Genomic DNA, 56,949 nt, shown 5'->3' on the forward strand with positions numbered 1-56,949 from the left:
GGGCGTCCACGGAATGTGGGGATTGGGTGCGCGCATGGTGTTCTCGTTGACGTGCACTCCGATGATTACCGGTTTATCCGTTGTACTGGACGTTGCCTCAAGAGTCATGTCGCTCCTTCGGAAGATTCCAACCGGCTGTCATCGACTGACCTCCGTCGACTGTCCACGTCTGACCCGTCACGAAACCGGCGCCGGGACCAGCGACAAAGGTCACGACTTCGGCAATCTCAGCCGGCTCCGCGTAACGGCTCAACGGGATCGATTGCAAGATGGCGCTCTGCATTTCAGGGCTCTGGGCCCGACTTGCAAGCGGTGTCCGCGTCGAACCCGGTGCAACACAATTGACTCGGATCCCCTCGCCGGCGAGCTCGATCGCGAGTTGTGTGGTCAACGCGACCACGCCACCTTTCGATGCGGAATACGCAGCACGGTCTACGCTGCCGCGTAGGCCGGAAACCGAGGCAATTGTCACCACGGATCCGCCGCCATCTGCGGCGAGCAGATCCACGAACTCCCTGACCACCGCAAACGTGGAAACGAGGTTCAGCTCGAGGGTTCGCCTGAATCGATCGGGTGTGGTGTGCCGGATCGGCGCGTTGTCCGCGGTTCCCGCCGAGGTCACAACCGTGTCGACACGACCGAACAGCTCTTCGGCGACGTCGCGAAGCCGTCGGATGTCTCCCTCATCGGTGACATCCACTCGAACGCCGACCGTCCGTGTATCTGGTTCTGGCGCAGTGTCTCCGGATGTATGCGACAGGTCGGCAGAGATGACATGCCAACCCAAGTCGGCGAATCGTTTGCACGTTGCCAGGCCGATCCCGGATGCGCCACCAGTGACGATCGCTACCTTCCTACTCACGACTACAGCACCTTCCTCATGTCGCGAATGGGATTCGACCCGTCCCACTCCTTCGATGCAGCCTCGACTGCGCGAAACAGATCGCCCTTCCTTCCGCTGACCTCCGAGACTTCGATGACTGTTCCCGGATACGGGCCGTCCTCGTAGTACACGAATCGCTCGTCCGGTGCGCCACTACCGGATCTACCACTCTGCAATTCGACGAGCCCTCGGTTCTTGGATTCCTCCACATATCGATCGAAATCCGTTGTCCAGTAGGCAACATGTTGAAGTCCTTCGAGCCCTCGATCGGCGAACTCGCGAAATGCCGACGGCTCATCGTTGTGTTGTTGAATCAGCTCGATCTGCGCGCTTCCGCTGTGCGCGAGCGCCACACTGAATCGAGGCGCACTCGACTTGCCACGGAAGACGAAGTCGTTCAACGGTTGGTCCTCCACGAAGAAGAAGGGGCCAACGCCGACAACGTCGATCCAATGCTTCAGCGCGCTGTCGATGTCGTTGACCACAAAACCCAATTGGCGCAAAGGCCCGAAGTATCTACTCACGAAGTCCTCGTTTGTTCGTTGCCGACGAAACCACGGTCGACGACTGTGATCCTGATAAGTGATGATGTCCTGCGCATGCTCGCCTGAAGAATGAAGAATTCCCGTTGATCGGGAATCTTCCGGGGCCGAGACTCGGCTCAAGCCTGTTCAGGTGCAACCAAGGTTCCGGCGTCGCGCTCCGCCCGGTAATCCAGTGTCAGTTGGTCGTTGGCCTTGTCGGCCTTTCTGGTGATCACCTTGAGCAGCAGCACGATCAATGCTGCCGTCGCCAGCACCGCGGAGTACACCCCGATTGCCGGTGTGAAACTGTTGGTCGCGTCCTTGATCCAGCCGGTGACCTGTGGACCGAAATAGCCTCCGAGGTTACCCATTCCGTTGATGACACCGAAACCTGCCGCCAAGGCAGCGCCGGTAAGGAAGCTCGAAGGCATGGTGATGAAGATGCTCATCGAACTGTAGAGACCGATCCCGGCGATGCAGAATCCGAAGATAGCGACAACCGGTGTGGTGAAGAACAGCGCAGCAATAGCAAATCCGAGTGCTGCGACCGATGCGGCGATGGCGAAGTGCACGGGGCGCTCTCCGGCGCGGTCCGAATGGCGCGTCCACCAGATCATCGGTCCGATCGCAATCAGTGCAGGTAGTGCGGCAACCCATCCGATCTGATTGGTGCTCATCCCGAATTGCGCGTAAATCTGCGGCATCCAAATCTGGAAACCGTTGAGGCTGAAGGTGAAACAAATGAACACGGAGATCAACACCAGTACTCGTGGGTGCACGAGTCCCTGGAGGAAGCTGTGCTTACCGACGACCGCTTCGCGCTCTTGCGCCTCGGACTCGAGCGTATCGGTGAGCCAACCGCGTTCTTCCTCGGAGAGGAACTCCGCCTCCGAAGGCTTGTCCCGCAGAACCTTGTAGATCACAAACGCCATGACCACAGCGGGGACGCCGGTGAGAATGAAAACCCATCGCCATCCGGAAAGCCCGAGAAAGCCGTCGATAGCCATCAGGTGTGTGGTGATCGGAGTACCCAGGCCGGAGATACAGATGAAGGTCACGATCCACGCCATTGCTTTGCCTCGATCCCGATTCGGGAACCACTTCGAGACGAAGAACAGCATGCCGGGCGAAAAGCCGGCTTCGGCAATACCCAACAGGAATCGTGCTGCCACCAATCCGCTGGCACCCTGAACGAACGCGGTTCCGATGGTGACCACGCCCCACGTGATCATGATTCGTGTGATCCAGCGCCGCGCACCGACCTTTGTGAGGATGTAGTTGCTCGGGGGTTCGCAGATCGTGTAACTCCAGAAATAGATTCCGGCCGCGAACCCGAACATCGAGGCCGATATTCCGAGTTCTTTGTTCATCGTCAATGCTGCAACGCCGATGTTCAATCGGTCGAGATACAGGACGATGTATGCCAATCCGATGACCGGCATGAAGCGGAGCATGACCTTCCGGACGGTCCTGGCCGGAAGGGGAAGTTGCTCGGTGACTGTTCTTTCGTGACGCATGATTCACCTCGTACTCATTCGAACACATCATTGTGATGGCTGACACAGAGACGATGCGGGTCGCGATTCGAACTTCACAGACACGATTCCCGATGATCGGTACTCGATTCGTGAGCAATCGACCAGCCGGGGTGACAAGAAAGCGGAGTGCCTGTCGGTTTCGACAGGCACTCCGTGCGGTGAAATAACATAGGCGTCCCGAGGGTATTCAGCCAGTCAGCTCGCTCTTGATCTCGTTCTTGAGAACTTTGCCGACCTTGGAGCGAGGTAGATCGTCCCAGACGATGACTTGCTTCGGAGTCTTCACACTTCCGATGCGAGCCTTCACGAAAGCCATCACCTCGGCGCCGTCGATGTCGGCGCCGAGGTGCGGTTGCACCACTGCCACAACGCGTTCGCCCCACTTGTCATCCGGCAACCCGATCACTCCGCAGTCCTGAATCCCCGGATACGCCATGAGTGCCTGCTCCACCTCGACCGAATAGACGTTGAAACCGCCGGTGATGATCATGTCCTTCGCACGGTCGACGATGAACAGGAAATTGTCCTCGTCCAGGTACCCGATATCGCCGGTGTGATGCCAGCCGTGGGCTGACGCTTCCGCGGTTGCGTCGGGGTTCTTGTAATAACCCGCCATCACCAACGAACTGCGAATCACCACCTCACCACGCTCGCCATGTCCGAGCAGCGCGCCTTTGTCGTCCATTATCCCCACTGTCACCAGCGGCGACGGTCGACCCGCCGACGAAAGTCGTGACGTTGCGACAGTGCCGTCCGAGCCGAAGTGCTCCTTCGGTGACATCGTCGAGATCATCATGGGGGCTTCACTCTGCCCGAACAGCTGAGCCATGACCGGGCCGATCTTGTCGATCGCCTCCGCGAGTCTGGTCGGGGAGATCGGCGCCGCTCCGTACCAGAAGCATTGCAGCGAGCTGAGATCCGTGGCCGACAGGGCCTCGTGCTCGAGCAGCATGTAGATGAGCGTCGGCGGCAGGAAGGTGTGAGTCACCTTGTGCTTCTGAACGTTCGCGAGGAAGTACCCGAGGTCGGGCTTCGGCATGATCACTACTTCGCCGCCGAGGGCCATGATCGGGAAGCACAGAACACCGGCGGCGTGAGTCAACGGTGCCAGCGCCAGATACACCGGGCGCCCCTCGAACGGATAACTCATCAAAGTGATTGCGGTCATCGTCTCGATGTTGTGCCCGGTCAACATCACTCCCTTTGGCCGTCCAGTTGTACCACCGGTGCCGACCAGCATGGTGACGTCGTCGGGCGCAGCGACGTCGAGTTCGTCTTCCCCGAGCCAGCTTTCGAGAGATTGTGCCGATTCCGATTCGCCGTCGATGCAGACGAGCGTCACCAACTGGGGAAGCGCATCCTTGATCTGGTCGACTAGCGGCGCATAGGACTTTTGGAAGAACAGAGCGCGACAATCGAACAAATCCAACAGGTCTCGGTTTTCCGCAGCTTCGTTGCGAGGGTTGATCGGGCACCAGACGCCGCCGGCCCGGCTTATTCCGAATACGCACGAGAACGAGATCGGGTCGTTGCCGGACAGAATCGCGACCTTTTCGCCCGGCGCGATGCCCGAAGCCGCGAGCGAAGCTGCGAAGCGTCGGCTGAACTGTTGCACCTCGCCGTAGGAGAGAGTGCGCTCCCCCATCGTCAAACACGGTGCGGTGGAACCAAGAGAGGCTCCCTTGTCGAGATAGTCGGTCAAACGCATGGGGAGCCTCCAGGGCGGGGCTCCCGGCGCGCTACACGCCGGGAGCCGTGAACATGATGACGAGGGCGACGAGTTAGGCGTTGATGGTTACTTCCGGCTCCAGAGCCAGCCCGAAACTACGTAGCGCGCCGAGCAGTTCGCGATGGCCGAACGCCTGGCAAGCCGAGGCAAGCCCGGTCCGCTTCGGCGCCTGCTGGAGCAGAGAATGCGCTGCATAGGCGTGCAGGAGGCCCGTCTGCTTGTAGTTACAGTTTCCGTGGATCACGACGTGCGAGCGACCCAGCGGGCCCGACGCGTAGACGGAGTCGAGTGAGGTGTTGATTCGCGGATTCTCACGAGGGGGCATACCGGCCTGAACCGATCCGGCGATCTCGGCCAAGGCGGCTTCCTGCTCGTCGGCGGGCAGGGTCTTGATCTGCTCCTCCACGATCTTCTGCGTCGCGACAACGCCTTCCATCACGGTGCGGTCGAACACTCCGCCCGCAGCCTTGACGTTGGAAACTCGCGGATCGTTCTTGAACCACACCGGGTGGCATGTTCCGCCCCACGGCAATGCAAGCGCAGTTTCGTGCTGGCCCGGAACGACGACGTCGAAAGTCTGGCCGGGCGCCCACTGCACGTACTTGTTCTGCTCGAGGTAGTACCAGTTCGCCTTGAGGATGGTGAAGATCGTCTGAGTGGACGCGTAGGTGGGAAATCCCTTCCACAGCACGAGGATGTCGAGCGTATCGAGCCCCGGCGTTTCCAGTGCGATATTGGCCGCGATCTCACCGGTGGTGTACATCTGCGCGATACCGGGCGAGAGAAGCAGGCCCTTCTCCTGATACTTGTCGCTGAACTTCTCCTGGACGTCGAGTACCCAGTCCTGCTCACCGGTGGTATCCATGTAGTGGCAACCGGCATTCAACGCAGCCTCGACGACGGTCCCGCCAAGCTTGATGAACGGCCCGACCATGTTGCTGACAACCTGTGCACCGGTGAACAATTCGGTGAGAGCCTCGACCGTGTGCTCGACCTCGACGACCTCGTGATCGACGGTGTCCAAACCAGGGATCTTGTCGAGGACCTCTTGGATGCGAGCGGCGTCGCGGCCGGCTGCGATGAACGGGATGTTGAACTCGCGCAGGTATTCACACACCAGACGGCCGGTGTACCCGGAGACGCCGTAAACGATGACGGGCTTCTTTTCGGACATGTTCGTGGAACCTTTCGAAGACGTGAGAAGGGTGTACGTACGAATGAAGGGCGAGTTACATGCCCATGCCACCGTCGACCGGTAGGCCGATTCCGGTGATGAATCGCGCGGCGTCGGAGGACAAGAACACAACGGCGTCAGCCATGTCGTTCACTTCACCGAGGCGGCCGAGCGGGGTGAGGCCGATGACGTCTCCGACTGCTGCTTCGGCGCTGGGCCAGAGACCGAGCTTCTCCATGTCCGCCGCGAGTCCGAGACCCATCTCCGTGGCGACAAGACCTGGGTAGATGCAGTTGACGCGGACTCCGTAGCCGAGCTTGCCCGACTCGGCGGCGGCAACTCTGGTGAAGCGATCGACCGCGGACTTGGTCGCGGAGTATCCACTGATCCCGGGAAACGGAATGGTTGCGGCCACTGAAGAGATGTTGATGACGGAACCGCCGGTTCCGGCTACGCCACCCGGACGCATGCTGCGCAGTCCGTGTTTGGTTCCGAGCGCTGTTCCGAGGATGTTGACCTCACACATACGGCGGATGTCATTCGGATCGAGGTCGACCACCAGCGAGGAAATCTCGATGCCTGCGTTGTTGACGAGGATGTCGAAGCCGCCGAGAGTCTCCGCGGTGGCGGCGACTGCCTCTTCCCAGTTGGCATCGTCGGTGACGTCCAGCTTTACGAAGCCGGTTTTGACTCCGCCCGAACCAACAGCCTCTGCGGTGGCACGACCCTCGTCTTCGAGAACGTCGCCGATCATCACTGACGCCCCCGCCTTCGCCAACGCCTCAGCCATTCCGGCTCCGAGCCCCTTGGCACCACCAGTGACCAGTGCTTTTCGTCCCTCGAGATCAAACACGCTCATTTTCGACTGCCTCCATGACTGAAACGACTCTCTCGATGCCACCGTTCACAGCGACGCTGCCAAGTGGTGTGAGTCACAGAGTATTCAACTTTGGACGAGTGTCAAGAGAAATCTTGACGACTGTCAAGATTTTGTTACACGCTCGTCAAAGACCAAGGGTTAGACTGATTCGGACGCGGCGATCGTGCCGCTGTGGAAACCGCAGGGAACAGGACGTGCCATCGTGACCACGACAGTCGAGAAGCCTAGTGAGGCAGGGAAAAACGCTGCACCTAGCTCCCCGGACCAGCAGTCCGACTCCGCGAAGCGGTCCGACTCCGCCAAGCGGTCCAACGCAGACAAGGTGTCGCGTCGCCAGGTCGACAAATTCTCCGAGCGACGTGATCAACTCGCCGAGGCCGCACTGCAAACCCTGGCCGAATTGGGCTACGCACGCACGAGCCTGCGCGAAATCGCCCAGAATTCGGAGTTCTCCCACGGCGTCCTGCACTACTACTTCAGCGACAAGGTCGATCTCATCACCCACTGCGTGCGCCACTACAAGGCACGCTGCGTCACCCGCTACGACGGCATCGTCGCCACCGCGAAGACACCGGAGGAACTGAAAACCGGTTTCGGCGCACTGCTCGCCGAGACCATGATCGAAGAACCCACGATGCACCGCCTCTGGTACGACCTGCGCGCGCAGTCGATGTTCGAGGAGTCGTTCCGAGCCGACGTCGCCGCGATCGACGAGAGTCTCGAAAACATGATCTGGCGCATTGTTTCTCGCTACGCCGAACTTCTCGACGTAGAGGCATCGGTCACCTCGGCGGCGATGTACGCAATCTTCGACGGCCTGTTCCAGCAGAGCCTGCTGCGCCATCTGTCCGGCGATCAGACTGCCGCAAACTATCTTTCGGAGAGCGTCCAGCAGATGCTGCCTCTGGTAGTGCCCACTCCCTGATCAGCGAGCAGCGATGCCTTCCGCGACGTACCTGGCTCCGCGATCGAATTCTCCGACCACGTCGTAATCGGCGTCTTGCCGCCAGAAGCGGACCAACGCTCCGTACGTACCACCGATCATCTGTGCGAGAAAGAGCGGCGGGTAGTCCGATCTCACTTCGCCGGCTTCGATACCGGCAGTGACGATCCGCAGAAGTTCCACGTGGAACCGATGATCGTGGGCCGCCCCCGCTCCGGAGGAGGCGAAGTCGCGCTCGAGTTCTGCAGTCACCATGCGCAGATAGCGCGGATGCATGATCGCTTGCTGCGCAAAATCCTGAAAAATCCGGGAGATCCGATCAGAAGTCGGCATCGGCGATTCCATGAGCTGATCCACCAGTGCCGCAAGCTGATCGAGATGATCACTGTGCAGCGCCTCGAGAACCGAGTCCTTGCCCTGGAAGTAATTGAAGAAGGTGGCTCGCGACACCTCGGCTCGCTCGGCGATGTCGTCGACGGTCGTGCTGGCGAAACCCTGCGCCGAGAACAGAATTCGAGCAGCCGAGAGCAACCTGTCGTTGGTGTCGCGCTTGTTCTGTTCTCGTTTGGAAATCACGTCGACCTGCCCTTCTCCGCCTCAGCACACAGTCTTCGCCACAGTCCGGAATGTGTCCAATGTCCGTCCCGTCAGGTGACGCACCTCCGCCTCCGATAGGTGGACTACAGTCCAATTATGTCGACTGTTTCCACCGAACGCCATGACCGCGTTCTCATCGTCAGGATCGAACGCGAAGAACGCCGTAACGCGATCAACCGTGAGACTGCCGAGGGAATCGAAGCCGCGCTGAATCTTCTCGACGACGACCCTGATCTGTGGGTCGGCATCATCACCGGAACCTCCAACATCTTTTGCGCCGGAACCGATATCCGAGAGCGGGCCGACCTTCGCATGCCTCGCGGCGGTGAGTACGGCGTCATTCGGCGCCGGCGGAACAAGCCCCTGATCGCTGCAGTCGAGGGCTACGCGCTTGGTGGCGGTTTCGAAATCGCACTGGCCTGCGATCTGATCGTCGCCTCTGCCACAGCGCAATTCGGCCTTCCCGAAACCAAACGCGGTCTGGTTGCGACGTCCGGCGCACTCTTTCGGGCTCCTCGCGCGCTTCCGATCAACGTCGCCCGTGAACTCTTGATCACCGGCCGCACACTCGATCCCGAACGGGCAAAGGACCTCGGCGTCGTCAATGCAGTCACTGCCCCTGGTAAGGCACTCGACGAGGCACTGGTGATGGCAGCGGAGATCTGCGAGTCCTCCCCCACCTCCGTGAGTCTGAGTCTGAAGGCCATCGAGGCTCTCTACGCCGACGCCGACGCCGACGGATGGAAGGTCACCGACGACGCCAAGGACGCAGTGTTGCGCTCTCCGGACATCGCCGAAGGACTCGACGCTTTCGCCACTCGTCGGACACCCCGGTGGAGCGGACTGCCGCCCGCATGACAGACCACAATCCGAGACAGATTTCCTATACGTCTGGTCGGAAAGGGTATGAACCGGTTACAGTCTCTCCTGTGACGGGAATCGGCGCATACGAGACGGGCACGCTGCTGACGCGGCGGCGCCATGTCGACTTTGCGCATGTCTGTACATCCGGGTGTCCGATCTACTGATCGGACCTACGACGTGAGCGCCGCTCACGTCGATACTCGTATGTACACCCAGATCAGGGGACATTTCTGTCATGACCACCGCCTCCATCTCACACCTGAGTTCCGTCGTAGCAGCCAACGCCGACGCCATCGACAAAGACGCGAGCAAAGCACACGTCGTATTCAAGGCTTCCGCCCAGGCGCACGACGCCGTTGCCAGCACCATTTCTCTCGGTAAGTACAGCGTCGAGGTCGACGAGCCACCGGCCCTCGGCGGCGAGAACACCGCAGCCAATCCTGTCGAGTACTACCTCGCTTCCCTGCTCTCCTGCCAGGTGGTCACCTACCGCGTCTGGGCGGACAAACTCGGTATCGCTCTCGACGACATCTCGGCCAGAGCCGAAGGTGACCTCGACGTTCGTGGATTCTTCGGCTTCGACGACGCCGTCCGTCCGGGATTCTCCGAGGTCCGCGTGGTCGTCACCCTGACCGGCCCCGAAACCCGCGAGCGCTACCTGGAACTGCAGGAAACGGTCGACGCGCACTGCCCCGTACTCGATCTCACCCGCAATCCCGTCCCAGTGCATACAGTCGTCGAAACCGCCTGACCCGCACCAACCCACCTTCACCACGGAGTATGAATTCATGAGCGAGAACACCCCCGTCGATACCGATCCGACCGCCGATTGGTCGTTCGAAACCAAGCAGGTCCACGCCGGACAGGGCCCGGACAGCGCTACCAACGCTCGGGCGCTTCCGATCTACCAGACCACCAGCTACGTCTTCGACAACACCGACCATGCGGCGGCGCTCTTCGGCCTCGCCGAGCCGGGCAACATCTACACCCGCATCATGAACCCGACGCAGGACGCCGTCGAGCAGCGCATCGCCGCCCTCGAAGGCGGAGTCGCGGCTCTGCTGGTTGCGTCCGGTCAGGCCGCCGAATCCTTCGCGATCCTCAACCTCGCCGAGGCCGGGGACCACATCGTCTCAAGCCCTCGCCTGTACGGCGGCACGTACAACCTCTTCCACTACACGCTGCCCAAGCTCGGTATCACCGTCGACTTCGTCGAGGACCCGGACAACCTCGATCACTGGCGTGAGGCAATCCGTCCGAACACCAAGGCGTTCTACGGCGAAACCATCTCCAACCCCAAGAACGACGTGTTCGACATCCCCGGCATCAGCGCAGTCGCCCACGAGCACGGCATCCCGCTGATCGTGGACAACACGGTCGCAACTCCGTACCTCATTCAGCCGCTGAAGCACGGCGCCGACATCGTCGTCCACTCCGCCACCAAATACCTTGGCGGACACGGTACCGCGATCGCCGGCGTCATCGTCGACGGTGGCACCTTCGACTGGACCCAGGGACGCCACACCAACTTCACCACTCCGGATCCCAGCTACCACGGCGTCACCTTCGCCGATCTCGGCGCACCCGCCTACGCCCTCAAGGCACGCGTTCAGCTTCTGCGCGACCTCGGCTCGGCCATCGCACCGTTCAACGCCTTCCTCATCTCGCAGGGCATCGAGACCTTGAGCCTGCGCATCGAGCGCCACGTGTCCAACGCACAGAAGGTTGCCGAGTTCCTCGACGGCCGCGCCGAGGTCACGTCGGTCGCGTACGCCGGACTGGAATCCTCGCCCTGGCACGAGCGCGGAAAGCAGCTGGCTCCCAAGGGAACCGGCGCCATCGTCGCGTTCGAGCTCGCCGGTGGAGTCGACGCAGGCAAGAAGTTCGTCAACGCGCTGACGTTGCACAGCCACGTCGCCAACATCGGTGACGTTCGCTCACTCGTCATCCACCCCGCGTCGACGACGCACTCGCAGCTCACCCCCGAGGAGCAGCTCGCTTCGGGCGTCACGCCGGGGCTCGTCCGCCTCGCGGTCGGCATCGAAGGGATCGACGACATTCTCGCCGACCTCGAAACCGGTTTGGCCGCAGCAGCTTCCTGATCTATCGCACGAAAAAGCTCGGCCCCGATATGCATTGGGACCGAGCTTTTTCGTTGCGTAAGAGCTAGCTCTTGGGAGTGAACGCGGCCAGCGGTTCACTCTCGGACCAGTCATGGCCCCAGTAGCTGTCGGCCGTGATTTCCTCAGCGGTGTAGAAGGCTTCGTCGACAAGCATGCCTTCGCAACCGAACTCCAGATCCCATCCACCCGGTGCGCGCACGTAGAACGACACCATCTTGTCGTTCGTGTGGCGACCCAACGTCGAGGAGATCGAGAAGCCGAGCTTGGCAACACGATCGAGAGCCTGACCGACGGCGTCGAGAGTCTCGGCTTCCATCATCAGGTGCACGAGACCGGGCTCGTCAACCGGCGGCGCCGGGCACAACGCCAGGCTGTGGTGGCGCTGGTTGACACCCATGAAGCGAACGCGGCGAGCCGGCGGCGGCGCATCGATACCGCCGAGACGGATGGAACCGCGCGGGAGGAATCCGAGCACCTCGGTGTAGAAGGTGTATGCCTCGTCGAAACGCGCAACCGGAAGCACCACATGGCCGAGGCCCTGATCGCCGGTGACGAAACGGCCGCCGTGCGGGGTGACCAACGGGCTGTGGTCGAGTACCGGTCCGAAGAAGACCTCGACTCGGTTGCCGTTGGGATCGCCGAATGCGATGACCTGCTCGGCATCGCGGTAGCTGGCGTCGACCTCGGAAAGAACCTCGACCTCGACTCCGGCCTTCTCCACTGCTTCACGAACACGCTGGAGCGCGAACTGATCTCGCACTTCCCAGCCCACTGCGAGAGCCTTGTCCGTCTCACCGGGCAGGACGATCAGTCGCGCACGACGCTCGTCCAGGCGCAAGTAGAGGCCGTCGGCTTCCGGGCCACTACCGACCGCGAGGCCGAGTCCGTCGACCACGAGCTCGCGCCAGCGAGCCACGTCCTGCGTTTGGATCCTGAGATACCCCAGGCCCCGAATTTCAGTCATGCCTAACCGTCCTTGCTTCGAAAGTATTTGTGGGACTAGATCATCGAGCGGTGGATACCCTGCGGTTCGCCACCGAGCTGCGAGAGCGTCGACGCATGGAAGATGGAGCCAGGCACATGAATCGCATGCGCGAGACCGGCATGAGCGTCACGCCAGAACCGCTGCATCGGCGTGTTCAACTGCAAAGCCCCACCACCGGAACGAGCAAAGATCTCGTCCACCGCACGCACCGCCCGCCACGCCGCAGCAGTCTGCGTACGGCGACCGATCGCACGAAGCTCGAACGAAACTTCCTGCCCCTTCTCCGTCATGTCCCAGAAACGATCCACCGTCTCCAAGATCGCAGCCCGAGAAGCAGCGATCTCGGCCGCAGCCTCACCGATCGCGAACAGCACGTACGGATCTTCCTTGATCGGAACACCACTGACCGTCACACGCTCACGCTGCGCCGCCATGTTGCACGCCAACGCACCTTCGGCGATACCGATCAACGACGAGGTGATCCCCAACGGGAAAATGCACGAGAACGGGAACTTGTACAACGTCTCCGTACGACCCGCTTCCTTCCACGCCGTCCCGTCGTACACCTTTCCGGCGTCGATCGTGCGGTAGGTGGGCAGGAACGCGTCCTTGACGATCAGGTCCTTCGACCCGGTTCCGCGCAGGCCCACGACATTCCAGCTGTCCTGGTCGATGTCGTAATCGGAGCGCGGCAGCAGTACGTGCAGGTGCTTCGGCGGCATCAACGGCTTACCGGACTCGTCACCGACCATCGCACCGATCATGATCCAGTCGCAATGATCAGTACCGGAGGAGAACGACCAACGACCGTTGAGGATGTACCCACCCTCGACCGGCCTCGCCACACCCATCGGCGCATACGGTGACGCCATCCACGTATCGGGATCGGTTCCCCACACCTCTTCCTGAGCCTTGCGGTCGAAGAACGCAAGCTCCCACGGATGAACACCGACGATGCCGCTGACCCAGCCCGTGGCACCGTCCATCGCGCCGATAGCCATTGCCGTCTCGGCGAATTCACGCGGATGCGCCTCGAGGCCACCGAACTCCTTCGGCTGGAACATCCGGATGACGCCGGAGTCGCGCAAACGCTTCGCGCTGCCGTCCGTCAAGCGCATCAGCTTGTCGCCCTCGACTCCGTCGGCGCGGATCTCGTCGGCGAACTGTGAGATGTTGTCCAGAACCTGACCCATGATTTTTCCGGCTTTCTGGTTTCGCTACCCGGCGAGTGCCTGGGCAGAATGAAAATCTGTTGGTGAAACGGTGGCAGGTAGCCCACCGAAGTGCAGAAACGCTTCCCGGTGAGTGGGAGCACCCCCTGTGCGCCTTTTTGGTAGTGGGGGCTACCAAAAAGGCGCACCGTCCTTACTTGCCTTCTGGACGCGTCAGAAATGCCAGAACGGACGCGACCCAGGCGTCGCGAGCTTCGATCATCGTCCAGTGTCCGCAGTTGGGGAAGATGTGAACTTCGCCGTTGGGGATGTCGCGCATCGGCAGAATCGCCATGTCCACGGGGCTGACGCGGTCATCGCGTCCCCAGGTCAACAGCGTCGGCGCCTTGATCTTGTTCAGCTGCGCCCAGTACGGCACGGCGGTCGACGCAGCGGCAGCCGCGCCCATGGCGGCCATGGCCTTGCTGCTGTACATACGACGGGCGATCTCGAGCGTCGTCGGCTCGGTGGCCAGGGCCCAACGCTCTTCGATGAGCTGCTCGGTGACGACGGCGCGGTCGAAGACCATCGAATGCAACCAGCGGACCAGAGCTTCGCGGGTGGGGTTGTCGGTGAACTCCATGAGGAGTTTGATGCCTTCACCGGGGCCCGGCGAGAAGGTGTTCTTTCCCATGCCGCCGATGGTGACGAGCTTGCTCACCCGGTGCGGCTCGTCGATCGCGACCTTGGTGGCGACGATGCCGCCCATGGAGTTACCGATCATGTGGACCGGGCCGAGGCCGAGGCCGTCGAGGAACATCCCGACCGACGCCTGCGCCATCATCATCGGATGGTCGGGGCCGGGATCGCTGACGCCGAATCCGGGGAACTCGAGAACGTAGCAGTGGAAGTGCTTCGCGAAGTCCGCGAGAACGCCGCGGTAGTTACGCCAACCGGTGACGCCGGGGCCCGATCCGTGCAGCAGCAGGAGCGGCGGGCCGTCGCCGGCTTCGTGGTACCGGAGCACACCGAGATCGGTCTGCAGTTCCTTCAGAGTTCCCTCGTAGCTCAGTTCAGTCGTCATGGTCCGAACGGTGCCATCAGTACCGCTGAGCTGCTATGACTCGTCCCGATCAGCGAGACAAGTCGATCAAAATACGTCAGATCCAGTGGTCGGACGACGCTGCCAGCAGGCGATCCATCGTCTCCGCCGAGAACGTATTGGTCGGAACGGGAGGCGTTTTGCGGCCGCGGCGAGGAGCACCCAGTTCGGGGTACAGCGTCCGTGAGACCTCGCGAGCCGCGTCGACGACCAGCGGAGCAACTCGCTCGAGCTGAGCGGTCCGCATGTCACCACACAACGCGATGCTGCCGACGGGACCCTCGTGTCCGCGAATTGCCGAAGCCACACAAGCGACTCCACGCGCTGACTCTCCGCGTTCGAAGGCCAGTCCCCGACGCTGACGGATGCGGTTCAGTTCCTGGTGGAGCACAGCGACGTCGGTGATCGTGTTCTCGGTACAGCGGGGAAGAGAAGACCCGAACAGAGCGTCGACGCGCTCGGGGTCGATCCACGCCAGCATCGCCTTGCCACCAGCCGTCGAATGAGCGAGCACTCTGCCGCCGACGCGGGACGGGAGCGCCGCGGCGAATCGTCCGCCGACCTTGTCGAGATAGACGCTCTCGCGTCCGTCGAGCACCGATAGGTGAACGACCATGCCGGTCTGCAGGTGCAGTTCGTGCAGAAGCGGTGCAGCGGCTTCGCGGATCTGGCTGTGGCCGCCGTCGCCACCACCGAGGCCGAGCGCGCGACGCCCGAGGCAGTAGCCGAACGATGCGTGATCGACCCAGTCCAGCTTGACCAGCTGATCGAGAATGCGGTGGACCGTGGAGCGCGGCAACTGAGTACGGCACGCGACCTCTTCCAGCGTCAGCCGCGCGGCGCGGCCGTCGAAGGCGTCGAGAATCAGTGTCATCCGCTCGACCATCGACGGCGGCAGATCCTTCTTGGGTTGCCCACCGGCAGTCTGGACGGTGGACAGTGTGTCGTTCATGTCAACAATGGTCATGGACGCCTCCCGAAAACTGGAATTGATTCTACCGACTATAACCCAGGTCACAGTTTCTGGAAAGTGAATCGATCTTTTCGATCCCGATCAGCGGTAATTCACCTGCCGCTGGGCGAGTGGGGACGCTATAAACGCCCGATGCACCTGGGAATCGTCACGCCGGTCCTGATTCAGCACCCGAGCACGCGCTCGGAGTGGGAGGCAAGTGCTGACATCGGCGAGATCGCCACAGTGGCCGCCACGGCGGATCGACTCGGTTTCCATCATCTGACCTGCAGTGAACACGTGGCGGTCCCCGAGGAGATTGCCGCCGAGCGCGGCGGAACCTACTGGGATCCGCTCGCCACCCTTGGTTTTCTCGCCGCGCGTACATCACGAATCCTGCTGGCGACCCAGGTGCTGGTGTTGGGCTACCACCACCCCCTCGAGATCGCCAAGCGTTACGGAACGCTTGATCGCGTCAGCAATGGACGCCTGATACTCGGCCTCGGGGTGGGGACTCTGAAACAAGAATTCGATCTCATAAATGCTCCATTTGCCGACCGAGGAGCGCGCGCTGACGATGCCTTGGCCGCACTTCGGGCATCACTGTCGACGCCGACTCCGGAGTATCACGGCGAGTTCTACGACTACTCCGGATTTGTCGTCGAACCCCACGCCGTCCAGAAACGGGTGCCGCTGTGGATCGGCGGCCGGACCAAGAGATCGCTGCGCCGGGCCACCACACACGGCGACGGGTGGGTGCCGTTCGGGCTGCGATTCTCCGAACTGAAGGAAATGCTCGATGCCACGACGCTCCCCGACGGATTCGACGTGGTGCTTCCCGCCGGTGCGCCGCTCGATCCTCTCGGCAATCGCGAATCCACCCTTCGCGCCTTGACTCGCGTCCGTGACGCCGGGGCGACCATCGCCAGCTGCTCGGTCGGCGCTCGAAGCGTCGAGCACTACTGCGAACAACTCGAAGAACTTCACCGAATCGCCCTCGCCGAGGGCTTTTCTTTCACCACTTCCTGATTCCCCGACAATTCAATGCAAAGGACGTACCGATGACCGACTCGACCGCCCTGATCGAATCCCTGCTCGCCCGAGTGGAATTGCTCGAGGACAAGCTCGCGATCACCGAACTGCTGACCACATACAGCCCTGCCGTCGACAGCGGATCAGCCGACGAGGTCGCGAACCTGTGGCTCGAGGACGGCGTCTACGACGTCGATACCGGTGCGATGCACGGCCGCGGCGAACTGCGCGCGATGGTTCACAGCGCCTCACACCAGAACTGGATCATGAACGGCGCGGCTCACATGATGACACCCGCCCACATCCGCATCGACGGGAACAAGGCCGTCGCGACCTGCCATTCGCAGTTGGTCATCAAAGACCCCGAGAACCCGACGGGATTCAAGGTCCTCCGCATCACCGCGAACCGCTGGGAACTGATCAAGACGGATGGCGAGTGGAAGGTCGAACTGCGTACCAACGCCCTCCTGGACGGCCGACCCGAGGCCCGCGCTCTCCTGGCTGCCGGCGTGACGGCCTAACCGGCCTGTGCGCGGTTAGGGACCCTCTGCGGTCGCTGACCGCGCACAGCTGTTGAAAGTTCGGCTCCCCGAACTCTATAGTTCACTTATTCGAACCAACAGGTCCGAGTACGTGTGACCAGGAGACCGATGAGCACCAGTACGCAAGAGCCGACGACTCCGCGCCGACGACCCACGGGGAGATCCATCGCCCTGCTCGGTCCGGCGTTCGTCGCGGCAATCGCGTACGTCGATCCGGGCAACGTCGCCGCCAACCTCACCGCCGGCGCCAAGTACGGCTACCTCCTCATCTGGGTACTCGTACTCGCCAACGCGATGGCCGTCCTCGTGCAGTATCTGTCCGCGAAACTCGGTCTCGTCTCCGGCAGATCCCTGCCCGAAATGCTGGGTCAGCGCCTGCGTAAGAACAACCGCCGCGCGTTCTGGCTCCAGGCCGAGATGATGGCGATCGCGACCGACGTCGCCGAAGTCATCGGCGGCGCCATCGCACTCAACCTGCTCTTCAACATCCCGCTCTTCCTCGGCGGACTGATCACCGGATGCGTGTCGATGGTCATCCTGACGATCCAAAGTCGGCGCGGACAGCGCACTTTCGAGTTCGTGGTGATGGGATTGCTGGCCGTCATCACCATCGGCTTCCTGACCGGGCTCGCCTTCACCGACGTCTCCGGCAGCGAAGCGGTCGCCGGACTGGTCCCCCGCTTCGAAGGAACCGAGACCGTACTGCTCGCCGCCAGCATGCTCGGAGCAACGGTCATGCCGCACGCGATCTACCTTCACTCCGCATTGGCACGTGATCGCCACGGCCACATCAAACCCGGGCCACGGTTGCAGCGACTACTCAAAGTCACCCGTTGGGATGTCGTCGTCGCGTTGATCATCGCCGGTGGCGTGAACATCGGCATGCTGCTTCTGGCCGCTTCGGCGCTGCGCGGAGTACCCGGCACCGACACCATCGACGGCGCGCATGCCGCGATCGAGAATTCGCTCGGCCCGGGCGTAGCCGTGGTGTTCGCGATCGGCCTCCTCGCCTCCGGACTCGCGTCGACCTCCGTGGGATGCGCGGCCGGCGCCGAGATCATGCATGGTCTTCTGGCCATTCGGATTCCGGTGATCACACGCCGGATCGTCACGCTCATCCCGGCGCTGATCGTGCTCGGACTCGGCGTCGACCCGACGCTGGCGCTCGTGCTCAGCCAAGTGGTCTTGAGCCTGTGCATCCCCTTCGCGATCATCCCACTGGTGCGAATGACCTCGGACACCGAACTCATGGGCGACGCTCGCAATGCCCCGCTCACGACCGTCGCGGCGTGGATTGCGGCGGGCTTGATCGTTGCACTCAACGTCGCTCTGCTGGTTCTGACGGTGACAGGCTAGAGCACCGGAGCCACCCAACGCGTCCCTCACAAACGCGCTGGACGGCTCCGGCCGGACTAGGAGACTTGCTCGGCGAGAGTGGCCTTGGCCCAGCGATAGTCGGCCTTTCCGCTGGGAGAACGCCTGATCGACGGAACGTTCATGACGGTGCGCGGCACTTTGTACCGAGCGACCTGCGACGCGCAATGCTCACCGATCTCGGCAGCGTCCGGGACGTCGAAGCCTTCGCGGGTCGTGATGACCGCAGCGACGCGCTCACCGAACTTCGCATCCGGAATTCCCGCGACCAAAGCGTCGAGCACCGCCGGGTGACTCTTGAGCGCCTGCTCGACCTCTTCCGGATACACCTTCTCCCCGCCGGTGTTGATGCACTGAGAACCACGCCCCAGCAGGACGATCGAGCCGTCGGCTTCCACGCGCCCGACGTCGCCGAGCACCGACATCCGCACCCCGTCGATCACCGGGAACGTAGCCGCGGTCTTGACCGGATCATTGAAGTAGCCGACCGGCACGTGACCGCTGCGAGCGATGTAACCGGTCTCGGGCGATCCCGGCTTCAGCGGCCGCATCCTTTCGTCCACGACGCGGGTCTCGTCGCGAGCGGCGATGCGCATCAGGCCGTCTTCGCCGATCTCCAGATTGCCGTCGACGCCCGACTCCGAGGAGCCGAATCCGTCGCGGATCACCAGGTTCGGAAGCATCGACTTGAGCTGCTCCCGCAGTGAGAGCGAGAACAAGGCTCCGCCGGACGAGACCATTCCGACCGTGCTGAGGTCGTAATCTGCTGCGTTTGCTGCCAATTCGTCTGCGAGCGGACGTGCCATCGCGTCTCCGACGACGGTGATGGAGACGGCCTTCTCACTTCCGGCGAGCTGCAGCGTCGTCTTCGCGTCGAACCGCGCCATGAGAATTGCGTTGGCGCCCATGAAGAATCCGGTGAACAGCGAGTACGACGCCGCACCGTGCATCAGGGGTGCGGTACTGAGCATGTTCATCGCGGGAACGTTCGGCACCGCGGCGAACAGAGCCTCGGCGGTCGTGTGCGGCGGACCGAACGGATTTCCGCCGGTGAGCGCCGCGAAGTAGAAGTCTTCATGACGCCACATGACGCCCTTGGGCATCCCTGTCGTGCCGCCGGTGTAGATGATGAAGAGGTCGTCGTTGCTGCGGGGCGCGAAGTCACGAGTGGCGGCCTGCTCCGCGGCAGCGTCGGCAAATCGAACGACGTCGACGCCTTCGATATCGCGGACGGCTGACTCGCCGACGACAACGACGTGTTTGATGCCGGGCGCGGCCGGGAGAACCGTCTCCACCACCGGAGTGAACTCCTCGTCCACGATCAGAGCCACCGACTGCGAATCGTTGTACAGGTAGGTCAGTTCGGCGTCGACGTAGCGATAGTTGACGTTGATCGGGACCGCGCGAATCTTGAGGCACCCGAGCAAACTCTCGACGAACTCGATGCTGTTGCGCATGTGCAGAGCAACGTGATCGCCGGGCCCGACACCGACACTCGCCAGGTGGCGGGCGATGCGATTCGAGCCCTCGTCCAGCTCGACGTAGGTGCGACGACGGCCATCGCACACGAGCGCCGTGCGGTCCGGAATCAGATCCGAGATGCCCTCGTACAGATCTGCCAAATTCAGTGACACTGCTGGTGCCTTCCTTGATGTCCGGCCCGGTGAATTCGGGGCCGACCGTACTGCGTTTTCGGTGAGAACTATCCGACCCTGGAGCCGACGAATGCGGCCGAGAACTGAGCGGATCGGTGGTGACGCAAACGCGTACGCGGTGGGATCGCCGCGTCGCCCCAAGGTGGCATGCAGCGCTCGTGACCCAGATCACCGCTCCCGCTGAGTGAGACTCCTCCTCAGTCGGCCAAACTTCTGTTCAAAACTAGAACTAATTCTGATTTCGCTCGAATGATTTTTTCGGAACGACTACCGAACTCTCGACTTCAAATTAGAATGAATACTAATTTTGCAAGACGTACCCGACCGCCCGGATCGAAGGAGCACGACATGACGCAATCACTGAGCTTGGAAGGCAAAGTTGCCGCCGTCACCGGCGCCGGCGCCGGCCTGGGTCGCGCCGAAGCACTCGGACTCGCGGCTGCCGGTGCAGCCGTCATCGTCAACGACATGGGTGCAGCGGCCAACGACGTGGTCGACGAGATCAAGGCCGCAGGTGGACAGGCACTCGCCATCACCGGCGACGTCTCCGACTGGTCGCTCGGCGGGCGCATCATCGAAGAGGCTGTCAAGAACTTCGGATCCTTCGACATCCTCGTCAACAATGCAGGCATCCTGCGCGACAAGATGATCTTCAACCTGACCGAATCCGATTGGGACGACGTCATCCGTGTGCACCTCAAGGGCCACGCCGCCACCTCGCACGCAGCCGCAGTCCACTGGCGCGCAGCCAGCAAGGCAGCCGACGCACCGGTCTACGGCCGCATCATCAACACCTCTTCCGAGGCCTTCCTCTTCGGCAGCGCCGGACAGCCCAACTACTCGGCAGCCAAGGCCGGCATCACCGCTCTGACGCTCTCGAGCGCAGCAGGTCTCTCCCGCTACGGCGTCCGCACCAACGCGATCTGCCCCCGCGCGCGCACCGCCATGACGGCAGAAGCCTTCGGCGAGAACAACACCGGCGTCGTCGGCCTCGATCCGCTTGCACCCGAGCGCGTCGCGACCCTGGTCAGCTACCTCGCATCCCCCGATTCCGACGAGATCAACGGACAGGTCTTCGTCGTCTACGGCAAGATGGTGGCGTTGATGGAAGCACCCAAGGTCGAGAACCGTTTCGACGCAGCCGGATCCGCGTTCACCGTCGAAGAGCTCGGTGGCCAGCTCTCGTCTTACTTCTCCGGCCGTGGGCCGTACGAGACCTACGCCGCCTACAGCATCGCCGGCCTCGAAAAGATTGCACTTGCAGTCGACGAGACCGCAACAGTTTGAGCAGCACTTACGAAGAGGAGCGTTTTCATGAGGTTGAACGGCAAGGTAGCGATCGTCACCGGCGGCGCCGGTGGAATCGGTCGCGCTATCACCCGAGTCTTCGCCCGTGAAGGCGCGAAGGTCCTGTTCGTCGATATCAACGACGAGCAGGGCCAGGCCCTCGAACAAGAACTGGCCGGCTCCGGCAAGTTCCTGAACGTCGACCTTGCTGCCGCCGGTTCGGCCGAGCAGATCCGTGACGCCGCACTCGAGGCTTTCGGCAAGCTCGACATCCTGGTGAACAACGCTCACGCGTCCCGTCAGGCTCCGTTGCTCGAAACCACGCAGGACATGTTCGACCTGTCCTTAAACACCGGTTTCTACCCCGTTGTCCACCTCATGCAGGCGTGCCACGACGAACTCGCGAAGACCAAGGGTTCGGTCGTCAACTTCGCATCGGGTTCAGGTTTGGACGGAATGCCCACCCAGACGTCCTACGCTGCGGCCAAGGAAGCTGTGCGAGGCCTGACGCGCGTCGTCGCCAACGAGTGGGCGCCGGAAGGCATTCGGGTCAACGTGGTCTGCCCCTTCGCCGCCACCGAAGGCGTCGTCAAGTGGCAGGAAGCCTTCCCCGAGCGCGCAGCCGCATCGGTTGCCAAGGTACCTCTCGGACGCATCGGTGATCCCGAAACCGACATCGCTCCCGTCGTGGTATTCCTGGCGAGCGAGGATTCCAAGTACATGACCGGACAGACGTTGATGGCCGACGGCGGCAGCATCAAATTGCGCTGAGCGAAATACTTCTCGGTGGGCTCAGCTCACCGAGAAGAGTTTCGCAGCGTTGTCGTGCACGACGGCTCGCAACCATTCGTCTCCGAGATCGAAACGCGTAACCGCTTGCAAAGCCGTGAGATACGGGTACGGAATGTTCGGGAAGTCGCTACCGAACAGAATCCGGTCCTGCATGTCGACGAGCCGTGAAACGTCCGCCTTCGGGAAGGCACACTGCTCTTCCGTGAAATCGGTGAACGCCATGGTCGTATCCAGGCGGACGTTGCCGTAAGCCTCTGCCAGATCGAGGAATTCGCTGTACTCGGGCATCCCCATGTGGGCGACGATCAACGACAGGCGCGGGTACCGTGCGAGCAGCGAAGCAATGCGATCAGGTCCCGTGTACTCCCCCGGCGCCGGTCCCGAACCACAGTGGATCACGATGGGCGTCTCGGAGTCCTCGAGTTGCCCCCAGACCTTGTCGAGCAGAGGGTCGTTCGGATCGTAGTTTCCGACCTGAATGTGGGACTTGAAGATTCGCGCGCCCGACTCCAATGCCTTGCCGACGTACGACGCCGCCGACTCCTCGGGATAGAACGTGGCCGTGTGCAGGCAATCGGGCGTTTGCGCGGCAAATTCGACGGCCCACTGATTGAGCCACTCGGCCATCGCGTGCTTGTGCGGGTAGATCATCGACGTGAAAGCCCGGACACCGAACTCGCGGAGACGGTGTACCCGCTCCTCCTCGGCAAGTCGGTACGCGATCGGCCAAGGTCGACCGATCATCGGTCCCGCCGAATCGAAGTAGCCCCACACCTTGTCCATGACGCTCTTCGGCATGAAATGGGTATGGACGTCGATCACGCCAGGAACACCCAACTCGCGCCAAAAAGCCCGAACCTCGGCGATCTCCTCCGGTCCGGTCGATGGGACCTCTTCGGTACACACGTCTGACACCCCTTTCGTTCGCTCGACCATACCGAGTGCCGTCGCGCTCACCGGGACAGGTCGTTGACGGCCCGCCCGGAGCACCCGAATGTGAACCCATCTTGCCGATCACCGTTGGAGGTTGAATGTCTCAGGCCGAGTCCGAAGTGGGGTCGATCAGTGCCGTCGAGGAACTGCTCGCAATCGAGGAAATCAAGCGTGTGTTCGCCGCGCGCCTACGCTGCATGGACACCAAGCAGTGGCACGTCTACCCAACCCTGCACACCGCAGACGTCGTCAGCGAGACGTGGGGCGGACTCCCGACAGACAAGCAACCCAAGACCGGCGACACCTCGAACCAGGTAGTGGGCATCGACAAACTCACCGCGGCAATTCGGAACATGCTCGACGGCGACATCCCCCTCACCACGGCGCACCACGCACACACTCCCGAAATCGTGCTGACCTCGCCCACCACCGCAACCGGCATCTGGGCGATGGAGGACATGCTGTGGTGGAACGACGGCGAAAAAGAACTGCACCTACACGGCTACGGCCACTACCACGAGAAATACCGCAAAGAAGACGGCAAGTGGCTGATCAGCTACCGAACCCTCACCCGGCTCCGTGTCGACCAGGACCCCGGATTCTTCCGATTCATGAAAGCGCTGTGACGAAGTGACCAACCCGCTGTTCCAACCGCTCCGCATCCGTTCGCTCGAACTGTCCAACCGCATAGTCATGTCGCCGATGACGCGCACGTACTCCATCGAAGGTGTGCCCGGCCGCGACGTTGCCGACTACTACCGCCGACGAGCTGAGGGCGGCACCGGACTGATCGTCACCGAAGGCGTCGCGATCGATCACGAGACTGCTGTCGACCACGCCAACGTCCCCAACCTCCACACTCCCGCTGCTCAGGCCGGATGGCGGAAGGTAGTCGACGACGTGCACGCTGCGGGCGGCAAGATCGTGCCTCAGCTCTGGCACGTCGGACCTCTGTGGGGCGCGATGACGCAGATGGACCCCTCACTCAAGCCGATGCGCCCCTCTGGCGAATGGGGCCCGCTCGGCGTCACCTCGTACTCCGCTGCCTACGTCGAACGCGCACAGGCCAGCACCGAAGCGATGACCGAGCAGGACATCCAGGACGTCATCGACGCGTACGTCCGTAGCGCGAAGCACGCCGTCGAACTCGGCTTCGACGGCATCGCGATCCACGGCGGTCACGGCTACCTCCTCGATTCCTTCTTCTGGGAGGGCACCAACCAGCGCGACGACGCGTGGGGAGGCGACCTGGAGCGTCGTACCAGGTTCCCGGCCGCCGTCGTCGCCGCGATCCGCGCGGCCATCGGACCGGATCTGCCGATCATCTACCGTTTCTCACAGCACAAGCAGCAAGATTTCACCGCGAAGATCGCCGAAACCCCCGAAGAGTTGGGCGTCATCCTGGGCGCGCTGGTCGACGCCGGAGTCGACGTTCTCGACGCCAGCATCAGGCGTTTCGACGTGCCGGCCTTCGAAGGCAGCGATCTCTCGTTGGCGGGTTGGGCGAAGAAGCTGACCGGCGCCGTCACGATGGCCGTCGGCAGCGTCGGTATCGGAAAGTCGCTGCGGGACAGCCGCATCGAAGGCGTCGCACCTGTAGTCGACAACATCCCACAGCTCGAGGAGCGCATCGGCAGCGGAGAGTTCGATCTGATCGCGATCGGCCGTCTCCATCTCGCCGATCCTGCATTGGCAACTACCCTGCGCGCCGGTAGCCCGCTACCGGCGTTCGATCGAGCGGTGCATGAGGGCAGCTTGATCTAGGGGCTCCGCCCCTGTGCGCCTTTCGGGTAGTTCGCACTACCGAAAAGGCGCACAGGGCCGAAGGCCTTTATGTTCGACCCATGACTACTTTCAACGCCTGGGTCGCCCGCGACAGCGACGGCACCATCGACTTCGCCCCCGAAACCGTCGACGAATCCTTCCTCCCGGCAGGTGAGGTCACCATTCGCGTCGAGTATTCGAGCGTCAACTACAAGGACGCGCTCGCGGTCACACCGAAAGGCGGGGTGGTTCGCGAGTACCCGATCGTCCCCGGCATCGACGTCGCCGGCGAGGTCATTGCCTCCGAGTCCGACGCATTCGCCCCGGGAGACAAGGTCGTCGCACATGGCTACGAGATCGGGACCGCCCGCAACGGCGGCTACGCCGAGATCGCCCGTTTGCCTGCCGAGTGGGTCGTGAAGCTCGACGGCATTTCCACCGCCGACGCTGCCGCGATCGGCACGGCAGGATTCACCGCAGCCATGAGCGTCCAAGCCATTCTGGCCAGCGGAGTGAAGCCAGCCGACGGTCCCGTCCTGGTGACTGGCGCGAGCGGCGGAGTCGGCACCGTCAGCGTCGACCTTCTGGCAAGCGCAGGCTTCGACGTGGTCGCCTCCAGCGGTAAGCCCGGCGCGGCAGACCTTCTGACGTCACTCGGTGCGTCTTCGGTGATCGGCCGGCTCCCCGAGGATCCCGACGCCAAGCCTCGCCCGCTCGGAAAATCTCAGTGGGCGGCGGCCGTCGACTGCGTCGGTGGAAAGACCCTCGCTCACGTTCTGAGCACGATCAACTACGGCGGTGTTGTCGCTGCCAGCGGATTGACCGGCGGCGCCGCGCTGCCTACGACCGTGCTGCCGTTCATTCTCCGCGGAGTCTCACTGCTGGGCATGGACTCGGTATTGATGCCGATCGAACCCCGTCGCGCGCTGTGGGCCCGTCTGGGCTCCGACTTGGCCCCACGTCATCTGAAGGAGATCACGAACCTCGTTGCCGTCCGCGACGTCGTTTCGGTGATCGATCAGGTCCGCGAAGGCAAGTACACCGGCCGGGCGCTGGTTCAGGTTGCCGACGGGTTCTGAACCGCTCAGAAAAGTGTGAACAAATCTGCTGGTTCTTCGGCCGTCGTGGACTTCTCCTTGTAGGGGGAGTTCACGGCGGTCGGTTCCTTCTTCACCGGGGCAGCAAGCGGCACCGATGCGATGTCCCCCGAGACGATGGCGCGTGCGGCTTCGCCGGCCAGCTTGTCTGCCATTTCGTTGTAGTGGTTGCCGACGTGCCCGCGCACCCAGCGAAAGCGCACCGGTCCGACACGATCGGTGATGGCTCGATCGATACTCTGCACCAGTTCGAGGTTCTTGACCGCCCCGCCGCTCGCGGTCTTCCAGCCCTTGCGCTTCCAACTGGGCAACCATTCGGAAGCGCACTTGATGGCGTACTGCGAGTCGGATTCGATGAGTAGAGGATCAGCACCGGGATGGGCGACGACGGCCTCGAACAGAGCACGCAACTCGGCAATCTGGTTGGTGCCGGACGCTTCTCCGCCGGACATGCTCGGACCCTCGTGATTGACCCACGCCCAGCCGATAGCCCCACCGGGGTTTCGCAGACAGGATCCGTCGGTGCTCACGATGATCATGGCTCGGACAATACGTTGCGCCACCGACACACGCCTTAACGGAGGATGGACGGTGGCGATACGCTGACCTCGATGACGCCGCTATCTCCGGTCGACGAAGTCACGGTGACTTCTCAGCGACCGCTCGATGCCGCGCTGACGCTCAGCCCGCATCAGCGCGGACCCGGCGACCCCGCACATCGACGGTCAGCCGACGGAGCGATCTGGCGAGTTTCCCGCCAACTTTCGGGTCCTGTGACCTACCGCATCACCCAGTCGGATCGCCATACGGTCCGGGTACAGGCCTGGGGTCCCGGCGCCACGGAATTCCTGAACGGCGCCGAAGCGCTGCTCGGTCTCGACGACGAAGCCGAAGATTTTGCCCCCGAACATCCCAAGCTCGCCGAAGCTCATCGACGCTTCCCTCATCTGCGCATCGGCCGCACCGGCCGCGTCATGGAAGCTCTCGTTCCCGCGATCCTCGAGCAACGAGTCCACGGCATCGACGCATTCGCCGCGTGGCGCCGCCTGCTGACCAAGTTCGGGGAGCGCCCACCCGGCCCCGCGCCCGACGGAATGCGAGTTCCACTCACCGCGGACCAATGGCGTCGAATGCCGTCATGGGAATTCCATCGCGCGAACGTCGATCCAGCGAGGTCCAAGACGATCGTTCAGTGCGCTCGCGTCGCCGACCGCCTCGAGCAGGCATCCACGTTCCCCAGAACCGAGGCGACCAAACGGTTGCGAGCGGTACCCGGCGTCGGGATCTGGACTGCCGCCGAAGTGGCTCAGCGTGCATTCGGCGATTCAGATGCACTCTCGGTCGGCGACTACCACCTCGCTGCCGTCGTCGGGTGGTCACTGCTGGGTGAACCGATCGACGACGCCGAGATGGTGCAGTACCTCGCTCCCCTTCAACCGCATCGATACCGCGCCGTGAGGCTCCTGCAGGTCAGCGGGCAAGCCGTCAAACCCAAGTTCGGTCCGCGAACTGCCGTTGCCGACCACCGTTGGCACTGAGCATCAGGAGTTGGAAAATGTCGACCCGATACGCACACATCGCCTTCTCCCCCGCTGCGGTGGAGCGTCAGCGGTCGACCGGAAGTTTCACCGTGTACGGTTCGAAACTCGATCAGCCCGACGAAGGCCCGATGGAATTCGATTTCCGCGCGCAGGGATTCGTGAAATCCGTGGATTCCTTCTTCATGTCCACGGTGACGCCCGACGGTTGGCCGTACGTCCAACATCGCGGCGGCCCGCGCGGATTCCTGCATGTGTTGGGCCCGAATCGAATCGGATTCGCCGATCTCCCCGGCAATCAGCAATTCGTGACGCTCGGCAATCTGGAAGAGAACAATCGCACCTCGCTGTTCGTCATCGATTACCCGACGCGAACGAGATTGAAGATCTACGGGCGTGCGCAGGTGATCGAAGCGGACGAGGACCCTGCACTACTGCAACAGCTCTTGCAAGTCCCCGGCGGCACCATGACGGCAAAAGCCCAGCGTTCCATCGTCATCGACGTCGAAGCGTTCGACTGGAACTGCAGTCGAAACATCACGCCACGCTTCGACAAGGAGCGCATGGACGAATCCCTCGCTCTGGCACGCCAACCCCTGCAAGCCGAGGTAGATCGGCTTACTGCCGAGGTCGAAGAATTGCGTGCGCGGTTGTCGAAAAACGAATGAGACTAGGCGGTTTCAGGGCACTCGGAGTCGGGTAGCCACCAAACACGGCCCGTCGCGCGGAGACGACGGGTCCCGTTGTGCCCGAGGAGGTCCGCACGATCGATCCAGACGGTGGAGTTCTGGTTAACGAACTGCACCGCCACCATTCACGACTGGTTCCACACAGACAGATTGGCCGTCCCCATGAAACTGTCCCGAACTCTCACCATGTCCGTACTCGTCGTCGCCGCAGTCGGCGCCGGAGCCGGCACCGCGGTCGCAGCGCCCCCGAATGCGGGCTTCGATCCGTCCCAACCCCTACTGACACCGACCGCAGAGTCGAACAGCCAGGCGGCGTTGATGCTCTTCCCCGGTAACGATCCGAAGCAGGCCGCGTTCGACACGATGGCCAACGAGGTCAATATCGGCTGGAACAACGGTGGTCTGCAGTCGACCCTGATCGGAGCCAACCTCGGCGTCGGAATCGGCTGCCTGTCGATCTTCCCGAACTTCATCGCCGGCTGCATCGTCGGTGGAGTCATCGGCACGGTTGCCGGAGTCGGCGCAGGAATCACCAACGGAAACCCGAACGCTGCGCCGGCCGTCGAGAAGTTCTTCGCGACTCCTTGAGTAGCGCTCAGCTGTGCGTGTGCCCGGGGGTGGGTGTCTCGTCGTGAAAATGTGTGGCGCCGATCGAATGCAGCAGCTGGTGAACGGTGTCGTCCGCCAGTTGGTATCGCATCGATCGGCCGTCGCGGGTCGCGCTCACCCACCCCTGGCTACGCAGTAGCCGCAGCGCATGTGAGACGGCTGTGCCGCTCATCCCCAGCGCCACGGACAAATCCGTGACGCAGATACCCGGTGCGTGATGAAGGCAGAGCAACAGACGCAGACGGTTGGTGTCGGAGAGAAGCTCGAAGCGACCGGACCAACTGGTGACGTCCAAACCCTCGAGTGCGGCCCTGGCGCGACGAACATCCTCGACGCTCAGCGCGCCACTGGTGTCTGCTGCGCCTGCATTCGTCAACCGACTGCCTCCGTAGAACTTCCGATCCCCCGCCGCAAGTGTACCCAGAAGCGAACCTCGTCAGGCAGACTCCACCACGGCCGCCATACCCTGGCCACCGCCGATACACATGGTCAACAGCGCTTTTCCGCCGCCGCGTCGGCCGAGTTCGTGAAGCGCGGTTGTTGCCATACGCGCACCCGTCGCTCCCACGGGGTGCCCGAGCGAGATGCCGGAACCGTTGACGTTCAGGCGATCGAGGTCCTCGAATCCCCATTCCTTCACGACGCCGAGAACCTGGCACGCAAACGCCTCGTTCAGCTCGACCAGATCGAAATCGGCAAAGCCTGCCCCGGTGCGAGCAAACAGTTTCGAGACGGCGGCAACCGGCCCGAGGCCCATCAGCGCCGGTTCACAACCGGCCGCGGCCCAACTGTCGAGGAACCCGATGGGTTCCAGCCCCAGCTCGTCCAGACGATCCTCGGCGACAACCAACATCGCTGCCGCAGCGTCGTTCTGTTGGCTGGCGTTACCGGCGGTCACGACGCCTCCCTCGGTTACCGCACGCAGCCGTGCCAAGGTTTCGAGTGAGGTATCCGGACGAATCCCCTCGTCAGCACGAAACTGTGTGACGTTCCCTTTTCGATCCGTCAGTTCGACGGCGACGATTTCGGCATCGAAGCGGCCGGATTCTCTTGCCAGTGTTGCCTTTCGGTGGCTGTCGACGGCGAAGGTGTCCGACTCTTCCCGCGTGATCCCGCAGCGTGTCGCGACGTTCTCGGCCGTTTCGATCATTCCGCTGATCCGACCGAATCGCCACTCGGGTTGCGAGCGCTCGCGGCCACGATCGAGGCGGTCGAACAGTTGCAGCCCACCGGATCTGGTGCCCCACCGCGCTCCGGTGGTGTAGTGCTCGATCCCGCTCATCGATTCGACGCCGCCCGCGAGAACCACGTCGGCCGCACCCGTCTGGACCATCATGGCCGCGGAAACGATGGCCTGCAGACCCGTTCCACATCGGCGATCCGTCTGGAAGCCGGCTACCGAAATCGGCAACCCGGCCTCGAGCGCCGCCCACCTTCCGATGCACGGTGCCTCCGAATTGGCATACGACTGCCCCATCGCGACGTCGTCGATGCGGGACGGATCGATTCCGCTACGACGCACGGTCTCCTTGACGACGGTGGCAGCCAGACTTTCCGCAGGCACGTCACGAAGTGCCCCTCCGAAACGGCCCACCGCGGTTCTGACCGGCGCGACCAATGCTGCTCGTTTCACAACTGACCTCGAATCTCGTTCTGGAAGAATGGAAAAGGATTCAGGAGACCAACAGGCGCACGGTATCCGCTACCAGCGCAGGTTTACCCGCTCCTTCGATTTCGATCGTGTACCGCACGACTATCGTCGCGCCCTTCGCGGTGCGCTCGAAGGAAAGAATCTCCGCACCTGCCCGCACCGAAGAACCGACCTTGACCGGTTCGGGGAATCGCACCTTGTTGCTTCCGTAGTTCACGGTCATGGAGATTCCGTCGACACGCATCACCTGAGCGCCGAGCACCGGCAACAACGAGAGAGTCAGATAGCCGTGGGCGATGGTGCCGCCGTACGGACCCTGCGCTGCGCGCTCGGGATCCACGTGAATCCACTGGTGATCCTCGGTGGCGTCGGCGAACTTGTCGATCCGATCCTGTGTGACCGGGAACCACGCGCTGTAGCCCAAGTGCTCACCGACAGCCGTCTCTACTTCGTCGATTCCGTTGAAAATTCGCATAGTTCTCTCCTGAAAGGTGTTGAACAGCAAAGAAAAGTGCAGCGCTAATGTGCGCCGCGGCGCAGCGTGACCCGATACGTGTACTGCTCCGGCAAGAAATAGCTCACCGACAACTCGTTGGCAACGCCCTGCGCGTTGGAGTACAAACGGTCCACCCGCAACATGGCGTGGCCGATTTCGCAATCGACGTCCCTGGCAACGTCCGCCGTGGCCGGGGACACCGTGATCGATTGTGCTGCTTCGACAATCGGACTGTCGATCAGCGGTTCCAGCAAGCCGATCACCGTATTGGCGCTCACCGCACCGGCCGCCATGGCGGGCAGGTCGATGATCTGCCGCGCGATCGCCTCCGGCAGATGCGCCGTCGTCTGCACGAACGGAACTCCCTCGTGTATCCGCCGGAAGACCACGGTGTACACGACGTCGGTGTCGAGCCGAAGCCGACTGGCCGCCTCGATGTCCACGCGCCGTTGCAGCGGTGACACAACTTCCATCGTCGTGTCCCGCGAAAGGTTCATGAGATCTTCGATGGATCCGAGATGACGGAGATAGCGGCCGCTGTTCTCGGTCACGAACGTTCCGCGCCCGGGTACTCGGTACACGATGCCCTCGGCAACCAGATCGTGAAAGGCTCGGCGGACCGTCTGCCGACTCACGCCGTGATGCTGCGCCAGTTCGGATTCGGTGGGCAGTTGAATGCCGTCGCGGTAGGTACCGGCAGAGATCTGCTGACGAAGCTCACGAGAGAGGCGTTGGTACGCCGGCTCCGTCTCTCTTTCCTTACCGCTCATAGCGACATGATCCTACTTGCTCACCGGTCCGTCACAGACCGCCGCGGGCAACCAGTTGCGAAACGATCACGTTGCGCTGAATTTCGTTGGTTCCCTCCCCGACGATCATCAGTGGTGCATCACGGAAATACCGCTCGACGTCGTACTCCGTCGAATAGCCGTAACCGCCGTGGATGCGGACGGCGGACAAAGCGATTTCCATCGCCACCTCGGAGGCGTACAGCTTGGCCATGCCTGCCTCCATGTCGCACCGCTCGCCGCTGTCGTACATCTGCGCCGCGTGCCACGTCAGCTGCCGTGCGGCCGTCAGCTTCGTTGCCATGTCGGCGAGGTAATTGCCGATCGACTGGTGCTTCCAGATCGGCTGGCCGAAGCTCTCGCGCTGCTGCGCGTAGGCAAGTGAATCCTCGAGTGCGGCCGTGGCGACGCCCAGTGCGCGGCAAGCCACCTGGATACGGCCGGTCTCGAGCCCCTTCATCATCTGACCGAAACCCTTTCCGGGAGTACCGCCCAGAATGGCCGACTCGGAGATGCGGTAATTGTCGAAGGACAGTTCACAACTCTCGACGCCCTTGTATCCGAGCTTCGGGAGGTCGCGGGAGACGGTCAGCCCTTCGCCGTGCTCGACGAGAACGATCGAGATGCCCGCATGACGAGGGCTTGCGCTTGGATCGGTCTTGCACAGCAAGGCGATCACGCCGGATCGGCGGGCATTGGTGATCCATGTCTTGGCGCCGTTGACGACCAGATCTGTGCCGTCGCTCTTGGCGTTGGTTGTCATGGCCTGCAGATCGGAACCTCCGCCGGGCTCGGTGAGGGCCATCGTTGCCCGGATCTCGCCGGTTGCCATTCGCGGCAGGTACTTCACCTTCTGCTCTTCGGTACCGAACAGCGAGATGAGTTTCGCGACCACCGTGTGACCGCCCATCGCCCCCGCCAGGGACATCCATCCGCGTGACAGTTCCTGCGTCACCTGCGCATAACAGGGCATGGACACCGGCGATCCGCCGTACTCCTCGGGAATCGCGAGCCCGTAGATCCCGATCTGCTTCATCTGATCGATCCACTTCTCGGGATACTCGTTCGCGTGCTCCACCTCCTGGACCGTGGGCTTGACCTCTCGGTCGACGAACCGGCGCACGGTTTCGATCAGGAATGTCTCTTCGTCGTTGAGCTTGAGCATGAATCCGCCTCGACTTGAAATAAGTTTGTACGGCCATATTTCGATATTGTTCGCGCAATGTCAATACCGCGCCTTGACATCGATACGCAGCAACTGCCAGCATCGAGGCAGTTCGGTGCACATCAACGCCGTTCACGGCAGCTCATCCACTTCACAACTGGCCGTACATTTGATTTCCAGATCGAGGTAATCGACACACTATGGACGAGAACCACTACCGCGCCACCAGACGTCGCGCGTCCCTGGTCGCGCCGGGTTCAGACGAGCGCAAGGCACGCAAAGCACTCTTCTCGAACGCAGACGAGGTGATTCTCGACCTCGAAGATGCCGTCACTTCGGCGAACAAGGACCTGGCGCGAACCCTCGTGAGCACCTTGGTGCACGAGTTCGGTAGGGCGCGCACCATCTCGGTCCGAATCAACGGCCTGACCACACCATGGGCCCGCGACGACCTGATCGCCTGTGGCGCCCTCGGAGAATCGCTGACGAGCGTGATCGTCCCGAAGGTCGAGTCCGCCGACGAACTACTCGAGGCCGAGCACATCCTCTTCACTGCCGGTGGGCACCACACCACCCTGCAAGCCCTGATCGAAACTCCGCTCGGCGTCCAGAATGCCGACTCCATCGCCCGCGCGACTCCTCGTCTCCAAGCCGCGATCATCGGATACGCCGATCTCGGTGCAGCGCTCGGCCGTTCACGCTCGGCACTGCCTGAACACTGGCTTGCCGTCCAGGACAGAATCCTGATCGCCTGCCGCGCAGCCGGCGTCGCAGCCATCGACGGGCCCTTTCTCGGCATCACCGACGACGACGCTTTCCGCCGCGCCGCGCACTGGACCAGCGCTCTCGGGTTCGACGGCAAATGGGTCATCCACCCGGCGCAGATCGACTCGGCCACTACCGCATTCACTCCTTCGGACGACGCCGTCAATGACGCCCGACGGGTACTGACCGCACTCGAAGAAGCCGAAACCCTGGGTTCGGGTGCCGCCCAACTCGACGGCCAGATGCTCGACGAAGCTGTGGCCGTGGCAGCGCGTCGTACGCTTGCCCGAGCCGAAGGAGTCACCGTATGAGCGAGCACTACGTGGGAGGCCCGTACTTCGACGAGCTCACCCATGGTCAGATCTTCGACGAAGCCCCCGCGGTGACGTTGACCAGTGGACTCGCCGCCTCCCATCAGGCGATCCTCGGTGACCGCATGCGCTTGCCTCTCGACGCACACTTGTCGTCGAGCGTCACGGGTTCCGTTGCACCAGTGGCGAATCCAGGACTGGTCACCGACATCGCCATCGGTCAGTCAACCGTGGTCACACACCACGTCAAGGCGAACCTCTTCTACCGTGGACTGCGATTCCACCGTTTCCCGGTACTCGGCGACACCCTGTACACGCGCACCGAGGTTGTCGGTCTACGCGAGAACTCGGCCAAGCCGGGACGCGGCGCCACCGGACTTGCCGCGCTACGGATGACGTCTGCTGATCAGAACGGCAACACGGTCCTCGACTTCTACCGCTGCGCCATGCTCCCCCTGAGCCCCGACCCGATCGAGGCGAGAACTCGCCACGCCGACGACCTCGGGGCGATCGGTCCGTCCGAACCGGCTCCGTACGTATCACCTGACGGTTGGGACCTCGACACGTATCGAGAGCGGGTACCCGGCAGGCACTTCGATTCCGATTTGGTGGGCTCCGTCTTCCACAGCAGCGGCGACGTCGTCTCCAGCGCACCCGAACTTGCCCGGCTGAGCTTGAACATCGCAGCGACGCACCACGACGATCGCGTCGGCGCCCACGGTCGCCTCGTCTACGGCGGCCACACCATCGGGATCGCACTCGCCCAGGCGACTCGCGCTCTGCCCAACGTGGTGACGGTTCTCGGGTGGCACTCGTGCGATCACACCGGACCCGTTCACGAGGGCGATACCCTCACGAGCGAACTGCACGTCGAAAACTCGTCGCCCCTCGAACACGGAACCGCAGTGCAACTGCGTTCGCTCGTGTTCTCCCACAATGCTTCTGCAACACAAACTCCGGTTCTCGACTGGCGTTTCACCGTGTTGATGGCATGAGCACACACTCTTCTATCACGGAGGACCACACATGACTCAGAGCCCAGGCCCGCTGTCCGGGCTTCGCATCGTCGAGGTCTCGAGCTTTGTCGCCGCGCCCCTGTGCGGACTGACGCTCTCCCAACTCGGCGCCGAGGTGATCCGGATCGACCCGATCGGAGGTGCCTCCGATTACAACCGCTGGCCCGTCACAGACAAGGGCGCGAGCATCTACTGGACCGGACTCAACAAAGGCAAACGGTCACTGTCAGTGGACATGCGCGCCGAACGCGGCCAAGAACTGATACGCCAACTGGTCACGGCGCCGGGACCTGGCGGCGGAATCCTGGTCACCAACGCCGGCGGCCGCAAGTGGATGAGCCACGACTCCCTGGCCCAGTTGCGTAGCGACGTCATCACCCTCGAGATCCTCGGACGCCGCGACGGCAGCCCCGGAGTCGACTACACGGTCAACGCCGCCTTGGGATTTCCACAGATCACCGGCCCCGCCGACTACGCCGGAGTTGTCAATCACGCCTTGCCTGCCTGGGACGTCGCATGCGGGCTCTACGCCGCCCTGTCGATCACTGCCGCAGTGCGCCAACGTGACTCGACCGGACATGGATCTCGGATCACGCTCCCACTCGAAGACGTCGCATTGGCCACCGCGGGAACCCTCGGTTACCTCACCGAAGTACAAGTGAACGGTCGCAGTCGCGAGTCCGGCGGAAACGCCGTCTACGGCACGTACGGAATCGATTTCGTCTCCAGCGACAACGAACGGTTCATGATCGTTGCACTCACTACCCGCCATTTCCGCGACCTTGCGTCGGTCACCGGCACCACGGCGGCTGTCGACGCTGTCGAAGCTGCACTCGGAGCCGACTTCTCCACCGAAGCGGATCGCTACCGTCATCGAGAGGTACTCACTGCTCTGTTCTCACATTGGTTCCGGGAACACAGCGGCGCCGAGATCGCTGCAGCGCTGGACACATCGTCGGTTCTGTTCGAGAGGTACCGCAGTTTCGAGGAAGTGGTGAAATCTGGCGAACTGGAGAACAACCCGATGTTCTCCGCACTCGATCAACCTCGAATCGGAAGCTACCTGGCTGCCGCCAATCCTGCCTCGTTCGACGGCGCACACCTGGGTACCGGACCCGCCTCCGAGGTCGGCGGCGATTCGATCGCGGTGCTCGCCGACATCCTCGGAACCAACGCCGATCACGCATCGACGCTGATCGCGGACGGCGTGGTCGGGGTTCCGGCGAACTGACCTACCCGGAAGATGTTTTCGGCCTCGGAACATTTGTTCCGAGGCCGAAAACATGTCGAGAGTGCGTCAGAGACCAAGATCCTTCGCGATGATGGTCTTCATGACTTCACTTGTGCCACCGTAGATTCGTGTGACACGCGTGTCTGCGTAAAGACGCGCGATGGGATACTCGGTGATGTAGCCGTACCCGCCGTGCAATTGGAGGCACTTGTCGATCACTCGACCTGCCGCCTCGGTGCAGAACAGTTTCGCCTTCGCTGCGTCGGGAATCGTCAGAGTGCCGCGGTCATGACATTCGAGTGCGTTGTCGGACACCAGCTGGATGGCATCAACCTCGGTAGCGCATTCGGCCAGAACGAATTTGGTGTTCTGGAAGGCCGCGACCGGCTTGCCGAACACCTTGCGGTCCTTGACGTAGTCGATGGCAAAGCGAAGCGCTGCACTGGCAGTGGCGGCCGCTCCGAACGCGATGGTCAACCGCTCCTGAGCCAGGTTGTGGGTCAGATAGCTGAAGCCGTCGCCCTCTTCTCCGAGTCGGTCCTCGACGGGCACCTTGACGTCGACAAACGAAAGCTCCGCAGTGTCGGAGGTCTTGAGCCCGATCTTGTTGATCTTGCGCCCCACCGAGTATCCGGGCGACGACGTATCGATCACCAGAATCGACAACCCCGTGCGCCGGTTCTCCGCTGTGCTGGGCGCGGTACGGCACACCACCAGGACGCGGTCGGCAAGTACTCCACCGGTGATGAACGTCTTGGAACCATTGACCACGTAGTGCGTACCGTCCTCCGACAGCTTGGCCGTGGTCGCGATGTTCGCCAGATCCGATCCTGTTCCCGGTTCGGTCATCGCAATCGCGAACATCAGATCTCCGGAAGCGAAGCCCGGCAACCAGCGGCTCTTCTGTTCTTCGTTCGCGTACTCGAGCAGGTAGGGCAGGATCAGGTTCGTATGCACCGACTGCGAGCCGAACGACGCCCCGGCGGCAGCAACTTCCTCGGCGACGACGACGTTGAACTTGAGCGACTTCTCGCCGCCTCCGCCGTATTCTTCCGGCACCTGAATTCCGAGTACGCCCAGCTCTCCGAGTCGTCGGTAGAAGTCACGGGGCGGGTGACCGTCTTCTTCCCACTTCTCGTGGACCGGGGTTACTTCCTTCGCGATGAAATCGCGAACGGTTGCCCGGAATGCCTCGTGATCCTCGTTGAACACGGTGCGCTGCATGTATGAACTCCAGTCGGTCAAGGGGACAGGGTGATCCTGATCTCACCTTGCCTCAATGTTCCGCATTCGATCCAACACTCATCGGCTATGCGTCCGATAGGGCGTACCAATATGGCCTGACCTGCGATACATAGGCAACCGCTATCGTTCCGATCATCGACGCGACATTGCTCAAAGTGATCCAGAACACGTTGAATGAGTCAGCCGGCAAACACACCACCATCGATCGCTTCGAGGCCGCGCTTCGAGCACGATCGCATCCGCCCACCAGTCTCGAAGGGACGCCACGTGACCCCCATCGCGCCACAGCGTAACGACGTCCAGCCCGAAGCAACAGCAACACCAGATTCGTCAGCAGTTCCCGTCTTCGGTACCCGCAAGCGTGCGTGGACGATGACCGGGCTCGTCGTTTTCCTCTACATCGTCAACTACGCGGACAAGGCAGTCCTCGGAATCATCGCTCAGCCCCTCGCTCGTGAGCTCGGACTGAAGTCTTCGCAAATCGGCATGGTCGGCTCGCTCTTCTTCCTGATGTTCTGCATCGGTGGATTCCTCGCCGGACCGCTCAACAAGTACCTGACCCTGCGTTGGGCGCTGTTGATCCTGGCCGCAATCTGGTCCGTGGTCATGCTCCCCCTCGTTCTCGGCGCCAGCCTCGCGATGTTGATCGTCTCGCGCATGCTCCTCGGATTTGCCGAAGGCCCCAGTTCGGCGCTGATGCACACCGCGGCGTACTCGTGGCACCCGCCGGCCAAGCGCGGCCTTCCCGGCGCAATGCTCGCCGGATCCGCCTCTGTCGCAAAGATCGCCCTCGCGCCGGTACTGACCTTCATCGCCGTTCATTACGGCTGGCGCGCAGCGGTTCTCTCGCTCTCCGTTCTCGGTCTCGTGTGGATGGGTTGCTGGCTGGCCGGTTGGTCCGAGGGCCCGTACACGAGCAAGGCCGTCAAGGCGACCAAGACTGCAGATACAGAAGCAACCGAGGCAGCCGGGACAGCCACGAAGGCGGTCACCGAGCCCAACGTTCCGTGGCGCAAGATCCTGCTCTCCCGCACCTTCGTCAGCTGCTGCTTCCTCATCGCGACCATCTACGCGCTGACCACCGTGGTTCTCACCTGGTTGCCGTCGTACTTCGAGGTCGGCCTCGGATACAGTGCGATGCAGGCCGGTTCGATGTTCGCGCTGCCCTCGATCGTCGGTCTCGTCCTCATGATCACCTCCGGTTCCGTCACGGACAAGTTGATCGGCCGCGGCTTCACCTCTCGTACGGTTCGCGTCATCGTTCCCTGTGTCGGCGTTCTGATCTGCGGATCGATTCTCCTGTTCCTGCCACAGATCTCCACTCCCATCGTCGCTGTCGCCATGGTCTCGATCGGCTACGGGTTCTCGGCAATCACCTTCCCGCTCATCAACGCTGCGATCTCGGAGCTGTGCCCGCCGCAGCAGACTGCCGGAACGATGGGATTCTTCCTCGCCATCATGTCGATCGGTGGCCTGATTGCTCCTTACGCAACGGGCGTCATCGTGGACAACGCTGCAACCCCGGCCGACGGTTACGCCCAGTCCTTCCAGGCAATCGGCGTCATCGGAGTGATCGCCGCGGTTCTGGTCCTCGTCTTCGCCAATCCCGAGCGCGATCGCAAGCTCATCCGAGGCTGAGTACTCCACGTATAGCCATTCGCTAACAAAGCCATTCACCGAAAGACATTGCCGGGTCGACCCGCTCGTGATCGACTCGAGACACGCCCCGACCGCACAGTCGCAGAACCGGGCACGAACAGCAGGAGAGATACATGCGAGATGCCGTCATCGTCGACGCAGTACGTACACCGATCGGCCGTCGCGGCCGCGCCCTCTCGGAGATCCATCCGGCCGAGTTGTCCGCCCATGTACTGCGTGCGCTCGCTGAACGGACCGGACTCGACGCGGCGACGGTCGACGACGTGATCTGGGGTTGCGTCAGTCAGGTCGGCGAGCAGGCCGGAAGCATCGCCCGCACAGCGGCACTCGCTGCCGGCTGGCCCGACAGCGTTCCCGGCGTCACACTGACCCGGGCCTGCGGATCGAGCCAGCAGGCAGTTTCCTTTGCTGCGGCCACCGTCATCTCCGGTCAGAACGACGTGGTCGTAGCCGGAGGCGTCGAATCGATGTCACGAGTACCGATGGGGACCGCCAGCAAGAACGGTGAGCATTTTCCGGCTTCGGTACTCGAACGCTACGGGGTGGACGGTTTCAGCCAGGGGACCGGCGCCGAGATGATGGCCCGGAAATGGGCACTCACACGAACAGCTCTGGACGAATACTCCCTCCGCTCACACGAACTCGCGGCCCGTGCCACCGATGAAGGGGCATTCACCGGGCAGATCACTCCGATCGCGGGCTTGTCCCAGGACGAAGGCATTCGGCGAGGCGGAAGTGTGGAGTCGCTCGCGAAGTTGCCCCCGGCCTTCGACGCCGACGGTGCCATCCACGCCGGCAACTCTTCTCAGATCTCCGACGGGGCGGGCGCCACACTCGTCACGACCAGCGAGTACGCCCGGGCACGCGGGTGGAAGCCGCTCGTTCGTATTCACACCGCAGTGGTCGCAGCCGACGACCCGGTCATCATGCTCACCGGTCCGATTGCCGCCACCGCAAAGGCATTGGATCGCTCCGGATTGTCCATCGACGACATCGGCGCCTTCGAGATCAACGAGGCATTCGCCCCCGTCCCGCTTGCCTGGCAGGCTGAAACCGGCGCAGCCATCGATCGTGTGAATCCGCTCGGCGGCGCTATCGCGGTCGGCCACCCACTCGGCGGATCAGGTGCGATCTTGATGACTCGCCTGGCACATCACATGCGCGACAACGGAATTCGCTACGGTCTCCAGTCGATGTGCGAGGCCGGCGGCATGGCCAATGCGACCATTCTCGAATTGATCTGACCCGACAACGCTTTCGGGCCGACACGTCATCCAGCAGGAAAGAAGAATTGATCCATGAAACTCGAGGGACTTTCCACCGCGATCACCGGCGGCGCTTCAGGCCTCGGCCTGGCAACCGCTCGACGGCTGCTCGACGCCGGAGCGCAGGTCACGTTGATCGATCTGCCTTCATCCGACGGTAAGCAGGTGGCGGCCGATCTCGGTGCTGCCGCACAATTCGCCCCGGCCGACGTCACCGACAGCGAACAATTCGCCGAAGCACTCGACGCGGCGCACGAGCGCGGCGGCCTCCGCGGCGTCGTCCACTGCGCGGGTGCCGGGCGTCGTATGCGCATTCTCGACAAGGACGGAAAAGCCGGATCGGTCGAAGATTTCGAGTTCGTCGTCAAGCTGAATCTTGTCGGTTCGTTCAACGCACTCCGTCTCGGCGCCGAGCGGATGGCGGAACTCGACGCCGTGGACGGTGAGCGAGGTGCCATCGTCATGACGGCGTCGGTCGCAGCATTCGAAGGTCAGATCGGTCAGATCAACTACACAGCGTCCAAAGCCGGCATCGTCGGTATGACGGTCACCGCTGCCCGCGATCTCGCCAGCCGCGGAATTCGCGTCAACACCATTGCTCCCGGCATCATGGACACTCCCCTCCTGGCGCGCCTACGCGAAGACGTGCGCACGGCCCTCGAAGCCTCTGTTCCCAATCCCTCACGACTGGGTCGTCCGGACGAGTTCGGCCAGCTCGCCGTCTCGATGCTCGAGAACGGCTACCTCAACGGCGAGACCATCAGACTCGACGGCGCTATCCGAATGGCTCCCCGGTGACGGGCACCAGCGTGATCGCCAATCCACAACTGCGGCACAACATGCAATACCCGGATACCACCATGGCGTACTGGGCGCCCAGCATGGCGGCGCTCTACGGTGACCGCCTCGCCGTCGTGGACGGCGAGCGTACGTGCACCTTCCGCGAACTCGGCCAGCGCAGTGCGCAATTCGCCGGCGCACTGCGGCAAGCCGGGGTGGGCGTCGGCGACGTGGTGTTGATGCACCTCGGGAACTGCGTCGAGTTCCTCCAGGCTTACTACGGATGCCTACAGGCCGGGGCGACAGTCACATTGGTCAACCCACTGCAGCCAGAGCTCGGCCTGCGCAAGCAGATCGAAGAGACGTCCGCCGTTGCTGCAGTGACTCAGAGTTCGCAGCTGCACGTACTGCTCGCGGCCGCTTCAGGAACCTCCGTGCGTACGATCGTGATGGTCCAGGATACCGAGGGCGCGCTCGACACACCGGAGTCGGTCGTCGCGTTCGACTCCTTCATCGCCGATCTACCCACCGAATTCACCCCTGCCTCGGTTCGTAGCGACGACATCGCACACATCGCGTTCACCGGCGGAACCACCGGAGTCTCCAAAGGTGTTCGTGTTCTTCACCGCAACGTCGTCGGCAACATCACGCAGATGTGTGGGTGGAGAACCGGTCACGAGTTGGAAGCAGGTCCTGACGGTCTCGTCACGCCTCGACGCATCGACGGCCTCGACGTTCTCGGTCCGACGCCCGGGACCGGGGCGACCATCGTTGTCTCCCCTCTCTTCCACGCACATTCGTTGCTCAACACGTCGTTCCTGTTGATTTCCGGTCTCACCCAGGTGTTTGCCGGTCGGTTCGAACCCGGCCGGATGCTCGAGCTGATCGAAAAGCACGAGGCCACCTATCTCACCGGGTCTCCCGCCATGTGGCACGCACTGTCGGTTCATCCCGACGCTACGGTGCGCAACACCGACAGCGTGTGCGTCGTGTCTTCGGGTGCCGCCCCGATCGACAGTGTCACGCTCGCCGCACTCCGCCGGGCATTTCCCAAAGCGCTCGTCGTCGAAGGGTACGGGCTGACCGAGGCCACCTGTGTGGTCACGGCCGCTCCGCTGATCAACGGCTCGGAATATCGGCAGAGCAGCGTCGGCCTCCCGATCTTCGACACCGAAATCCAGATTCGCGATCAGCTCGACCGGAAGACCGTTCTGGGCGAGAACGAACGCGGCGAACTCTGGGTGCATGGACCTCAGGTCACCGACGGCTATCTCGGACACCCGGAAACCACCGCAGAACAGTTCGTCGACGGCTGGTTGGATACGGGAGACATCGCGTACCTGGACTCGGACGGATACCTCTTCATCTGTGACCGGGCCAAGGACATGCTCATCTACAAGGGATACAACGTCTATCCGCGTGAACTGGAAGAGATTCTGGTCTCGCACCCGGCGATCTCGACTGCCGCGGTCGTCGGCCGCGAAGTGGGGAGCAACGGCCAGGAACCCGTAGCCTTCGTCGTGATGATTCCGGGCGCCGAGTTCGACGCCGAGCAGATCAAGGCGTTTGTCGCCGAGCAGGTGCTGCCGTACAAGAAGATTCGCGAAGTCGTCGAGGTAGAACTCCTTCCGACATCGGCTGCCGGTAAGGTCCTCAAGACCGACCTCCGCTCGAGACTTCTCGAATCCGTCGATCAGAAAGGCGGTTCCAGGTGACGACCTTCGCAGACCTGACGTCGCAACTGCGTGTCCCGGTTCTCGCTTCACCGATGTTCATCACCTCGACTCCTGACCTCGTCATCGCGCAGTGCACCTCTGGCATCATCGGGTCCTTCCCGGCACTGAATGCTCGTCCGCAGTCGGCACTTCGGGATTGGCTCAAACTGATCACCGTGGCTCGTGAGGAACATGATCGTGAGCACCCGGAGAATCCGTCGGCGCCATTTGCCGTCAACCTCATCGTCCACCGGTCCAACAACCGCCTGGAAGAGGATCTGGCGACCATCGCCGAGTTCGAGGTTCCGATCGTCATCACGTCCCTCGGCGCTCGCACCGACATCAACGACGCAGTCCACGCATACGGCGGAATCGTTCTCCATGACGTCATCGACAATCGCTTTGCACGCAAGGCGATCGAGAAGGGCGCCGACGGACTGATCGCGGTAGCTGCCGGGGCCGGTGGTCATGCCGGTAGGCAGTCGCCGTTTGCCCTGATTCGGGAGATTCGTGAGTGGTTCGCCGGTCCACTGCTGTTGTCAGGTGCCATCGCTCATGGTGATTCGATTCTCGCTGCGCTCGCGGCCGGGGCCGATTTGGCATACGTCGGATCAGCTTTCATCGCAACCGAAGAGGCTAACGCGGATCCTGCGTACAAGGAGATGATCGTGGGTTCAGGGGCCTCCGACATCGTCTATTCCAACCTGTTCACCGGAGTACACGGAAACTACCTGCGGGGCAGCATCGTTGCCGCCGGCTTGGACCCCGACAACCTGGCCGAATCCGATCCATCCGCAATGAGTTTCGCGACCAACGACACCGATACCAAGGCGTGGCGAGACATCTGGGGCGCCGGACAGGGCATCGGAGCGATCGATGCAGTCCTTCCGACGCATGCAGTAGTAGAACGTCTCGCCGCCGAGTACTCTGCCGCGCGAGAACGTATCTGCCGACTCTAGTGCTGTGACCGGCGTTCGTCGGACAGGTACTCGTGGATCAGGTTCACGAATACCTGTCCCACCGGCGACAACGTCGAGGGGTCGAAGGCGAGACCGTACGCACGCAGAAATCTCGGCTCGCAGGCCCGTTCCACCACCTGACCAGGCATCGATTTCGCCACCGAGCGCTCGACCAACGAACCGCCGAGTCCGGCGATGACCATCGGGAGCCGCGACTCCCGTTGCTCGGTCACCACCGCGAGTTCCGTTCTGGTACCGGCCTTTCGGATCGAGTCTTCGATCGCGTCACCCATCGCTGCCCCGCGAGGAACGAATACCATGGGAATGTCCGGCATTTCCGAAAGGCGTACCGGCCCCTCGGGTAGTTCCGTTCCCGCCGGGTAGACCAGGCGGTATTCCTGCTCCCCCAATTCGACGATTTCGAGCCCTTCGCCCGCCTCGAGCGGCAGATGAGCCACCGCGAATTCGCAGTGGCCGTCCCGGATGAGACTTTCCAGATTGTCCTCACGCTCGAGTTCCGAGAATCTGACTCGTGCTTGCGGATACCGTCGACAGAACTCCGCAATCAGATCGACGATCGTCCCCGAGGTCAGTGCAGGGAAAGCCATGATGTCGAGGCGACCGACGATGGCGCCATCGGATGCCGTCAACTGTTCAGCCGCCGCAGCTACGTCTCGCAAAACCTGTCGACTCGGGCCGACCAGACTGCGACCGGCAGCACTGAGCACCATGCCGCGCCCGATGCGATGGAACAGCCTCACTCCCAGTTCACGTTCGAGCCCGCGCAACGCTTGTGACACGGTCGGCTGAGCAACGCCGAGAGCCGCTGCGGCGCCGTTGATCCCCTTGTTCTCGACCACTGCGAGGAAGTACTCCATCTGCCGGAACTCCACAGTTCACTCCTCTTCCGTGGACGGAACGGCGGAGGTGGCCATTTCCGCAGCCGTCGCGATGAATGCAGCGGCCGCCGGGGATTGCTCGCCCGAGCGATAGACGATACCGACGTCGCGTGTCAGCGGCGGATCGAAGGAGAAGGCGCAGACGTCTGTCATCTGCTGTTGTGCAACCCTTCTCGGCACTACAGTGGCGCCGATTCCGCGGCGAACCAGTTCCCACGTGGTCACAGGGTGGACACAGTCCACGACTACGTTCTCGGCGCCTTCGCTCAGTAGACCCCGGAACTGATTCGATTGATCACCGAGATCGACCACAAGCGGCAAACTGTGCAAGAGCGCTCGCGGAACCGGATCCGCCAACGGCGTTGCAAGTCGGCCGGACAACGACGCATGGGTGGCGAGCACCAACTCCTGAGTGGCAATCGGAGCCGTGACCAAACCTTCGTACCCGATACTCAGATCGGTGACGCCGACCTCGGCCGACCCTCGCCGCAACGCATTGTCGACCCCGGCCGGGCCGTACGTGTCGAGAACACGCACGACGATCTTCGGGAAGTTGGCCCGGAATCGCCGGACCAACTCGACCATCGGATCGATCGAGAACGCCGAGTACGAGACGACGTCGACACGACCGAACTCGAGTTCGCGAACGGCGGTCACTTTCGCCTTCGCGCGCTCGACGTCGGCAAGGATTCTCCTGGCAGCGAGATCGAACGTGCGGCCCGCGTCGGTAAGAACCAACCGCCTGCCCGTCCGGTCGAACAGCGTGGCGCCGAGTCGACGCTCGAGCGTACGAATTGCCTGTGACAGCGAGGGCTGCGAAATGTAGAGAGCCTGAGCGGCCTTCGTTATCCCACCGTGGTCGACAACAGCGACGAAGTAGGTGACGAAGTGCAGATCCACTCATCCATCATACGACCAGCGATCCGTCGCTCACTCCACCCGAGTTGCCCCTGGTACGGCCCACTCTCCGGTGAAGATCGGCTCCCGCTTTTCCACGAAGGCACGAACCGCGTCGGTGGCATCCGTCGCAAAATTGACCGCTTGCGCCCTCGCCTCGTTGTCCAACGCCTCCCGCAACGAGAGGGAGGTGTGATGTTCGAGCATGGCGGCAGACTGACTCAGTGCGGCCGGCGGGCCGGCGGCGAGCCGCTGCGCCAGTGTTGACGTGTGTTCGTCCAGCTCGGCCGGTTCGACCAGATAAGTCACCAACCCGAGCTCGTAGGCTTCCTGTGCGTCGATCGTCTCGGCAAGCATCACCAGTCGCTTGGCTTGTTGGAGGCCGACCAGTCTCGGCAGGATCCACGAACCACCGAAGTCGACAGACAACCCCCGTTTGGCAAAGATCTGGCTGAACTTCGCACCCTTGGCCGCCACGACGAAGTCGCAGAGCAACGCCATGTTCCATCCGGCTCCGACGGCAAACCCGTCGACCTTCGCCACCAGAGGTTTGGGAAACTCACTCAGTGCGATTGCCGTTGCGTTGATGACACGCATGCGATCGAGCGGGTGCGACGAGCCACGCTTGTCCAGATCGGAGCCCGCGCAGAAGGTCCCATCCGCGCCGGTCAGGATCACCGAGCGAATCTGCGCGTCCTCTTGAAGTTCGAGGACTGCTTCACGTAGAGCGATCCAGGCGTCGAGATCGAGAGCGTTGCGGCGGTGCGGCCGACAGAGAACAATCGTCGCGACAGCACCGTCTCGGTCGATGCTTACGGCCGCACGCTCGATCGTCTCGGCACTCATGAACCACTCCACACGGGAGAGCGCTTCTCGGCAAATGCCGTGGCGCCCTCCTTGGCATCACGAGAGGTGAAGACCGGATCGATGAATTCGCGTTGCGCGACAAAGGCATCCGGATCGGTGTACTTGGCGGACATTGCCAGCACCTGCTTGGTCGCGCGAACAGCCAGTGGACCGTTAGCCGCTACTCGGGCCGCAAGCTCGCGTGCGACGGTCAGCGCCTGTCCCGGTTCGGCGAGCCGATTGACCAAGCCGTGATGATGCGCCACGGTGGCACTGAGCGGATCCCCCGTGATCGCGATTTCCATGGCCAACTGATACGGAAGAATTTTCGGCAGACGTAGGAGTCCGCCGGCGGCCGCTGCAAGTCCCCGCTTCACTTCGGGCAGGCCGAATTTCGCGTCCGTGGACGCCACGATCAAGTCGGCCGCCAAGGCCAGTTCGCAACCGCCGGCGAGTGCCCAACCTTCGACGGCTGCGATCAGCGGCTTCGACGGCGGAGCCTCGGTCAGACCGGCAAAACCACGACCCGGTAGCGATGGCCGCTCTCCGCGCGCAAATCCCTTCAGATCCATACCGGCGCAGAAGGTTCCACCAGCTCCGGTCAGAATGCCGATGGTGAGATCGGGGCGTTCCTCGAACTCGTCGATCGCGGCGGCGAGTGCCTGTGCGAGTTCCAGGTTGACCGCGTTCTTGGCCTCGGGACGATTGAGGGTGATGACGGCAACGCCGTCGGCGAAGTCGGTGAGCACGACGCTCATGTTCGGTTCCTACTTCCGTGATGAGATTCTTGAAAGGTCACTGCGCGCGAATGCTCCAGCGCACGGGTGTGCCGCCGGACGGTGTCACGATCTCCCGCTTGGCCAAAACAACAAGATGAGCATGGGTTTCGCGGACTGCCAAGCGAAGTAGTCGCGGCGACATCTGTTCGAACGGGCGAGACCAGGAGATCGTGCGTGAGAGTTCCCAGGCCGTGGATTCAGGCTCATCCTGCACCGCAGCCACGATCTCCGCCAATCGCTCCTCGTGGTGCCCCATCAATTGACGTGCACGATCGGCGATCCCACGGAATCGATATTCATGTGCCGGAAGCACTTCGCACTCGCCCAGTGTTGTCGTCGCCTCGAGCGAGAGAAGATAACGATGAAGTGGGTTCTCGAGTTCACCGGGAATCGTGGAGATGTTCGGGCTGATCCTCGGCAGCATGTGATCGCCGCTGAACAACAAGCCTCTGGCCTCTTCCACGAAGCAGAGATGTCCGGGAGTGTGCCCCGGTGTCCACTGGGCGCGGAGATTCCAACCGGGCAGGTTGAGTGAATCCCCATCTCCCAGAACAATGTCGATGGTTTCGTGCTCGGCGAACCGCACCAGGTCGACCCGAGACGCGTCGAGCACTTCGGCCGGTGCGCCGAGTTCGGACAATTGCAGGTTCCAGCCACTGATGTCGTCGCGGGTCTGCTCGGGACCGTGGTATCCGAGGAGCGTCGCGTCGGCCACATGCATCGCAAGCGTTGCGCCGCTGACCTGCCGAAGACGCGGCGCCAGGCCGAAGTGATCGGGATGCAGGTGCGTGATTGCCGCATAGCGCACTTCGGAAACGTGGTATCCGATCGATGCTATGCCGTCGACGAGAGCCTGCCAGGACTGTTCGTGATCCCAACCGACGTCGATGAGGGCAAGTCCGTCGTCGAGCGCGAGTGCGTAGACGAGTACGTAGCGCAAAGGGTTGTCCGGCATGGGAACAGGGATCGACCACAATCCGTCCCGCACCTGTTCCACTGGTGGAAGAACTTTGTTCGCCCACGCCTCACGCTGTGCGACACCGACATCTTCGGTCACGATCATGATGCTTCTCCGCTCGCGTTCAGCATGGTCCGCAGGCTCGACTTGAGCAGTTTTCCGCTCGCGTTGCGAGGTAGGGAGTCCACGAAATGGATCTGGCGAGGTTTCTTGTACGACGCCAACTTCGCTGTGCTGAACGCGATCAACTCGTCGATGCTCGGCACGTCGGCACCGTCGACCAGTTTGACCACTGCGGTCACGGATTCACCCCAGCGCTTGTCGGGAACCCCGACCACCGCGACCTCGGCTACCGAGGGGTGCTCGGCCAGAATGGATTCCACCTCGATCGGATAGACGTTCTCTCCGCCGGTGATGATCATGTCCTTGAGTCGATCGGTGACGAACAGATACCCCTCGTCGTCCAGATGGCCGGCGTCCCCCGTTCGGAGGAAACCGTCGTGGGTGAACAATTCGGCGGTCTCACGGTCACGTCGCCAGTATCCGCGAGTGTTGTTTCTACTGCGCGCGACGATCTCACCGGAACTATTGGGCGGCAATTCCTCACCAGTGGTGACGTCTCGAATCGAGATCTCGACGCCGATCATCGGCTTGCCCGCAGAGCGAAGCAACTCCGAACGCGGCCCGCTCACATGATGGTCGTAAGCACGAAGGACGGATACCGAACCCGTCGTCTCGGTCATCCCGTATCGCTGAACGAATCTGCAGTTCAAGACAGTCATCGCGTGGGCGAGGAGCGTCGGAGTGATCGGTGACGCCCCATAGGCGACCACCTCCAGGCTGGTCAGATCGAAACTGTCGAGAGTCGGCAGATCTACCAGCGTCTGAATGACTGCAGGCACCAGAAATGCGTGGGTGACGCGGTGGGTCGCGATGGCATCAGCGACCCGAGCAGGCGCCATGTCTCCGAGCAGCACCAAAGGTACTCCGGCCGACAAGCATGTACTCATCCAGCCGGCACCGGCGATGTGAAAGAGGGGAAGTGCATCGAGTGCGACTGCATTCGAACCGAATTCGTAGACATCGAACCCCTCGGGCTCGTTGTACAGATTCCGGTGCGTGGCCACGACGCCCTTGGGCCGGCCGGTTGTCCCGGACGTGTACAGCTGCAGAACTGCTGCGTCCGGATCGTGCCCGTGTCCGGGGTCGACACCGGTCCCTGATGCCACGAACTCCGCCCAGGTTCGCGAATCCGGCAGGCCCCCTGCAGCTCCCACGGTTATGACCTCGATGTCCGGCAACGCTGCGGACATCGCCGCCGCCCCCGCGGCGAACTCGTCATCGACGATCAAGACGTCGAGCTCCGCGTCCTCGGCGATGTCGACGAGTTCGAGTGGGTTGAGCCGCCAGTTCAACGGTATGAACACAGCGCCTGCCTTCGCACATGCGATGAAGGTTTCCGCACCTTCGAGCCCCATACGCAGTAGCGCACCGACACGAGCACCCGTTGTGGTCACTTCTGCCAGCGCACTCGCCAAGGTGCTGGTCTCGCCATCCAGCTCAGCCCAAGTCAACGTTCGGTCGCCGCACGTGATTGCCGGATCGGACGGCCGTGTCGACGCCGAGTGGCGTATCCGGTTGGGTAGGTGAAGCTCGCTCACATCACGCTCCTGTGTTCCAGGTACTCACCGAGCACGAACCGCGGTCGGTGGTACTGGAACAGTCGACCATCGCTATGGCCTGCGCCACAAAGACGAGAAGGCGCACAGAGCCATAGCTCAGACCTATGTCAGCAGGTCGCAGCAAGTCACCGCCGCCAAGGGTCCGTCATCTGGGAGAATTCGTCAGATGCAGGCACCCGGGATGGACATACGCAGCGCGCAGTATCTCGTCGCGGTCGTCGATCACGGCAGCGTCACTGCCGCCGCGGACGTCCTGCGTATCTCGCAACCGTCCCTCTCGCAGGCCGTGCGCAACCTCGAACGAGCTCTCGGAGCCACACTCTTCGAGCGCACCACTCGCGGTCTGGCTCCCACCACGGTCGGACTGGCAGTTGCCGATTCTGCCCGTACGTTGCTCGCCGACGTTGCTCGGGCCGAGGCCGCGGTGGCTGCGGTAACCGCTTTGCGCGCCGGGGAACTCGCCATAGCAGTTCAGTCCGATCTCGCCATCGACCCTGTTGCAGAGGTCGCCGGACGCCTCCATCTGACGGCACCCGGAATTCGGTTCTCGACGAACGCCTCCGCCAACGCACAGGACGTGCGTGCGCTCGTGAGAGCAGGTACGTGTGAACTCGGGTTTCTCGAGACCCACCCGGGTGCCGAAGTCTCCGACGGGCTTCGAGAAATTGCCGTGAGCACCCAGGAAACGGTCTTGTCGATCCCCATTCGCCTGGCCACAGACCTTCCCGATCCGGTTCCGCGCACCGTGGTCGCGCGCCTGCCGATGGTGGTCGAGGCATCCGCAGTTCGGCGCGGGCACTCGATCGACGACGATCTGGAACTCACCGACGTCGTCGTGGAAGTGCCAGATCGCCTTGCTGTCCGGGAAATGGTCGGGCAAGGTGTAGGCGCCGCGCTGCTGCCCAGATCGATCGCCGAACAAGACTCCCCGGCATCTGAGGTTCGCTCGCTTTTCCCACCGATCACCCGGCAGACGATCTTGGTCTACCGCGACGGCCCGCTCTCACCGGCCGGGTCTGCGTACATCGAGAACATCTCCCCACGTCACAAGCCCTCTACGAACAGCCTGCCCAACGGCGAGAGCGTCTCCGGATCGAACTCGACGCCGTAATTCAGTGAGATCGGCGGCTCCACCGGAAATGTCTCCGCGCCGGACGCGACCGATCTCTCGGCCAACGAACGCTCCATGAATGCCATGCCCAAACCAGCAAAGACGAACGCGCCGACGGTCTCCCGCTGCGCCAACTCCGTCGACATCCGAGTCCGGGCCCCGGCGGCCTGCAGAGACGACTCGATGGCAAGGCGAGCCCGCGAGTGTTTGAGCACACCCACCACGGGGAGATCGGGCAATGCCGTCAATGACACCGGCTCTCCCGCAGCGGGTTTCACACCATTCGGCCAGACGTCGGGATGAACCCCCGACGGCACTGCCAGCCAGTACTCGTTCACCCCCAACACTTTCGTGGACAGCGCCGACATGTCGGGTGGCCAATAGCTGAAGACCACCTCGCACGCGCCGTCTGCCAACACCTGCTCAGACGTTGCACCCTGCGGCAACTCACCGACCCGAACGGTCACGGCAGGCCACCGCTCACGAAAGTCTGCCACGATGCGTGCGATCGGACCTTCGAGACCATGTGCCGCGGAGCAGATGTCGAGCCGGCCACGAGGCTCGTCGGCCGTACCGATCGCGACGTCGAACGCGGCCGCGCTGCTGCGAGTCATCTGCCTCGCCGGCCCTACCAACGCCCGACCTGCTGCCGTCAGCACCAAACCGCGACCGACACGGTGAAACAGTTCGACTCCGAGTTCGCGCTCGAGGCCACGAATACCCTGCGACAGCGACGGCTTGGTGACCGACAGATTCTGCGCAGCCGTCGACAAGGACTCACCACCGGCAACGGCAAGGAAGTACTCGATCTGACGTAGGTCCACTCCATCGACTTTGCCATAAACGCAGACAGGTATACCGGTACCAAGCACTGCAGGGTGTTCACACACGCTTCATTAATCGGACATTCAGGACACACCTTCTTCTACCCGGCGCCACCTACCGTAATTGGTCCAGACCAATTACGGATAGGTCTGAACCACCGCGTCGAAGACAAGGAATCCTCGTGAGACGTACGACCATCGCGATAGCAGCCGTGACAGCGGCTCTCGCCGTTCCCGGCATCGCCCCCGCCGAATCCCACGCCGAACCCGGCTGGGGCAGTTCGTCCTTCGAATGGGGCAGCTCTTCGGGCGAGAACAACACGCCGCCCGCAGCGCCCGGCGTCAGCGTCCCCGGCGGACGGTACGAGCACCCCGTCGACCTGACCTTCACCGCCGAGCTCGGCGCCACCGTCCGCTACACCGTGGACGGAACGACACCCACCACCGACAGCCAAGCTGCCACGCCGGGACGTCCGCTGCACATCGCACAGGACACCAACGTCACTGTCGCAGCTTTCCGCGGCGATCACGCGAGCGCGGCCGTCTCGTTCGGCTACCTGATCAAGACCTCGGAAAAGCCGCTGGCTCAGGTCGTCGTGATGTCCGACGTCCACGTCGGCGATCACGCGAACAACGACAAGAAGTACGAAAGCTTCTTCGACACAATCGGTTCCATCTTCCCGAAACCCGACGTCATCCTCTCCAACGGGGACATGATCAACGACAACGGAGACGGCAAGGGGCCCGACCACAAGATCGTCGCAGAAATCTTCCAGGCAAACCTCGCCCGAAAGGGCATGAACGACACACAACTCCTGATCTCCAACGGCAATCACGATGCAAGTCTCGCGGCGATCAGAGCCGGATACCCGGCGGAGTGGTTCCCGGATTCCGGTGGCGGATACTACGAATCCGACGTCAATGGTGTCCATCTCTTCACGGTCAACACCGAAACCTACAACAATGATTCAGCGCAACGCAATTGGCTGAAGTCCCGCCTGACCGAAATCACCGCGGAGTCCGGGAACCTGACCAAGCCGATCCTGGTCCAGGGACACCGGCCGGCAAGCAACACAGCCATGGACGGCCAGCAGGCGTCGAACCCTCGATTGACCGAAGACCTGAGTGCCTTCCCTCAGGCAATCTTCTTCTCCGGGCACTCACATCTGAACAACAACGACGACCGGTCGATCCATCAGCGTGACTTCACGTCGGTCAACGACGGCTCGATGTCGTACATCGAAATCGATCACGGCTACCAGATGGTGACCGAGTCCGGTCTCGCGAACCGTTTCGAATCACCCACTGCCCAAGCGCTCTTCGTCGAGGTCTACCAGGACCGCACGGAAATCAACCGAATCAACATGGCGGCAGACAAGCACGACATCTACGCCGGTGGCGCGTGGTCAGCCAACTGGCAGCCGCCGTACTCGAGCGCGGGCACGCTGAGCGGTTCGGGGTGGACGGTCGAACTCGACGGGTCGACCAACCAGCAGATCAAGGACAACTTCCGCTACACCTCGGGCGCACGGAACACGCACGCGCCGGAGTTCACCTCGAGCACTCCGCTCTCGGTGACGACCGGCGAAAACGGTGCGACCGCACTGAGGATCGCGCAGGCCAAGGACGATCAGATGGTGCACCACTACGCCGTCGAGGTCACGGACACAGCCACCGGAGCGAAGGTGGTCTCGTCGAAGGTGCTCTCGGACTTCTACTTCATGCCGCGGCCGAACAGCCTCGACATTCCGATTCCCGATGCCGCAGCGGGCACCGCATACGAAGCCCGCGTCGAAGCCGTTGACGCATACGGCAACCGGTCACCGGTGACAACCCTGGCCTTCACCCGCTGACCCGACACGACAAAGCGGCACCGCGCATATTCGCGGTGCCGCTTCTCGGCTCAGTTGTACGTGCGAAGCAGGCCCTTGCTGATGATCTGCTTCTGGATGTCGCTGGTGCCTTCACCGATCAGAAGGAACGGCGCCTCACGCATCAACCGCTCGATCTCGTATTCCTTGGAATAGCCGTATCCGCCGTGGATACGGAAGCTGTCCTGGGTGACCTCCGAGCAGAATTCACTCGCCAGATACTTCGCCATACCCGCTGCGACATCGTTGCGCTCACCCGAGTCCTTGAGCCTGGCAGCGTTGACCATCATCAGATGTGCCGCTTCGACTTTGGTGCCCATCTCGGCGATCCGGAACGCGATGGCCTGATGCTCGGCGATCGGCTTGCCGAAAGTCTCGCGTTGCTTGGCGTAGCTGACAGCCAGTTCGAAAGCGCGCTGGGCAATTCCGCAGGCACGCGCGGCGACGTTGACCCGGCCGACCTCGACGCCGTCCATCATGTGCCGAAATCCCGAGCCAGGGGTGCCACCGAGAACCTCCTCGGCTCCGATCTCGAAACCGTCGAAGATCATCTCCGTGGTGTCGATTCCCTTGTACCCCATCTTCTCGAGCTTGCCCGGAATGGTCAGGCCCGGGAGTACCTCGCCGAAACCTGCGGGTTTCTCGATCAATATCGTCGTCAGATTGTTGTGCGGCTTCTCCGCGCCCTCGTCCGTCTTGACCAGGACTGCCACCAAGGTCGAGGAACCCCCGTTGGTCAGCCACATCTTCTGGCCGGTGATCACGTAATCGCCGGAGTCCGTCCGCTTCGCCTTGGTCGATATGGCAGCAACATCGGAACCGAGGGCAGGCTCCGACATGGAAAATGCACCGGTGAGTTCCCCGGAAGCCAAACGCGGCAGGTACTTCGCCTTCTGTTCCGGCGTCCCGTGCGCCGAAATCATGTGAGCCACGATGAAATGCGTGTTGATGACACCGGACACGCTCATCCATCCACGGGCCAATTCTTCGACGCACAGCGCGTAGGTGAGCAATGATTCGCCGATACCCCCGTACTCGGGGTCGATGGTCAGTCCGAACAGACCCATGTCCTTCATCTGCTTGACGATGTCGGTCGGGTACGTATCCGAGTGTTCGAGTTCCTGCGCCGCGGGGATGACCACACGATCGACGAACTCGCGTACCGCCCCGACGATATCGGTCTGAGTTTCGGTCAATCCCGCCGTCTGCGCCAAACGAGTCACTGTTCCACCTGTCAGTCGGTACTTCGTGCCCTCCCGGTCGACGAAATTGATTCGACTCCAGGAACTTTCATCCCACCGCGACGTGTGTGCGGCAGAGACGCTGCATCCATTCAATCCCCGAACGGTATAGGTGTCAAAGTCGATTTCGCATACGAACCGTATGGCGGAAACTATGTCCGAACAGGTCGTTCCTGCTGTTGACAACCGCGCCACGCGTGCTGGATATTCGAGTGGCCAGGTCGCGGTGGGCCCTTCGATCGGCCCGTTCACGCGACGCATTCCCCACCTCTCCTCGAGACAGGCGCATTCCATGCACGACGCAGTCATCTGTGAACCCGTTCGCACCCCGGTGGGCGGATTCGGCGGAGTCTTCAAGGACGTTCCCGTCACCACACTCGCCGGCACTGTTGTGCGTGGCCTCGTCGAACGAACCGGCATTGCGTCCACCGATGTCGACGACGTCATCTTCGGTCAGGGGTACGCCAACGGAGAGGCCGCGGCCATCGGGCGAATCGCGGCACTCGACGCCGGTCTCGACGTGTCCGTTCCCGGAATACAACTCGATCGCCGTTGCGGTTCGGGATTGCAGGCGATCATCTACGCCGCGATGCAGGTACAGACCGGGATGAGTGATCTGGTCATCGCCGGCGGCGCCGAGAGCATGAGCGGAACCGAGTTCTACTCCACCGACATGCGTTGGGGCACAAAGCGCCCTTCCGTCGAGTTCCACGACCGATTGGCCAAACCGCGCACGAACTCCGGCGGAGTCAACTTTCCGGTGGAAGGCGGCATGATCGAGACCGCCGAGAACTTGCGCCGGGAGTACTCGATCACCCGCGACGAGCAGGACCGATACGCGGTGCGATCGCACGAACGGGCCGTTCACGCCCAAGACAGTGGGTACTTCGACGACGAGACGATTCCCGTTTCGGTGCCCGGACGCCGTGGTGAGCAGACAGTCGTCACCCAAGACGAGCATCCGCGCCGAGGGATACAACTGTCCGATCTTGCTGCACTGCGCCCCATTCGAGGTCGCGTCGACCCTGAAGCAACAGTCACCGCCGGAAACGCCTGCGGCCAGAACGACGCCGGAGCCGCGGCCATCGTCACCACTGCGGCCAACGCCGAACGGCTGGGCCTGCGGCCGTTCGCGAAACTGGTCAGCTGGGGTGTGGCCGGTGTGGAGCCGAACCGGATGGGCATCGGACCGGTGCCTGCCGTGGCGAAGGCTCTCTCCCGTGTCGATCTGTCGCTGGACGACATCGACCTCATCGAAGTCAACGAGGCCTTCGCCGCCCAGGTTCTCGCGTGCGCCAAGGCTTGGGGATTGAGCGCGCAGGACATCGAAGAACGCTTCAACGTCAACGGTTCCGGGATCTCGCTCGGACATCCTGTCGGCGCTACCGGTGGGCGGATCCTCGCCAATCTGCTGCGCGAACTCGACCGGCGCCAGGCACGGTACGGGATCGAGACCATGTGTATCGGTGGCGGACAAGGGATTGCCGCGGTGTTCGAGAACCTGCGACGCTAGAAGCGTTAACCGATCGATCCGTCGCGGCGAAGTTCCGCGATCCGGTCGCCCGTAAGTCCCAACTCGGCCAGCAGAGAATCCGTCTGCTGGCCGAGTGCCGGAACGTCACCCATGCGCATTTCGACATCCGAATACGTCATCGGAGGCAGCACGGCATCGATCGGACCGTTCTCGGTGCCCACGGACCGCCATCTGGCACGCTTCTCCAGCTGCGGATGTTCCAGCAGACCGGCCATGTCGTTGAGTGCCGCGGCCGGAACACCAGCGGCGGCCAGACGCTGATCCAGATCTGTCGTCGAGTACAGACGCGTCAGAGAGCCCACCAATTCGTCTACCTCGCCACGGTTTTCGACGCGCACGATGTTGGTGCGGTAACGCGGATGATCGACCAGATCCTCTCGCTCGAACACGTCCACCATCAGCGCTCGCCATCCACGATCGTTCTGGACGCCGATCAGGATTTCGCCGTCGGCCGTGGGATACGAATCGTAGGGAACGATCGCGGCATGGCCGAGTCCGACACGT

At 62.5% G+C, this 56,949-nt stretch carries 56 protein-coding genes (2 of these 56 cut by a window edge); 26 read left to right on the forward strand and 30 right to left on the reverse strand.

Features of this window, described 5'->3' with window-relative positions:
• From AC1Q61_RS01095 to AC1Q61_RS01125, 7 genes are all read right to left on the reverse strand, one after another.
• Positions 1-108, reverse strand: the beginning of a protein-coding gene (locus AC1Q61_RS01095; RefSeq protein WP_215516093.1) for a beta-keto acid cleavage family enzyme. Its footprint begins 813 nt before the window's first position; only the first 108 of its 921 coding nucleotides appear in the window; the start codon lies at positions 106-108; the stop codon falls past the left edge of the window.
• The gene (locus AC1Q61_RS01100; RefSeq protein WP_042448491.1) at positions 98-862 is read right to left on the reverse strand and encodes an SDR family NAD(P)-dependent oxidoreductase; all 765 of its coding nucleotides are present in this window, start codon (positions 860-862) and stop codon (positions 98-100) included. Before AC1Q61_RS01100 ends, AC1Q61_RS01095 begins: the two co-directional genes overlap by 11 nt.
• Before the next feature lie 2 nt (positions 863-864).
• Positions 865-1,407 carry a VOC family protein gene (locus AC1Q61_RS01105; protein ID WP_042448493.1) on the reverse strand — a complete coding sequence of 181 codons (543 nt, stop codon included), beginning with the start codon at positions 1,405-1,407 and terminating at the stop codon, positions 865-867.
• Positions 1,408-1,544: 137 nt separating this feature from the next.
• Positions 1,545-2,924 carry an MFS transporter gene (locus AC1Q61_RS01110; protein ID WP_007732774.1) on the reverse strand — a complete coding sequence of 460 codons (1,380 nt, stop codon included), beginning with the start codon at positions 2,922-2,924 and terminating at the stop codon, positions 1,545-1,547.
• 208 nt (positions 2,925-3,132) lie between these two features.
• A complete protein-coding gene (locus AC1Q61_RS01115) occupies positions 3,133-4,653 on the reverse strand; it encodes an AMP-binding protein (RefSeq protein WP_215516094.1) in 1,521 nt (506 codons plus the stop codon).
• 73 nt (positions 4,654-4,726) lie between these two features.
• Positions 4,727-5,848, reverse strand: a complete 1,122-nt coding sequence (locus AC1Q61_RS01120) for a DUF5938 domain-containing protein (protein WP_003940189.1) — start codon at positions 5,846-5,848, stop codon at positions 4,727-4,729.
• A 55-nt stretch (positions 5,849-5,903) separates the two neighbouring features.
• Positions 5,904-6,707 carry an SDR family NAD(P)-dependent oxidoreductase gene (locus AC1Q61_RS01125; protein WP_007732778.1) on the reverse strand — a complete coding sequence of 268 codons (804 nt, stop codon included), beginning with the start codon at positions 6,705-6,707 and terminating at the stop codon, positions 5,904-5,906.
• Positions 6,708-7,050: 343 nt separating this feature from the next.
• Between AC1Q61_RS01125 and AC1Q61_RS01130 the strand changes: the two genes are divergently transcribed.
• On the forward strand, positions 7,051-7,653 hold the full coding sequence (locus AC1Q61_RS01130; protein ID WP_042448650.1) for a TetR/AcrR family transcriptional regulator: 603 nt from the start codon (positions 7,051-7,053) through the stop codon (positions 7,651-7,653).
• Here the strand turns inward: AC1Q61_RS01130 and AC1Q61_RS01135 are convergent, their stop codons facing one another.
• A complete protein-coding gene (locus AC1Q61_RS01135) occupies positions 7,654-8,247 on the reverse strand; it encodes a TetR/AcrR family transcriptional regulator (RefSeq protein WP_003940428.1) in 594 nt (197 codons plus the stop codon).
• A gap of 117 nt (positions 8,248-8,364) precedes the next feature.
• On the opposite strand from AC1Q61_RS01135, the gene AC1Q61_RS01140 reads away from it, so the two are divergent.
• From AC1Q61_RS01140 to AC1Q61_RS01150, 3 genes are all read left to right on the forward strand, one after another.
• A complete protein-coding gene (locus AC1Q61_RS01140) occupies positions 8,365-9,126 on the forward strand; it encodes an enoyl-CoA hydratase-related protein (protein ID WP_215516095.1) in 762 nt (253 codons plus the stop codon).
• A 241-nt stretch (positions 9,127-9,367) separates the two neighbouring features.
• A complete protein-coding gene (locus AC1Q61_RS01145) occupies positions 9,368-9,883 on the forward strand; it encodes an OsmC family protein (protein WP_007732784.1) in 516 nt (171 codons plus the stop codon).
• A gap of 37 nt (positions 9,884-9,920) precedes the next feature.
• Positions 9,921-11,234: a bifunctional o-acetylhomoserine/o-acetylserine sulfhydrylase gene (locus AC1Q61_RS01150; protein ID WP_116057849.1), complete on the forward strand. Its 1,314-nt coding sequence runs from the start codon at positions 9,921-9,923 to the stop codon at positions 11,232-11,234.
• Between the two features lie 64 nt (positions 11,235-11,298).
• Here AC1Q61_RS01150 and bphC read toward each other — a convergent pair whose 3' ends face one another.
• The 4 genes from bphC to AC1Q61_RS01170 form a co-directional block, all read right to left on the reverse strand.
• Entirely contained in the window at positions 11,299-12,219 is a 921-nt protein-coding gene (bphC, locus tag AC1Q61_RS01155) for a biphenyl-2,3-diol 1,2-dioxygenase (RefSeq protein ID WP_492650762.1), read from the reverse strand.
• A 35-nt stretch (positions 12,220-12,254) separates the two neighbouring features.
• Positions 12,255-13,433 (reverse strand): acyl-CoA dehydrogenase family protein, encoded by a 1,179-nt coding sequence (locus tag AC1Q61_RS01160; protein WP_003940250.1) that lies wholly within the window; start codon positions 13,431-13,433, stop codon positions 12,255-12,257.
• 172 nt (positions 13,434-13,605) lie between these two features.
• Positions 13,606-14,475, reverse strand: a complete 870-nt coding sequence (locus AC1Q61_RS01165; RefSeq protein WP_003940235.1) for an alpha/beta fold hydrolase — start codon at positions 14,473-14,475, stop codon at positions 13,606-13,608.
• Between the two features lie 76 nt (positions 14,476-14,551).
• On the reverse strand, positions 14,552-15,460 hold the full coding sequence (locus AC1Q61_RS01170) for an IclR family transcriptional regulator (protein WP_003940451.1): 909 nt from the start codon (positions 15,458-15,460) through the stop codon (positions 14,552-14,554).
• A 138-nt stretch (positions 15,461-15,598) separates the two neighbouring features.
• Between AC1Q61_RS01170 and AC1Q61_RS01175 the strand changes: the two genes are divergently transcribed.
• The 3 genes from AC1Q61_RS01175 (at position 15,599) to AC1Q61_RS01185 (ending at position 18,375) form a co-directional block, all read left to right on the forward strand.
• A complete protein-coding gene (locus AC1Q61_RS01175) occupies positions 15,599-16,474 on the forward strand; it encodes a TIGR03619 family F420-dependent LLM class oxidoreductase (protein ID WP_003940045.1) in 876 nt (291 codons plus the stop codon).
• A 32-nt stretch (positions 16,475-16,506) separates the two neighbouring features.
• Entirely contained in the window at positions 16,507-16,998 is a 492-nt protein-coding gene (locus AC1Q61_RS01180; RefSeq protein WP_003939809.1) for a nuclear transport factor 2 family protein, read from the forward strand.
• A gap of 129 nt (positions 16,999-17,127) precedes the next feature.
• The gene (locus tag AC1Q61_RS01185) at positions 17,128-18,375 is read left to right on the forward strand and encodes an Nramp family divalent metal transporter (RefSeq protein ID WP_042924006.1); all 1,248 of its coding nucleotides are present in this window, start codon (positions 17,128-17,130) and stop codon (positions 18,373-18,375) included.
• A 56-nt stretch (positions 18,376-18,431) separates the two neighbouring features.
• Here the strand turns inward: AC1Q61_RS01185 and AC1Q61_RS01190 are convergent, their stop codons facing one another.
• Positions 18,432-20,027: an acyl-CoA synthetase gene (locus AC1Q61_RS01190; RefSeq protein ID WP_042924004.1), complete on the reverse strand. Its 1,596-nt coding sequence runs from the start codon at positions 20,025-20,027 to the stop codon at positions 18,432-18,434.
• Between the two features lie 369 nt (positions 20,028-20,396).
• Between AC1Q61_RS01190 and AC1Q61_RS01195 the strand changes: the two genes are divergently transcribed.
• Positions 20,397-21,335, forward strand: a complete 939-nt coding sequence (locus AC1Q61_RS01195; protein WP_007729451.1) for a 3-oxoacyl-ACP reductase — start codon at positions 20,397-20,399, stop codon at positions 21,333-21,335.
• Between the two features lie 27 nt (positions 21,336-21,362).
• Positions 21,363-22,106 carry an SDR family NAD(P)-dependent oxidoreductase gene (locus AC1Q61_RS01200; protein ID WP_042924002.1) on the forward strand — a complete coding sequence of 248 codons (744 nt, stop codon included), beginning with the start codon at positions 21,363-21,365 and terminating at the stop codon, positions 22,104-22,106.
• 21 nt (positions 22,107-22,127) lie between these two features.
• On the opposite strand, the gene AC1Q61_RS01205 is transcribed toward AC1Q61_RS01200, so the two are convergent.
• Positions 22,128-23,033 carry an amidohydrolase family protein gene (locus tag AC1Q61_RS01205; RefSeq protein WP_003940342.1) on the reverse strand — a complete coding sequence of 302 codons (906 nt, stop codon included), beginning with the start codon at positions 23,031-23,033 and terminating at the stop codon, positions 22,128-22,130.
• A 125-nt stretch (positions 23,034-23,158) separates the two neighbouring features.
• On the opposite strand from AC1Q61_RS01205, the gene AC1Q61_RS01210 reads away from it, so the two are divergent.
• From AC1Q61_RS01210 to AC1Q61_RS01220, 3 genes are all read left to right on the forward strand, one after another.
• Positions 23,159-23,686: a nuclear transport factor 2 family protein gene (locus AC1Q61_RS01210; protein ID WP_003939692.1), complete on the forward strand. Its 528-nt coding sequence runs from the start codon at positions 23,159-23,161 to the stop codon at positions 23,684-23,686.
• Between the two features lie 4 nt (positions 23,687-23,690).
• Complete coding sequence (locus AC1Q61_RS01215; RefSeq protein ID WP_042924001.1) at positions 23,691-24,824, forward strand: oxidoreductase; 1,134 nt, start codon at positions 23,691-23,693, stop codon at positions 24,822-24,824.
• 80 nt (positions 24,825-24,904) lie between these two features.
• A complete protein-coding gene (locus AC1Q61_RS01220) occupies positions 24,905-25,903 on the forward strand; it encodes an MDR family oxidoreductase (RefSeq protein WP_042923998.1) in 999 nt (332 codons plus the stop codon).
• A gap of 5 nt (positions 25,904-25,908) precedes the next feature.
• Here AC1Q61_RS01220 and AC1Q61_RS01225 read toward each other — a convergent pair whose 3' ends face one another.
• A complete protein-coding gene (locus AC1Q61_RS01225) occupies positions 25,909-26,460 on the reverse strand; it encodes a ribonuclease H family protein (RefSeq protein ID WP_007729467.1) in 552 nt (183 codons plus the stop codon).
• 45 nt (positions 26,461-26,505) lie between these two features.
• Between AC1Q61_RS01225 and AC1Q61_RS01230 the strand changes: the two genes are divergently transcribed.
• The 3 genes from AC1Q61_RS01230 (at position 26,506) to AC1Q61_RS01240 (ending at position 28,736) form a co-directional block, all read left to right on the forward strand.
• Positions 26,506-27,459, forward strand: a complete 954-nt coding sequence (locus AC1Q61_RS01230) for a DNA-3-methyladenine glycosylase family protein (RefSeq protein WP_042923994.1) — start codon at positions 26,506-26,508, stop codon at positions 27,457-27,459.
• A gap of 17 nt (positions 27,460-27,476) precedes the next feature.
• Positions 27,477-28,127 (forward strand): pyridoxamine 5'-phosphate oxidase family protein, encoded by a 651-nt coding sequence (locus tag AC1Q61_RS01235; RefSeq protein WP_007729471.1) that lies wholly within the window; start codon positions 27,477-27,479, stop codon positions 28,125-28,127.
• Positions 28,128-28,238: 111 nt separating this feature from the next.
• Complete coding sequence (locus tag AC1Q61_RS01240; protein WP_003940625.1) at positions 28,239-28,736, forward strand: hypothetical protein; 498 nt, start codon at positions 28,239-28,241, stop codon at positions 28,734-28,736.
• 7 nt (positions 28,737-28,743) lie between these two features.
• Here the strand turns inward: AC1Q61_RS01240 and AC1Q61_RS01245 are convergent, their stop codons facing one another.
• The 5 genes from AC1Q61_RS01245 to AC1Q61_RS01265 are packed head-to-tail and all read right to left on the reverse strand — an operon-like array spanning position 28,744 to position 32,857.
• A complete protein-coding gene (locus AC1Q61_RS01245; protein ID WP_003940184.1) occupies positions 28,744-29,133 on the reverse strand; it encodes an ArsR/SmtB family transcription factor in 390 nt (129 codons plus the stop codon).
• Positions 29,134-29,193: 60 nt separating this feature from the next.
• Entirely contained in the window at positions 29,194-30,390 is a 1,197-nt protein-coding gene (locus AC1Q61_RS01250) for an acetyl-CoA C-acetyltransferase (protein ID WP_042923990.1), read from the reverse strand.
• Between the two features lie 40 nt (positions 30,391-30,430).
• Positions 30,431-30,883 (reverse strand): MaoC family dehydratase, encoded by a 453-nt coding sequence (locus tag AC1Q61_RS01255; RefSeq protein WP_003940415.1) that lies wholly within the window; start codon positions 30,881-30,883, stop codon positions 30,431-30,433.
• Positions 30,884-30,927: 44 nt separating this feature from the next.
• Positions 30,928-31,674 (reverse strand): GntR family transcriptional regulator, encoded by a 747-nt coding sequence (locus tag AC1Q61_RS01260; protein WP_003940169.1) that lies wholly within the window; start codon positions 31,672-31,674, stop codon positions 30,928-30,930.
• A gap of 31 nt (positions 31,675-31,705) precedes the next feature.
• Complete coding sequence (locus AC1Q61_RS01265; RefSeq protein ID WP_003940468.1) at positions 31,706-32,857, reverse strand: acyl-CoA dehydrogenase family protein; 1,152 nt, start codon at positions 32,855-32,857, stop codon at positions 31,706-31,708.
• A gap of 200 nt (positions 32,858-33,057) precedes the next feature.
• On the opposite strand from AC1Q61_RS01265, the gene AC1Q61_RS01270 reads away from it, so the two are divergent.
• Genes AC1Q61_RS01270 through AC1Q61_RS01280 form a run of 3 tightly spaced genes read left to right on the forward strand, consistent with a single transcriptional unit; the run spans position 33,058 to position 36,180 of the window.
• Entirely contained in the window at positions 33,058-33,933 is an 876-nt protein-coding gene (locus tag AC1Q61_RS01270; protein WP_030537187.1) for an HpcH/HpaI aldolase/citrate lyase family protein, read from the forward strand.
• A complete protein-coding gene (locus AC1Q61_RS01275) occupies positions 33,930-34,928 on the forward strand; it encodes a MaoC family dehydratase (protein WP_042923986.1) in 999 nt (332 codons plus the stop codon). Before AC1Q61_RS01270 ends, AC1Q61_RS01275 begins: the two co-directional genes overlap by 4 nt.
• Positions 34,929-34,959: 31 nt before the next feature.
• Positions 34,960-36,180: a CoA transferase gene (locus tag AC1Q61_RS01280; RefSeq protein ID WP_208690219.1), complete on the forward strand. Its 1,221-nt coding sequence runs from the start codon at positions 34,960-34,962 to the stop codon at positions 36,178-36,180.
• A gap of 66 nt (positions 36,181-36,246) precedes the next feature.
• Here the strand turns inward: AC1Q61_RS01280 and AC1Q61_RS01285 are convergent, their stop codons facing one another.
• On the reverse strand, positions 36,247-37,404 hold the full coding sequence (locus AC1Q61_RS01285; RefSeq protein ID WP_003940617.1) for an acyl-CoA dehydrogenase family protein: 1,158 nt from the start codon (positions 37,402-37,404) through the stop codon (positions 36,247-36,249).
• A 195-nt stretch (positions 37,405-37,599) separates the two neighbouring features.
• Between AC1Q61_RS01285 and AC1Q61_RS01290 the strand changes: the two genes are divergently transcribed.
• The 5 genes from AC1Q61_RS01290 to AC1Q61_RS01310 all read left to right on the forward strand — a co-directional run bounded on the left by AC1Q61_RS01290 (position 37,600) and on the right by AC1Q61_RS01310 (position 43,803).
• Complete coding sequence (locus tag AC1Q61_RS01290) at positions 37,600-39,063, forward strand: MFS transporter (protein ID WP_174519483.1); 1,464 nt, start codon at positions 37,600-37,602, stop codon at positions 39,061-39,063.
• A gap of 134 nt (positions 39,064-39,197) precedes the next feature.
• Entirely contained in the window at positions 39,198-40,328 is a 1,131-nt protein-coding gene (locus AC1Q61_RS01295) for a thiolase family protein (protein ID WP_003939840.1), read from the forward strand.
• A 54-nt stretch (positions 40,329-40,382) separates the two neighbouring features.
• Positions 40,383-41,147 carry an SDR family NAD(P)-dependent oxidoreductase gene (locus AC1Q61_RS01300; protein WP_003939944.1) on the forward strand — a complete coding sequence of 255 codons (765 nt, stop codon included), beginning with the start codon at positions 40,383-40,385 and terminating at the stop codon, positions 41,145-41,147.
• 41 nt (positions 41,148-41,188) lie between these two features.
• Positions 41,189-42,844 carry a class I adenylate-forming enzyme family protein gene (locus AC1Q61_RS01305; protein ID WP_167349881.1) on the forward strand — a complete coding sequence of 552 codons (1,656 nt, stop codon included), beginning with the start codon at positions 41,189-41,191 and terminating at the stop codon, positions 42,842-42,844.
• A 53-nt stretch (positions 42,845-42,897) separates the two neighbouring features.
• Positions 42,898-43,803 (forward strand): NAD(P)H-dependent flavin oxidoreductase, encoded by a 906-nt coding sequence (locus tag AC1Q61_RS01310; RefSeq protein WP_252194616.1) that lies wholly within the window; start codon positions 42,898-42,900, stop codon positions 43,801-43,803.
• Here AC1Q61_RS01310 and AC1Q61_RS01315 read toward each other — a convergent pair.
• The 6 genes from AC1Q61_RS01315 to AC1Q61_RS01340 are packed head-to-tail and all read right to left on the reverse strand — an operon-like array spanning position 43,800 to position 49,843.
• Positions 43,800-44,696, reverse strand: a complete 897-nt coding sequence (locus AC1Q61_RS01315) for a LysR family transcriptional regulator (RefSeq protein ID WP_003939949.1) — start codon at positions 44,694-44,696, stop codon at positions 43,800-43,802. The genes AC1Q61_RS01310 and AC1Q61_RS01315 overlap by 4 nt on opposite strands.
• Before the next feature lie 3 nt (positions 44,697-44,699).
• The gene (locus AC1Q61_RS01320; protein ID WP_007729501.1) at positions 44,700-45,602 is read right to left on the reverse strand and encodes a LysR family transcriptional regulator; all 903 of its coding nucleotides are present in this window, start codon (positions 45,600-45,602) and stop codon (positions 44,700-44,702) included.
• Between the two features lie 30 nt (positions 45,603-45,632).
• Entirely contained in the window at positions 45,633-46,445 is an 813-nt protein-coding gene (locus AC1Q61_RS01325; RefSeq protein WP_042448663.1) for an enoyl-CoA hydratase/isomerase family protein, read from the reverse strand.
• Positions 46,442-47,203, reverse strand: coding sequence for a crotonase/enoyl-CoA hydratase family protein (locus tag AC1Q61_RS01330; protein WP_042448543.1), 762 nt, complete (start codon positions 47,201-47,203; stop codon positions 46,442-46,444). The genes AC1Q61_RS01325 and AC1Q61_RS01330 overlap by 4 nt, the downstream gene beginning before the upstream one ends.
• Before the next feature lie 37 nt (positions 47,204-47,240).
• On the reverse strand, positions 47,241-48,287 hold the full coding sequence (locus AC1Q61_RS01335; RefSeq protein WP_042448546.1) for an MBL fold metallo-hydrolase: 1,047 nt from the start codon (positions 48,285-48,287) through the stop codon (positions 47,241-47,243).
• The gene (locus AC1Q61_RS01340) at positions 48,284-49,843 is read right to left on the reverse strand and encodes a long-chain-fatty-acid--CoA ligase (RefSeq protein ID WP_058226590.1); all 1,560 of its coding nucleotides are present in this window, start codon (positions 49,841-49,843) and stop codon (positions 48,284-48,286) included. Before AC1Q61_RS01340 ends, AC1Q61_RS01335 begins: the two co-directional genes overlap by 4 nt.
• A gap of 202 nt (positions 49,844-50,045) precedes the next feature.
• Between AC1Q61_RS01340 and AC1Q61_RS01345 the strand changes: the two genes are divergently transcribed.
• Entirely contained in the window at positions 50,046-50,975 is a 930-nt protein-coding gene (locus tag AC1Q61_RS01345; RefSeq protein WP_037128875.1) for a LysR family transcriptional regulator, read from the forward strand.
• On the opposite strand, the gene AC1Q61_RS01350 is transcribed toward AC1Q61_RS01345, so the two are convergent.
• Positions 50,909-51,799 carry a LysR family transcriptional regulator gene (locus tag AC1Q61_RS01350; protein ID WP_042923977.1) on the reverse strand — a complete coding sequence of 297 codons (891 nt, stop codon included), beginning with the start codon at positions 51,797-51,799 and terminating at the stop codon, positions 50,909-50,911. The genes AC1Q61_RS01345 and AC1Q61_RS01350 overlap by 67 nt on opposite strands.
• A gap of 182 nt (positions 51,800-51,981) precedes the next feature.
• Here AC1Q61_RS01350 and AC1Q61_RS01355 point away from each other — a divergent pair, with 182 nt between their 5' ends.
• Complete coding sequence (locus tag AC1Q61_RS01355; protein WP_042923974.1) at positions 51,982-53,652, forward strand: metallophosphoesterase; 1,671 nt, start codon at positions 51,982-51,984, stop codon at positions 53,650-53,652.
• Positions 53,653-53,702: 50 nt separating this feature from the next.
• Here the strand turns inward: AC1Q61_RS01355 and AC1Q61_RS01360 are convergent, their stop codons facing one another.
• Entirely contained in the window at positions 53,703-54,893 is a 1,191-nt protein-coding gene (locus tag AC1Q61_RS01360; protein ID WP_042924035.1) for an acyl-CoA dehydrogenase family protein, read from the reverse strand.
• A 310-nt stretch (positions 54,894-55,203) separates the two neighbouring features.
• Between AC1Q61_RS01360 and AC1Q61_RS01365 the strand changes: the two genes are divergently transcribed.
• On the forward strand, positions 55,204-56,424 hold the full coding sequence (locus AC1Q61_RS01365; protein WP_007729531.1) for an acetyl-CoA C-acetyltransferase: 1,221 nt from the start codon (positions 55,204-55,206) through the stop codon (positions 56,422-56,424).
• Positions 56,425-56,429: 5 nt separating this feature from the next.
• On the opposite strand, the gene AC1Q61_RS01370 is transcribed toward AC1Q61_RS01365, so the two are convergent.
• Positions 56,430-56,949 carry the final stretch of a CaiB/BaiF CoA transferase family protein gene (locus AC1Q61_RS01370; RefSeq protein ID WP_007729534.1) on the reverse strand. 677 nt of this gene lie beyond the right edge of the window, so only the last 520 of its 1,197 coding nucleotides appear in the window; the start codon falls outside the window, past its right edge; it ends in the stop codon at positions 56,430-56,432.

It is taken from the genome of Rhodococcus sp. MPR-R1B, from assembly GCF_058793255.1.

Bases quoted from the DNA above. Each gene is read 5' to 3' on its own strand.
- AC1Q61_RS01110 (WP_007732774.1), bottom strand. From the start codon at position 2,924: ATGCGTCACGAAAGAACAGTCACCGAGCAACTTCCCCTTCCGGCCAGG.
- AC1Q61_RS01115 (WP_215516094.1), bottom strand. From the start codon at position 4,653: ATGCGTTTGACCGACTATCTCGACAAGGGAGCCTCTCTTGGTTCCACC.
- AC1Q61_RS01120 (WP_003940189.1), bottom strand. From the start codon at position 5,848: ATGTCCGAAAAGAAGCCCGTCATCGTTTACGGCGTCTCCGGGTACACC.
- AC1Q61_RS01125 (WP_007732778.1), bottom strand. From the start codon at position 6,707: ATGAGCGTGTTTGATCTCGAGGGACGAAAAGCACTGGTCACTGGTGGT.
- AC1Q61_RS01140 (WP_215516095.1), top strand. From the start codon at position 8,365: ATGTCGACTGTTTCCACCGAACGCCATGACCGCGTTCTCATCGTCAGG.
- AC1Q61_RS01145 (WP_007732784.1), top strand. From the start codon at position 9,368: ATGACCACCGCCTCCATCTCACACCTGAGTTCCGTCGTAGCAGCCAAC.
- AC1Q61_RS01150 (WP_116057849.1), top strand. From the start codon at position 9,921: ATGAGCGAGAACACCCCCGTCGATACCGATCCGACCGCCGATTGGTCG.
- bphC (WP_492650762.1), bottom strand. From the start codon at position 12,219: ATGACTGAAATTCGGGGCCTGGGGTATCTCAGGATCCAAACGCAGGAC.
- AC1Q61_RS01160 (WP_003940250.1), bottom strand. From the start codon at position 13,433: ATGGGTCAGGTTCTGGACAACATCTCACAGTTCGCCGACGAGATCCGC.
- AC1Q61_RS01165 (WP_003940235.1), bottom strand. From the start codon at position 14,475: ATGACGACTGAACTGAGCTACGAGGGAACTCTGAAGGAACTGCAGACC.
- AC1Q61_RS01170 (WP_003940451.1), bottom strand. From the start codon at position 15,460: ATGACCATTGTTGACATGAACGACACACTGTCCACCGTCCAGACTGCC.
- AC1Q61_RS01175 (WP_003940045.1), top strand. From the start codon at position 15,599: ATGCACCTGGGAATCGTCACGCCGGTCCTGATTCAGCACCCGAGCACG.
- AC1Q61_RS01180 (WP_003939809.1), top strand. From the start codon at position 16,507: ATGACCGACTCGACCGCCCTGATCGAATCCCTGCTCGCCCGAGTGGAA.
- AC1Q61_RS01185 (WP_042924006.1), top strand. From the start codon at position 17,128: ATGAGCACCAGTACGCAAGAGCCGACGACTCCGCGCCGACGACCCACG.
- AC1Q61_RS01195 (WP_007729451.1), top strand. From the start codon at position 20,397: ATGACGCAATCACTGAGCTTGGAAGGCAAAGTTGCCGCCGTCACCGGC.
- AC1Q61_RS01200 (WP_042924002.1), top strand. From the start codon at position 21,363: ATGAGGTTGAACGGCAAGGTAGCGATCGTCACCGGCGGCGCCGGTGGA.
- AC1Q61_RS01210 (WP_003939692.1), top strand. From the start codon at position 23,159: ATGTCTCAGGCCGAGTCCGAAGTGGGGTCGATCAGTGCCGTCGAGGAA.
- AC1Q61_RS01220 (WP_042923998.1), top strand. From the start codon at position 24,905: ATGACTACTTTCAACGCCTGGGTCGCCCGCGACAGCGACGGCACCATC.
- AC1Q61_RS01225 (WP_007729467.1), bottom strand. From the start codon at position 26,460: ATGATCATCGTGAGCACCGACGGATCCTGTCTGCGAAACCCCGGTGGG.
- AC1Q61_RS01230 (WP_042923994.1), top strand. From the start codon at position 26,506: ATGGACGGTGGCGATACGCTGACCTCGATGACGCCGCTATCTCCGGTC.
- AC1Q61_RS01235 (WP_007729471.1), top strand. From the start codon at position 27,477: ATGTCGACCCGATACGCACACATCGCCTTCTCCCCCGCTGCGGTGGAG.
- AC1Q61_RS01255 (WP_003940415.1), bottom strand. From the start codon at position 30,883: ATGCGAATTTTCAACGGAATCGACGAAGTAGAGACGGCTGTCGGTGAG.
- AC1Q61_RS01260 (WP_003940169.1), bottom strand. From the start codon at position 31,674: ATGAGCGGTAAGGAAAGAGAGACGGAGCCGGCGTACCAACGCCTCTCT.
- AC1Q61_RS01265 (WP_003940468.1), bottom strand. From the start codon at position 32,857: ATGCTCAAGCTCAACGACGAAGAGACATTCCTGATCGAAACCGTGCGC.
- AC1Q61_RS01270 (WP_030537187.1), top strand. From the start codon at position 33,058: ATGGACGAGAACCACTACCGCGCCACCAGACGTCGCGCGTCCCTGGTC.
- AC1Q61_RS01275 (WP_042923986.1), top strand. From the start codon at position 33,930: ATGAGCGAGCACTACGTGGGAGGCCCGTACTTCGACGAGCTCACCCAT.
- AC1Q61_RS01280 (WP_208690219.1), top strand. From the start codon at position 34,960: ATGACTCAGAGCCCAGGCCCGCTGTCCGGGCTTCGCATCGTCGAGGTC.
- AC1Q61_RS01285 (WP_003940617.1), bottom strand. From the start codon at position 37,404: ATGCAGCGCACCGTGTTCAACGAGGATCACGAGGCATTCCGGGCAACC.
- AC1Q61_RS01290 (WP_174519483.1), top strand. From the start codon at position 37,600: ATGAGTCAGCCGGCAAACACACCACCATCGATCGCTTCGAGGCCGCGC.
- AC1Q61_RS01295 (WP_003939840.1), top strand. From the start codon at position 39,198: ATGCGAGATGCCGTCATCGTCGACGCAGTACGTACACCGATCGGCCGT.
- AC1Q61_RS01300 (WP_003939944.1), top strand. From the start codon at position 40,383: ATGAAACTCGAGGGACTTTCCACCGCGATCACCGGCGGCGCTTCAGGC.
- AC1Q61_RS01305 (WP_167349881.1), top strand. From the start codon at position 41,189: ATGCAATACCCGGATACCACCATGGCGTACTGGGCGCCCAGCATGGCG.
- AC1Q61_RS01310 (WP_252194616.1), top strand. From the start codon at position 42,898: ATGTTCATCACCTCGACTCCTGACCTCGTCATCGCGCAGTGCACCTCT.
- AC1Q61_RS01325 (WP_042448663.1), bottom strand. From the start codon at position 46,445: ATGAGTGCCGAGACGATCGAGCGTGCGGCCGTAAGCATCGACCGAGAC.
- AC1Q61_RS01330 (WP_042448543.1), bottom strand. From the start codon at position 47,203: ATGAGCGTCGTGCTCACCGACTTCGCCGACGGCGTTGCCGTCATCACC.
- AC1Q61_RS01335 (WP_042448546.1), bottom strand. From the start codon at position 48,287: ATGATCGTGACCGAAGATGTCGGTGTCGCACAGCGTGAGGCGTGGGCG.
- AC1Q61_RS01345 (WP_037128875.1), top strand. From the start codon at position 50,046: ATGGACATACGCAGCGCGCAGTATCTCGTCGCGGTCGTCGATCACGGC.
- AC1Q61_RS01365 (WP_007729531.1), top strand. From the start codon at position 55,204: ATGCACGACGCAGTCATCTGTGAACCCGTTCGCACCCCGGTGGGCGGA.